Annotated in this window: 52 protein-coding genes and 1 tRNA gene (2 of these 53 cut by a window edge); 26 read left to right on the top strand and 27 right to left on the bottom strand. The window is 38.6% G+C overall.

From position 1 onward, the window contains the following. From AC0L7T_RS10080 to AC0L7T_RS10070, 3 genes are all read right to left on the bottom strand, one after another. A protein-coding gene (locus AC0L7T_RS10080; protein ID WP_473342443.1) for a DUF1761 domain-containing protein crosses the window boundary here: on the bottom strand, window positions 1-246 show its 5' portion. Its footprint begins 165 nt before the window's first position; the window shows 246 of its 411 coding nt (coding positions 1-246); the start codon lies at window positions 244-246; the stop codon falls past the left edge of the window. A 62-nt stretch (window positions 247-308) separates the two neighbouring features. Beyond that, the gene (locus AC0L7T_RS10075; protein ID WP_473342442.1) at window positions 309-1,136 is read right to left on the bottom strand and encodes a DUF6597 domain-containing transcriptional factor; all 828 of its coding nucleotides are present in this window, start codon (window positions 1,134-1,136) and stop codon (window positions 309-311) included. Window positions 1,137-1,430: 294 nt separating this feature from the next. After that, window positions 1,431-2,936: a hypothetical protein gene (locus AC0L7T_RS10070; RefSeq protein WP_473342441.1), complete on the bottom strand. Its 1,506-nt coding sequence runs from the start codon at window positions 2,934-2,936 to the stop codon at window positions 1,431-1,433. A 185-nt stretch (window positions 2,937-3,121) separates the two neighbouring features. Between AC0L7T_RS10070 and rbsK the strand changes: the two genes are divergently transcribed. The 4 genes from rbsK (at window position 3,122) to AC0L7T_RS10050 (ending at window position 6,995) form a co-directional block, all read left to right on the top strand. Further along, window positions 3,122-4,039 (top strand): ribokinase, encoded by a 918-nt coding sequence (gene rbsK / locus AC0L7T_RS10065; RefSeq protein ID WP_473342440.1) that lies wholly within the window; start codon window positions 3,122-3,124, stop codon window positions 4,037-4,039. Between the two features lie 146 nt (window positions 4,040-4,185). Next, window positions 4,186-4,590, top strand: coding sequence for a RagB/SusD family nutrient uptake outer membrane protein (locus AC0L7T_RS10060; RefSeq protein ID WP_473342439.1), 405 nt, complete (start codon window positions 4,186-4,188; stop codon window positions 4,588-4,590). Between the two features lie 186 nt (window positions 4,591-4,776). Then, the gene (locus tag AC0L7T_RS10055; RefSeq protein ID WP_473342438.1) at window positions 4,777-5,868 is read left to right on the top strand and encodes a nucleoside hydrolase; all 1,092 of its coding nucleotides are present in this window, start codon (window positions 4,777-4,779) and stop codon (window positions 5,866-5,868) included. Between the two features lie 59 nt (window positions 5,869-5,927). After that, window positions 5,928-6,995: a nucleoside hydrolase gene (locus AC0L7T_RS10050; protein WP_473342437.1), complete on the top strand. Its 1,068-nt coding sequence runs from the start codon at window positions 5,928-5,930 to the stop codon at window positions 6,993-6,995. Window positions 6,996-7,092: 97 nt separating this feature from the next. On the opposite strand, the gene AC0L7T_RS10045 is transcribed toward AC0L7T_RS10050, so the two are convergent. From AC0L7T_RS10045 to AC0L7T_RS10035, 3 genes are all read right to left on the bottom strand, one after another. Next, a complete protein-coding gene (locus AC0L7T_RS10045; protein WP_473342436.1) occupies window positions 7,093-7,374 on the bottom strand; it encodes a hypothetical protein in 282 nt (93 codons plus the stop codon). Window positions 7,375-7,434: 60 nt separating this feature from the next. Further along, window positions 7,435-9,003, bottom strand: a complete 1,569-nt coding sequence (locus AC0L7T_RS10040) for a hypothetical protein (protein WP_473342435.1) — start codon at window positions 9,001-9,003, stop codon at window positions 7,435-7,437. 62 nt (window positions 9,004-9,065) lie between these two features. Continuing rightward, entirely contained in the window at window positions 9,066-10,640 is a 1,575-nt protein-coding gene (locus AC0L7T_RS10035) for a hypothetical protein (protein ID WP_473342434.1), read from the bottom strand. A gap of 1,149 nt (window positions 10,641-11,789) precedes the next feature. On the opposite strand from AC0L7T_RS10035, the gene AC0L7T_RS10030 reads away from it, so the two are divergent. Next, the gene (locus AC0L7T_RS10030; protein ID WP_473342433.1) at window positions 11,790-12,185 is read left to right on the top strand and encodes a hypothetical protein; all 396 of its coding nucleotides are present in this window, start codon (window positions 11,790-11,792) and stop codon (window positions 12,183-12,185) included. Continuing rightward, a complete protein-coding gene (locus AC0L7T_RS10025; RefSeq protein WP_473342432.1) occupies window positions 12,172-12,477 on the top strand; it encodes an XRE family transcriptional regulator in 306 nt (101 codons plus the stop codon). Before AC0L7T_RS10030 ends, AC0L7T_RS10025 begins: the two co-directional genes overlap by 14 nt. A gap of 159 nt (window positions 12,478-12,636) precedes the next feature. Here the strand turns inward: AC0L7T_RS10025 and AC0L7T_RS10020 are convergent, their stop codons facing one another. From AC0L7T_RS10020 to AC0L7T_RS09970, 11 genes are all read right to left on the bottom strand, one after another. Next, window positions 12,637-13,302: an alpha/beta hydrolase gene (locus AC0L7T_RS10020; protein WP_473342430.1), complete on the bottom strand. Its 666-nt coding sequence runs from the start codon at window positions 13,300-13,302 to the stop codon at window positions 12,637-12,639. Between the two features lie 101 nt (window positions 13,303-13,403). Beyond that, a complete protein-coding gene (locus AC0L7T_RS10015; RefSeq protein ID WP_473342429.1) occupies window positions 13,404-13,991 on the bottom strand; it encodes a hypothetical protein in 588 nt (195 codons plus the stop codon). A 205-nt stretch (window positions 13,992-14,196) separates the two neighbouring features. Further along, window positions 14,197-14,700: a hypothetical protein gene (locus AC0L7T_RS10010; protein WP_473342428.1), complete on the bottom strand. Its 504-nt coding sequence runs from the start codon at window positions 14,698-14,700 to the stop codon at window positions 14,197-14,199. Between the two features lie 777 nt (window positions 14,701-15,477). Beyond that, a complete protein-coding gene (locus AC0L7T_RS10005) occupies window positions 15,478-16,491 on the bottom strand; it encodes an LLM class flavin-dependent oxidoreductase (RefSeq protein ID WP_473342426.1) in 1,014 nt (337 codons plus the stop codon). A gap of 292 nt (window positions 16,492-16,783) precedes the next feature. Further along, window positions 16,784-17,191, bottom strand: a complete 408-nt coding sequence (locus AC0L7T_RS10000; protein ID WP_473342424.1) for a DoxX family protein — start codon at window positions 17,189-17,191, stop codon at window positions 16,784-16,786. Window positions 17,192-17,279: 88 nt separating this feature from the next. After that, complete coding sequence (locus AC0L7T_RS09995) at window positions 17,280-17,747, bottom strand: Crp/Fnr family transcriptional regulator (RefSeq protein WP_473342423.1); 468 nt, start codon at window positions 17,745-17,747, stop codon at window positions 17,280-17,282. A gap of 597 nt (window positions 17,748-18,344) precedes the next feature. Continuing rightward, on the bottom strand, window positions 18,345-19,025 hold the full coding sequence (locus AC0L7T_RS09990; protein ID WP_473342422.1) for an SAM-dependent methyltransferase: 681 nt from the start codon (window positions 19,023-19,025) through the stop codon (window positions 18,345-18,347). Window positions 19,026-19,092: 67 nt separating this feature from the next. After that, window positions 19,093-20,511, bottom strand: a complete 1,419-nt coding sequence (locus tag AC0L7T_RS09985; RefSeq protein ID WP_473342421.1) for an alpha/beta fold hydrolase — start codon at window positions 20,509-20,511, stop codon at window positions 19,093-19,095. 247 nt (window positions 20,512-20,758) lie between these two features. Continuing rightward, window positions 20,759-22,072 (bottom strand): hypothetical protein, encoded by a 1,314-nt coding sequence (locus AC0L7T_RS09980; protein ID WP_473342420.1) that lies wholly within the window; start codon window positions 22,070-22,072, stop codon window positions 20,759-20,761. A 470-nt stretch (window positions 22,073-22,542) separates the two neighbouring features. After that, window positions 22,543-22,854 (bottom strand): type II toxin-antitoxin system RelE/ParE family toxin, encoded by a 312-nt coding sequence (locus tag AC0L7T_RS09975; protein ID WP_473342418.1) that lies wholly within the window; start codon window positions 22,852-22,854, stop codon window positions 22,543-22,545. Window positions 22,855-22,859: 5 nt separating this feature from the next. Further along, entirely contained in the window at window positions 22,860-23,093 is a 234-nt protein-coding gene (locus AC0L7T_RS09970; RefSeq protein ID WP_473342417.1) for a hypothetical protein, read from the bottom strand. 506 nt (window positions 23,094-23,599) lie between these two features. Between AC0L7T_RS09970 and AC0L7T_RS09965 the strand changes: the two genes are divergently transcribed. The 5 genes from AC0L7T_RS09965 to AC0L7T_RS09945 all read left to right on the top strand — a co-directional run bounded on the left by AC0L7T_RS09965 (window position 23,600) and on the right by AC0L7T_RS09945 (window position 30,087). After that, window positions 23,600-24,865 carry a hypothetical protein gene (locus AC0L7T_RS09965; protein ID WP_473342415.1) on the top strand — a complete coding sequence of 422 codons (1,266 nt, stop codon included), beginning with the start codon at window positions 23,600-23,602 and terminating at the stop codon, window positions 24,863-24,865. 145 nt (window positions 24,866-25,010) lie between these two features. Further along, a complete protein-coding gene (locus tag AC0L7T_RS09960) occupies window positions 25,011-25,829 on the top strand; it encodes a glycerophosphodiester phosphodiesterase (protein WP_473342412.1) in 819 nt (272 codons plus the stop codon). A gap of 4 nt (window positions 25,830-25,833) precedes the next feature. Then, entirely contained in the window at window positions 25,834-27,150 is a 1,317-nt protein-coding gene (locus AC0L7T_RS09955) for a CehA/McbA family metallohydrolase domain-containing protein (RefSeq protein WP_473342411.1), read from the top strand. A gap of 84 nt (window positions 27,151-27,234) precedes the next feature. Next, on the top strand, window positions 27,235-29,001 hold the full coding sequence (locus AC0L7T_RS09950) for a TIM-barrel domain-containing protein (RefSeq protein WP_473342409.1): 1,767 nt from the start codon (window positions 27,235-27,237) through the stop codon (window positions 28,999-29,001). Window positions 29,002-29,124: 123 nt separating this feature from the next. Then, entirely contained in the window at window positions 29,125-30,087 is a 963-nt protein-coding gene (locus AC0L7T_RS09945; RefSeq protein WP_473342408.1) for an alpha/beta hydrolase fold domain-containing protein, read from the top strand. Window positions 30,088-30,653: 566 nt separating this feature from the next. Here AC0L7T_RS09945 and AC0L7T_RS09940 read toward each other — a convergent pair. From AC0L7T_RS09940 to AC0L7T_RS09930, 3 genes are all read right to left on the bottom strand, one after another. After that, window positions 30,654-32,762, bottom strand: coding sequence for an FG-GAP repeat domain-containing protein (locus AC0L7T_RS09940; RefSeq protein WP_473342407.1), 2,109 nt, complete (start codon window positions 32,760-32,762; stop codon window positions 30,654-30,656). A 15-nt stretch (window positions 32,763-32,777) separates the two neighbouring features. After that, the gene (locus tag AC0L7T_RS09935; protein WP_473342406.1) at window positions 32,778-33,881 is read right to left on the bottom strand and encodes an acyltransferase family protein; all 1,104 of its coding nucleotides are present in this window, start codon (window positions 33,879-33,881) and stop codon (window positions 32,778-32,780) included. Window positions 33,882-34,074: 193 nt separating this feature from the next. Then, window positions 34,075-35,310 carry a sialidase family protein gene (locus AC0L7T_RS09930; protein ID WP_473342405.1) on the bottom strand — a complete coding sequence of 412 codons (1,236 nt, stop codon included), beginning with the start codon at window positions 35,308-35,310 and terminating at the stop codon, window positions 34,075-34,077. Window positions 35,311-35,524: 214 nt separating this feature from the next. Between AC0L7T_RS09930 and AC0L7T_RS09925 the strand changes: the two genes are divergently transcribed. Both AC0L7T_RS09925 and AC0L7T_RS09920 read left to right on the top strand, forming a co-directional pair. Further along, entirely contained in the window at window positions 35,525-36,118 is a 594-nt protein-coding gene (locus AC0L7T_RS09925) for a Crp/Fnr family transcriptional regulator (protein ID WP_473342404.1), read from the top strand. A 67-nt stretch (window positions 36,119-36,185) separates the two neighbouring features. Further along, on the top strand, window positions 36,186-37,064 hold the full coding sequence (locus AC0L7T_RS09920) for a pirin family protein (RefSeq protein ID WP_473342403.1): 879 nt from the start codon (window positions 36,186-36,188) through the stop codon (window positions 37,062-37,064). A 216-nt stretch (window positions 37,065-37,280) separates the two neighbouring features. Here AC0L7T_RS09920 and AC0L7T_RS09915 read toward each other — a convergent pair whose 3' ends face one another. Further along, window positions 37,281-37,811 (bottom strand): dihydrofolate reductase family protein, encoded by a 531-nt coding sequence (locus AC0L7T_RS09915; RefSeq protein ID WP_473342402.1) that lies wholly within the window; start codon window positions 37,809-37,811, stop codon window positions 37,281-37,283. A 558-nt stretch (window positions 37,812-38,369) separates the two neighbouring features. Between AC0L7T_RS09915 and AC0L7T_RS09910 the strand changes: the two genes are divergently transcribed. Genes AC0L7T_RS09910 through AC0L7T_RS09900 form a run of 3 tightly spaced genes read left to right on the top strand, consistent with a single transcriptional unit; the run spans window position 38,370 to window position 43,040 of the window. Beyond that, entirely contained in the window at window positions 38,370-40,151 is a 1,782-nt protein-coding gene (locus AC0L7T_RS09910) for an FAD-dependent oxidoreductase (RefSeq protein WP_473342401.1), read from the top strand. After that, on the top strand, window positions 40,148-42,013 hold the full coding sequence (locus AC0L7T_RS09905) for a 2-oxoacid:acceptor oxidoreductase subunit alpha (RefSeq protein WP_473342400.1): 1,866 nt from the start codon (window positions 40,148-40,150) through the stop codon (window positions 42,011-42,013). Before AC0L7T_RS09910 ends, AC0L7T_RS09905 begins: the two co-directional genes overlap by 4 nt. Then, entirely contained in the window at window positions 41,988-43,040 is a 1,053-nt protein-coding gene (locus AC0L7T_RS09900) for a 2-oxoacid:ferredoxin oxidoreductase subunit beta (protein ID WP_473342399.1), read from the top strand. Before AC0L7T_RS09905 ends, AC0L7T_RS09900 begins: the two co-directional genes overlap by 26 nt. A gap of 92 nt (window positions 43,041-43,132) precedes the next feature. Here AC0L7T_RS09900 and dinB read toward each other — a convergent pair whose 3' ends face one another. Further along, the gene (gene dinB / locus AC0L7T_RS09895; protein ID WP_473342398.1) at window positions 43,133-44,323 is read right to left on the bottom strand and encodes a DNA polymerase IV; all 1,191 of its coding nucleotides are present in this window, start codon (window positions 44,321-44,323) and stop codon (window positions 43,133-43,135) included. Window positions 44,324-44,442: 119 nt separating this feature from the next. Between dinB and AC0L7T_RS09890 the strand changes: the two genes are divergently transcribed. From AC0L7T_RS09890 to AC0L7T_RS09850, 9 genes are all read left to right on the top strand, one after another. Then, window positions 44,443-45,138: an XRE family transcriptional regulator gene (locus tag AC0L7T_RS09890; protein WP_473343363.1), complete on the top strand. Its 696-nt coding sequence runs from the start codon at window positions 44,443-44,445 to the stop codon at window positions 45,136-45,138. 481 nt (window positions 45,139-45,619) lie between these two features. Next, window positions 45,620-46,105, top strand: a complete 486-nt coding sequence (locus tag AC0L7T_RS09885; protein ID WP_473342397.1) for a methylated-DNA--[protein]-cysteine S-methyltransferase — start codon at window positions 45,620-45,622, stop codon at window positions 46,103-46,105. A gap of 61 nt (window positions 46,106-46,166) precedes the next feature. Next, the gene (locus tag AC0L7T_RS09880; RefSeq protein ID WP_473342396.1) at window positions 46,167-46,628 is read left to right on the top strand and encodes a GNAT family N-acetyltransferase; all 462 of its coding nucleotides are present in this window, start codon (window positions 46,167-46,169) and stop codon (window positions 46,626-46,628) included. Between the two features lie 530 nt (window positions 46,629-47,158). After that, window positions 47,159-47,629 (top strand): RNA polymerase sigma factor, encoded by a 471-nt coding sequence (locus tag AC0L7T_RS09875; protein WP_473342395.1) that lies wholly within the window; start codon window positions 47,159-47,161, stop codon window positions 47,627-47,629. 6 nt (window positions 47,630-47,635) lie between these two features. Further along, window positions 47,636-48,193 (top strand): hypothetical protein, encoded by a 558-nt coding sequence (locus tag AC0L7T_RS09870; protein WP_473342394.1) that lies wholly within the window; start codon window positions 47,636-47,638, stop codon window positions 48,191-48,193. A 260-nt stretch (window positions 48,194-48,453) separates the two neighbouring features. Next, window positions 48,454-48,535 (top strand) — tRNA-Leu (locus AC0L7T_RS09865). A gap of 91 nt (window positions 48,536-48,626) precedes the next feature. Continuing rightward, window positions 48,627-49,520, top strand: coding sequence for an aldose 1-epimerase family protein (locus AC0L7T_RS09860; protein ID WP_473342393.1), 894 nt, complete (start codon window positions 48,627-48,629; stop codon window positions 49,518-49,520). Window positions 49,521-49,599: 79 nt separating this feature from the next. Then, window positions 49,600-51,519 (top strand): ABC-F family ATP-binding cassette domain-containing protein, encoded by a 1,920-nt coding sequence (locus AC0L7T_RS09855; RefSeq protein ID WP_473342392.1) that lies wholly within the window; start codon window positions 49,600-49,602, stop codon window positions 51,517-51,519. 40 nt (window positions 51,520-51,559) lie between these two features. Then, entirely contained in the window at window positions 51,560-52,834 is a 1,275-nt protein-coding gene (locus AC0L7T_RS09850) for a type IX secretion system plug protein (RefSeq protein WP_473343362.1), read from the top strand. A 127-nt stretch (window positions 52,835-52,961) separates the two neighbouring features. Here the strand turns inward: AC0L7T_RS09850 and cas6 are convergent, their stop codons facing one another. The 5 genes from cas6 to AC0L7T_RS09825 all read right to left on the bottom strand — a co-directional run bounded on the left by cas6 (window position 52,962) and on the right by AC0L7T_RS09825 (window position 57,175). Further along, window positions 52,962-53,855 (bottom strand): CRISPR-associated endoribonuclease Cas6, encoded by an 894-nt coding sequence (cas6, locus tag AC0L7T_RS09845; RefSeq protein WP_473342391.1) that lies wholly within the window; start codon window positions 53,853-53,855, stop codon window positions 52,962-52,964. 110 nt (window positions 53,856-53,965) lie between these two features. Continuing rightward, window positions 53,966-55,063: a redox-regulated ATPase YchF gene (gene ychF / locus AC0L7T_RS09840; protein ID WP_473342390.1), complete on the bottom strand. Its 1,098-nt coding sequence runs from the start codon at window positions 55,061-55,063 to the stop codon at window positions 53,966-53,968. A 5-nt stretch (window positions 55,064-55,068) separates the two neighbouring features. Next, window positions 55,069-56,160 carry an AI-2E family transporter gene (locus tag AC0L7T_RS09835; RefSeq protein WP_473342389.1) on the bottom strand — a complete coding sequence of 364 codons (1,092 nt, stop codon included), beginning with the start codon at window positions 56,158-56,160 and terminating at the stop codon, window positions 55,069-55,071. A 141-nt stretch (window positions 56,161-56,301) separates the two neighbouring features. Continuing rightward, entirely contained in the window at window positions 56,302-56,655 is a 354-nt protein-coding gene (locus tag AC0L7T_RS09830) for a DUF3276 family protein (RefSeq protein ID WP_473342388.1), read from the bottom strand. A gap of 172 nt (window positions 56,656-56,827) precedes the next feature. Further along, window positions 56,828-57,175, bottom strand: coding sequence for a 4Fe-4S binding protein (locus tag AC0L7T_RS09825; protein WP_473342387.1), 348 nt, complete (start codon window positions 57,173-57,175; stop codon window positions 56,828-56,830). A gap of 218 nt (window positions 57,176-57,393) precedes the next feature. Here AC0L7T_RS09825 and AC0L7T_RS09820 point away from each other — a divergent pair, with 218 nt between their 5' ends. Continuing rightward, window positions 57,394-57,671: the start of an aldehyde dehydrogenase family protein gene (locus AC0L7T_RS09820; protein ID WP_473342386.1), read on the top strand. Its footprint extends 739 nt past the window's final position; only the first 278 of its 1,017 coding nucleotides appear in the window; it begins with the start codon at window positions 57,394-57,396; its stop codon lies beyond the right edge, outside the window.

Raw genomic sequence — 57,671 nt, 5'->3', positions numbered from 1 at the left:
AATGTCTGCATTTGCACCTATAAAAAGCTCCAGATTCAGCGCGGCAATAAATGCCAATAGCAATGATAAAGAGAAAACTTTAGGCATATTCCTAGTATTCAAATCCGTCTGTGTAAAACCAAAAGCCTGCATCCAAGCCCTACCAAATAGTGGCCCATACCAAATCCCTCCTATTAAAAATGAGGATATTGAGGCGACCATAACCGATAGCCAATTGATGTTTTCCAAAGCTGATACCATATCCATAATGTATTGTGTTTTGTTCTTTACAATACTAATGGAATTTGAAATCCTGAAATAGTAAAAAATTAACCTTTCTTATCGAGTGGAAAAAAATTGGTAGAACCATGAAATCCTTGTTGGATAAACTTCTGCGGATTGATTCCTGAAAAATGCTTGAACTCCTTGATGAAATGCGATTGGTCGGTATATTCAAATTGGTAGGCTATCTGAGCCCATTCAATTTTTTTAGATTGATAGATTTGCTGCAGAATTTCATTAAAGCGAAGCATCCTTTGGTAATATTTAGGGGTCAAACCAACGTACTTTTTGAATTGGTCTATCAGGTGTTTTTGGGATTTTGAATAGCTTTCAAAAATTTCTACAGAATTGGCTACAGGTTCATTTTGTAATTTTTCCAAAACGTTTAATAAGTCTCCTGGAGGGGTTTTTTCCTGCCGAAACCTGTTAAGCAACCATTTTTCTGCACTTTTAAACTTTTCTTCAGACATTTTTTTGTTCAAGAGCTCCTCTCTTAAAGCAAGTATTTCATCGCCAAGCAATTCCTCACCGGAAATAACGCTGTCATTCAATTCCTGAATGGGGAAGTGAAAAAAAGGATAGGCACCAAAAGGTTTAAATTGAATCACAAACAATTCTGAATGTTGGTGCGCTGAAATTGAAATATAATTTTTTTGCATTCCTGAAACCCAAACTTCCTTAAATGAGGCTTTTGCCTTTAAGGTTTCATTGTCAAAGGTATTTCTTAGATAGCCATCTAACTCAAAAATGATAAATACATTCCCGGTGGGAACCACACGTTCTATGGAATGGTCAGGCATAAAATCCGTCAAATGAAATATGACCTCAATGTACTGGCTTAATATGCCTTTTAATAAATGTCTTTCAATTGCCATTCATGGTATTTTCAAGTGGCGAATAGTATCACCTCAGATAAATTATACCTTTAATTTAAAAAAATAAAACAAAGGCCCAGTTCAATTTCTTCAAAACTAGCCCATTTTTTGAAGTAGAACTGCGAAATCCCCACTCATAAGACAAGGTAATCCTATCATTCACTTCCATTAAAACATCTCCAATCATTAAATGAAATTGCAGTAATTTAATTGTAAGCATTAAATACGCTTTCTTAATCTTTTGGTATAGTGCATAAATCTTGAAGCTATCCGATTTTTTTATTAAATCCTAAATCATCCTTGTACCAACTTTTTTTTGATCCAGGAACCGAAATCATAAAATTTAAGAAGCTGCTTTTCATAACTGTCTTGGTAAATGCCATTCAATTCATTTTCAATCTTGCTCCAAAATTTTATATTACTGGATTTGTTTTTTCTTTTAGGATCATGCTTTATAAGTTTGAACACAAGTCCTTCTATCTTTAGGGTCTTTCCGAGATTGGAAAAAGCCCTTTTGTAGGATCGCATTTCATAATCAAGAAACCTAAGGTTGTCCAATTCATAATGAATTAAAAGGTGGGTGAGCCATGCTACTTTAAATGCGGCAGACGTTTCCTTTGCCTTTCCAAATGCTGTAATTTTCCCCATTTGTTTGTGGGCTTTATTTAAGTCCCCATTAGAAAAATAGGTAAGTCCAATGTAAAACATCAATTCAGTTCTTTTCTCATAACCAACCAAAGATTCATTATTTAGCAATACTGCCGGAATATTTAAGCAAAATTGGAGTGCCTGAGCAATCGAAGCAGTATTAAGTAGCAGGTGTATTTTATAAATATGGATGGTTTGAGAAGCAATGGTTTGAAAGTAATGAGGGTGTTTTTTCACCAATAAATTTTCTATTTTTTGGATATAGAATTCAATTTCGTCGTAGAAACCTATCGTTCTCAAATTATCCAATATACCTTCTAAGGTGAAGAGGTATTCATAAGGTGGAAAGCTCCACAAGGTTTTGTTGTCTTCAAAGAGCTTATTCAGTTCCCGAAAGGATTTGAGTGAAGATCTAAACTGTCCAGTTTGGATCAAAAAAAACGATTGAAACAACAAATGGATTTTTTGGGACTCAAAATTCTCCTGGTTCCCTCTTGTAATAAGGCTAAGCTCGCTGATTAGCAGGTCATTTAACTTACCTGTATCTTCCTTGGAAAAAGATCTTCCCGATCTAATTAACCTAAGCCGTAATGTCTCGTATAGGGAGGAATGTTCTTGAAGGAGGTGTAGTTGCCGAAGATAATTTTTGGTTTTCATTTGTAGCTCCACAAGGTCTCTTTCTTTCATTTTTAAAAATCCAAATTCCGAAAGGCAGTTTAACTCAAGCCGGTGACTTTGAAACTGTACGAAGTTGTCTTGAATTTCATGGGCTAACTGTTGGGCTTTCTTTATTTCTTTGTATCCTTCTTTAGAAAGAGATCTTTCAAATAGGATTTTTGATCTCATTAAGCATTGGTATTGTTGATACCATTTATCATTTGCAATTCCTATCTCTACTAAAGCATCTGTGATTATTTTTAAGAGATATTGAGAACTGTTTTCAAAGGATTTTCCAGGATGTTTTTTACTAAATTTCTCCTTGATTTTTTCTGGATCATCATTTAACTGTTGACGACGAATACATTCAAATAAATCCAGATAAACTTTTTGCCCAGATTGCTTTTTGCAATAGAGTTTGAAATACCTTTTTTCTGGACCGGACAATGTTTTCACCAATCTTATCACCTCGTGGGTTTTGTTTATTGACTTCATGATTAATAGAATTCAATTAATAATGTTTATATAAGTAATTGTAAATAAATTAATTACAAAAAATTTCATTCATTATTTCAAAATTATCATTAATAAAAGTACCTAAAAGATGTTAAAATATTTTTACCACATATAATATATTTGGTTAAATCAAATTTTGACAATAGCTTATTTATATGAGTAAAATGAAAATAGTAGTAATAGGTAGCACAAATATGGATATGGTGGTAAAATCTTCACATATCCCAGTACCAGGAGAAACGGTTCTCGGTGGAGCTTTTTTGATGAATCCAGGAGGAAAAGGGGCCAATCAGGCAGTATCTGTTGCCAGGTTAGGGGGAGAAGTCATATTTATCTCGAAAGTTGGTAATGATGTTTTCGGTAAACAATCCACTCAGGCATTTGAGGAAGAGGGAATTGATATTAGTGGGGTCCTGGAAGACAATAGCACCCCTTCTGGAGTGGCATTAATAACAGTAGATGAATCAGGGGAAAACAGTATAGTAGTTGCATCTGGTGCAAATCTGAACTTAACACCTCAGGATGTTGAAAAGTACTTAAAGAAAGTAGCCAATATCGAAATAATCCTGATGCAGCTAGAGATCCCTATGGATACTGTGAAATTTATTGTTCAATATGCTTTTAAGCATGGTATAAAAGTGATTTTAAACCCTGCCCCTTCCAATCCCCTGGTTCCAGAACTTTTCAACATGATTGATATGATTACACCTAATTCCAATGAGGCTGAAATGTTAACTGGAATTGCAGTCCTGGACATAGATTCAGCAAAAAATGCTGCGGAGTATCTTTACAAACAAGGAGTGAAAAATGTAGCTATCACATTAGGTTCAAAAGGAGCTGTTTTATTAAATAAGGATGGCTTTCATATAGTTCCAGCCACAAAGGTAGATGCAATAGATACGACTGCGGCTGGGGATGTATTTAATGGGGCATTGGCAGTAGCCGTTTCTGAAGGGAAAGACCTTCTATCTGCCGTTACTTTTGCTTGTCAAGCCGCATCTATTACAGCCACCAGGATGGGGGCACAATCTTCCATCCCATACAGAAGAGAATTGTTATTGGACAGTCTCCCGAAGATTTAATCACAAATATTACAACAATTGACTAACCCAAAATCTAAAACTATGTTCATCACACAAGTACGACAACAATTTGGTAGGTTCTGGTATATTAATACCTTAATCTTACCATTGCTGCTTTTGGCTCTCGGCAAAAGGCTTTAATAGCATTGGGACGACAGGATGAAGCTTTGCCTATAATTAATTACATTCGTGAGCGTGCCAAAGGCTCAACCGATCGATTGGTTTATGGCAATGGTGAACAAATCGCCAATTATAATATTCAGCCTTATATACCAGGTGTAAACATTAATTGGAATCAGGAAAATGCCCGAAAAGCCCTAAGGTGGGAACGCCGTTTAGAATTTGCGGTGGAAGGCATACGCTTTTTTGATCTGGTAAGATGGGGAATAGCAGCTGAAACGATTAATTTATATTTCGAAGTTGAGAAGACTAGGGTTCCATATATGGAAACTGCTCATTTTACTAAAAATAGAGATGAATACCTACCAATTCCATTACAACAGATCAATTTAATTGAGGGTGTATACAAGCAAAATCCCGGTTGGAATTAACCAATATCAATGAAAGGGAGTCTTCTTACCCAATTCTCCCTTTCATTTTCACGCTCAATAGCCCTATAAAATTTAAGAATTATATGCCGAGGCTATAAAAAATTTATCGTACCCATTCTTATCGATCCAATGACAATTAAGCCTCTCATGGAAAATAATGATACCCTAAATAAAAAAAGACATTTTATGAACAAGAACGCAAAAACCCGATCACCACACCAGTTAAATATTTCATTTTACCCCACTATTATTATAGTGTTTTTTATCCTTGCTATTGGGTGTACAAGCCGAAGTGCTGATAAAGAAGTGATAAAAACCAATGCCCAATCACCTGTCAAGATCATTTTTGAAACTGATATGGGAAATGATATTGATGATGCCCTGGCATTGGATATGTTGTATAAATATGCCGATCAAAATAGGATGGAGATTTTAGCTATTAATGTCAATAAAAACAATAAATACGCTCCCCTTTTTATTGACCTTATGAATAGCTGGTATGGACATCCCGATATACCTGTTGGGACTGTGACCAATGGGGCAGACTCTGGTGATAAGGCTAGAAATTATACCCAAGCGGCCTGGGAACATCAAGTGGATGGAAAGCAAGCCTTTACTGAGTCAGCATCAGAAAACACTGAGTTCCCTGATGCTGTAGCCTTATATCGCGAAATTTTAGCCAAACAGCCTAACAATTCAGTAACCATAGTATCAGTGGGCTTTTCAACAAATTTAGCCAGATTACTCGATTCTCCTTCTGATAATTACTCTGAATTATCCGGTAAAGATCTGGTAAAGGAAAAAGTAAAATTACTCAGCATTATGGCTGGGAATTTTGATGAAAATCGTATGAAAGAATACAATGTAAGGATCGACATTGCATCAGCTCAAAAAGTTTTTGCGGAATGGCCTACTCAAATTGTTGCCAGCCCTTGGGAACTTGGAGAACAAATCAAATATCCCGCCTCCAGTATTGAAAATGATTTTAAATGGGCGACACCTCATCCTTTGGTAGTGGCCTATGAGAATTATTTGGAAATGCCATATGACAGACCTACTTGGGATCTGACATCGGTGATTTATGTTGTGGATGGCGGAAGTGATTTTTTCACCTCAAGTAATAATGGCCAAATTTTAGTGGATGATGAAGGTTATACCCGTTTCGTTGAAACTTCGAATGGAAACCATAAATATCTAAAAGTTTCTTCAGAACAAGCGGAGGCCTTAAAAAGTGAATTCATTGACATCATAACAACCAAACCTAAAAACAGGAATTAAATTGATGCTTTTTTCTATCCATCATACAAAACTATTATTAACCTCAATTTATTTTAATAATGACAAACAAGGAATTAATTACCGAAAATATCCAAACCAACCTTGAACCTACCAAGACAACGGTGACAATTACGCTTGGAAACGTAATTTTAATGGGTGTTGTTTTTTTAATATTCTCACTATTCAATGGAATGTCTTCCGCTTATTCCCAAACATTCCCAAAACTATCTGATGAAACACTACTGTCAAGGTTAAAACCCACTAATAAGAAAATTAGAGTAGTGATTGATACTGATACCTATAATGAAGTGGACGATCAATTTGCTGTAGTCTATGCCTTGCTTTCTCCTGAAAAAATGGATGTGGAGGCTATTTATGCTGCTCCCTATCATAATAGTCGGTCTGAAGGTCCTGCTGATGGCATGGAAAAAAGCTATGAAGAAATCCTTAGATTGATGAATAAAATGGGGATGAAACATGAAGGATTGGTTTACAGTGGTTCTAAGGAATTTTTAAAAAGCACAAAACAGCCTGTTGAAAGTGATGCCGCAAGAGACCTGGTAAAGAGAGCCATGGCTTCAGACGAACCTTTATATGTGCTTACTTTAGGAGCACCGACCAATGTGGCCTCGGCAATATTGATGGAGCCTGAAATCATTAATAAAATTGTAGTGGTTTGGTTGGGAGGAAAAGGACTTGAATGGGATACAGCTCGGGAATTCAACCTTTTACAGGACATGGTTTCTTCCAAGTTGCTATTTGATTCTGGAGTTTCTCTAATTCAAGTTCCTACTGAACCTGTAACTTCCCATCTACTTACGACCATTCCAGAACTTGAAACTTACCTTCAAGGAAAAGGAGCCATCGGGGATTATTTGATTGAAATATTCAAAGACTACCATCATAACCATTATGCCTATTCTAAAATCATTTGGGATATTGCAGTGATAGCTTATGTTATTGATCCATCATGGTTTAAAACAGAAATACGACACTCTCCTATTTTAACCGATCAAATGACATATAGTGTTGACCAATCAAGACATTTTATTCGACATGTCACCTACCTCCATCGAGACAAAATTTTCGGTGACATGTTTAAAAAGATCCAGGAACATCATAAATAAAACATTATGGAGCTTGTTGAATATGACAATTCAATAGGCTCCATTTTGTCCTTATTACAACATGGGGAAGTGAAAAAAAGGATAGGCACCAAAAGGTTTAAATTGGATCACAAACAATTCTGAATGTTGGTGCGCTGAAATTGAAATATAATTTTTTTTGCATGCCTGAAACCCAAACTTCCTTAAATGAGGCTTTTGGCTTTAAGGTTTCATTGTCAAAGGTATTTCTTAGATAGCCATCTAACTCAAAAATGATAAATACATTCCCGGTGGGAACCACACGTTCTATGGAATGGTCAGGCATAAAATCCGTCAAATGAAATATGGCCTCAATGTACTGGCTCAATATGCCTTTTAATAAATGTCTTTCAATTGCCATTTCAGCTTATGGTTAACTATTCTTTTCAATTTAACCAATCCAAAACTCTTCCACGAAGAATCACTTAATTTCTATTTTCACCAAACTTTGATTAAAAGCTTTAAGTGCCACACCCATGTATTGATTGTCACCTATTTTTGAAATGTTAGAGGGGAAAATCATAAAATTAGCCAAATCCCCATTTTTTTTCGAGGATAAAACAACCTCCGTACGTGATTCACCATTACTATTTATTTGGCCAGCCAATAAGTCTCGATTTAGAATGTCATTGTAGACAAAATAAATTACGTCATCTTCAAACATCTCATATACGCTACCACTTATACTTCTTCTATCAATTTGCTTTTTAGTGTATTTTTTTATCCAGTTAATTTTTCCGCTCTCTGAGAGGTTAACGAATTGCATACTATAATAACCATAATACATCACACCTTTGCTTTCAAAGGTATTAGAATATTCAGAACATAAGGTTACGCTATTATTATCAAGGGTATAGATCGAATTTATAGTTAAATATGAGGGTAAATCAAAGCCTTTACCTTTTTCAATCTTATCCAAAACTTTTTTATGCGCTAATTCTCTTCCCCCATAATAAAAATTCAACTTGTCTTCCTCAGAAAATGGGAGGTGTTCTTCAGCCATAACTGCTAGGGTAAAAGGTGCTAAACTTTGTACAAATAAACCATCTATGGTGTCTAATCCTTTATCATTGGAATAAAACCCAACAATCTTTATTATTTCATTCTTATGATGAGCCAAGGAGAGGTCAAAAATATACTTATCTGAATTTTTTAAGTGATGTATAACCGGGGCTGAAATCCCTTTGTGAAAAGAATAGAGTATATGTACGTATTCATCCCAACTTTTTCCCACATAGACCTTATTCAAAATATTTAACCTACCATCATTGGATAATAGAATATCTTCCTTATTTAGTGCAGCCACCTCAAGGCTTCTGAATTTGGTATCAATGCCACTCTCGTTAAACTCAGGAATGGTAGCATTTATTACCCATTCAGAATTTATGCTATTGTCAAATACTTCAACGTATGCATAGGATTCTTTGGAGCGAGTGTTGCCTGAAAATGAATAAATGGCAAATTTCTTCTTGTCTTTAGATTGGATAATGCTATAGTTTGATCTCCTATCCAAACCCTTTTTCATTATTAGGTGGTTGGCAACCAATAATGGTTCTTCAAAGTCTAAAGTTTCATGATTGAGACGTTTTCTAAAAAGCCTGTTTTCACCCTTAAACTCATCAGAATAAAACAACCAAAGGTCTTTTTTATCATCTTGATAAAAAAATTCATAACTTTTTTCCTTCGCTTTACTTAAAATAGTATACGGAATATCCTTTATTTCTCTACTCTTTATAAGAATAGATTCGTGGTCGTATTTATCTAGAAACAGCACCCCTCTTTTACTTAATCCTCCACCAGAAATGCTGTAGCCTTTAGATTTGACCCGCAATAAATAAATTCCCTCATCTGTGGCACCAACTATCCCGATGAATCCTGTTGATAATTTTCGTGAAGCTGAACCCGATAATTCAACATTTACTGTTTTTTCCTGCGCTAGCAAGTCGATTTGAAGAGACAAAAAAACCAATACAAATAAGTATAATTTCATTTTCATTCTAAATAAGATATTTGATAGAAAAGTTGTGATTTAAGACTTAATAAAATTCAGACCTAGTTAATTTCTATTTTCACTAGTCTTTCCTTAAAGAATTTGGCGGCTACTCCTACATAAGCGTTATCTCCTACCCTTGAAATGGTCCCAGGAACCAACCAAAATTTCTTCAATTCACCACCTTTCCTAGATTCCAAAATCGTTTTAGAACTTATTTCCCCGTCACTATTTATCTGACCTACATGAATTTCCCTTTTAAGGGGCTCATTGTAAATAAAATAAATGGTGCCATTTTCATACATTTGGTAAATACCATTCGTATGCAGACTAATGTCTTTTTGTCGTTTGTTGAAATTTTGAATCCAATTGATTTCACCATTTTGTGAGATATTGGTAAACTGAAAATCATTGTTAACATGGTACAATTTACCATCATATCTATATGAGTGATAATACTCTGAAGCCATGGTAATACTATTGTCCTCATTGACAAAAACCGACTTGATATAAGTATTCGAAGGGACATCCAACTCATTCCCCTTTTTTACCTTTCGTTTGTCTTTACCGGATAAGTAAGCCTCGCTTTGGTATAAAAAATCCAACTTATTTTCATCAGAAAAAGGAAGGAATTTTTCATTGTCAACGGCCAAAGTAAAAGGGTTTAAACTCTGAACGAATAGACCATCAATTCGCCTAAGGTTCTTGTCATTGGAGTAATAACCAACCAGTCTAATATCCTTGTTTTTGTCCTGAACCAGTGACATTCTCAACAGGTATTTGTCCGTATTTTTCAAATAATTAATAACGGGATCATCGATTCCCCTATAAAATGAATACATAAAGTGCATGAATTCATTGCCCCCTTTTACTATATCCACCTTACTCAACATGTTAAACACCCCTTCATTGGACAAGCGAATATTTCCATTGCTATTTAAGGATTTTAAAATACCATATAATTTCGTATCCAACCCTCCCTTATTGTATTCAGGTATACTGGTATTCATTTGCCATTCGGAGTTCATCGAGGCATCGAACACCTCAACATATGCTTCAGACCCTTCATTGCTCCTACTGCCCACAAAGGAGAAAATAGCAAATTTGTTATTGTCCTCAGAGGGGACAATACTATAGCTTGACCTTCTGTCCAACTTTTTGTCTACAATTGGCTGTTCGGAAACAAATATTGGCGCTTCAAAAGCCAGGGTATGTTGGTCCAGCTTTTTCCTGAACAAACGGTTTTTATCATTGGATTCATCTGAATAAAACAACCAAATGCCTTTATTGCTGTCTTGGTAAAAAAACTCAAAACTTTTGTCATTGGCCTTATTTAAGACAGTCATCGGAATGTCTTCTATTTTTCTGCTTTTTTCCAGTACATAGTCTTTGTTAAACTTTTCGACAACCAATACCCCTTTGGTACCTACTCCCACTCCATACAATGAAAAACCTTTGGAAATGGCTCGCAATAAAAAGTAACCATCTTCTGCTGTACCGATAACACCAATTGTCCCGGTTAAGAGACCTCTTGAAGTCGGGTCTGTAATTTCCACATTTATTGTCTTCTCTTGCGCAAGCAAGTCAAGATTAAGTGCCAAAAAAATCATGGCTATAAAGTAAAATTTCACTTTCATTTTCTATAGATTTATGCTAAAAATTAATTAAATCGTTACGTTAATTACAACTAAAAAATCCAGCTTCTTTATTCCAAAAAAAATCAGGAGCTACATTCCCTTACATTCTACTCATTCATATCCTCTGCTATTTCTTACCGCTAAGAATTGTACTCATCCTGATGAAAGCCAAACAACCATTCCATAGTAGCTTTCTATGGGAGAATTAGTTACTGGTACAAAATTATGAAAAATATTATTTTTAAACCAACTTTTTTGTATTTTAAATATAAAAAAATGTTTTATGGGAAAATTAATCGTGATTAAAAAAATACACTTCTAGGTATACAAATTATACAAGCGACAGTTCCCTTTTAGTTTAGGCTTATGGGAGAAAAGAAAATTGCCAGAGGATAATTCAGGTAATTTCTTAACCCTTACCTGAACCAGACCTAATTAAATATGACGGTTTGATTTATGCCAGATTTTTCGGTTTTAAATTTCCCGCACTCTGGTCTAAGTTTAGCGAAGCGTAAATAGACCCATAATGCCAAAAGTTTCCCCTACCTGGTCTAAGTTTAGCGAAGCGTACCTTAGACCCATAGTGCAGAAAGTTTTCAACTTTCATCAAAGAAGAACATTTCGTTACCATCAAATAAAACAATAGAACAGCTCCTTAGGTTTATGATTTGGCTAAAGCCACAGAGACGAGTAAATCCACACCATCCCCCCCAGCTAAAGCTGAAGGCTATTGAAAATGAAGAATGGCTTTATTATAATACATCTTTGCCTGGTTCCCTTGTCTCCCCGGCTGCTGAGCGGAGTCGAAGCCATAGGGTAATGCCTACTCCTTCGGCTGGACTTGGGAACCGATAGGCCAATCGATCAACCAAATCACCTCAATAGAAATGGGCTTTAGCCCATTTTTAATGTTATCTCGTCATTATCTGGCTTTAGCCAAAAATTAAAGGGACAATGGGTTTGATTTGTGATTGCCTTGAATTACAAACAAAAAATTACTCTTCGAAGCAGTCTTCCCTGACATAACAGGTCAAATTGATAACTGTTTTTGGACCACCGCCCCACTTTAAGTTATTAAGAGTGATTACTTGTTATAAATAAACTTTTGTCTAAATTTGCAATCTATAAGTTTAGCTATACCTAAACATTTTGAAAAAATATTCGTTAATCCATACAGAAAATATTCCAAATTCAACCAAAATCGACATTTGGGAATTGTGCAAGAACGGTAATAGTCTATTGCAAATGTTTATTGATGAACATCAAAATGATGCCTTAATATTTGATAAAATAGCCGGTGCACTTAGCATTATCGAAATTACATCAAATCTTTTACGATTACCTAAAACTAAATTCAGGTTAATTGAAGGACATTCGATGAAATGTAAAGTGTATGAGGCTAAATCAGGGATTATAAGATTGTACTTATTCCATGAAGAAAATACAGGAAGAGTTATAGTAACTGGTGGAAAAAAGGGCAATCAAAAAGAAGATATTAAATCAGTGCTTCAAACGATTAAAGACTTCAAAAATGAAAGCGAATAAAAGAGAACAAATTTTAAACCAACCCTCCTATTGGATTGAAAATATCAACGCATTATTATACAATGCTATTGTGGATTATATGGAGGAACATAACATGAAGCAAAAGGATTTGGCCGCACATTTAAATTTAAGTAAGGGGCGTGTATCCCAGATTTTAAATGATGGTGATATTAATTTTAGTTTAGAAAAAGTCATTCAAATAGCTCTAAAGGTCGGTATGTATCCTTCATTTAAACTAGAAAAAAAATCCAATGTATCAGTGGAAGATTTTGACGATTCTTTGGTAAAGTAAGTTATTCAAGTGCTTTTTGCTAGTTACCCTATCTGGTTTAAGTTTAGCGAAGCGTAAATAGCCCCATAATGCTGAAAGTTTTCAACTTTCATCAAAGAAGAATAAATTAGCCCTTTTCCACCTCAGTCGATATCCTAGGTACCATGAGAAAATTAAGGCTTAACTACTGGCATTTTTGGTAAATTGTAGGGTCGTATTTTTTATTTTTTTATTTACGATTTCACTTATTTCTTCAGCTCTATCAACAATCATAAAATGTTCCCCATCATTAATGAATTCAACTTTACCCGATCCTCTCCAGGGTATCAACTTGTCTTTTGTACCATGAATGCGAATTACGTTTTCAACTTGGTTTCGATTGTCCCAATTTACCAATTCATTAACGGCCCATTTTGCAAACTTTAAATCAGTATCTTCTAAGATATCATTTAGAAGTTCTTTATTGGCTGTACCAAATAAAGAGAATGCAATGTATCTTGGTGGGTCAAAAAATTTTGCCGGCAAATTCTTTATGATGCCTAGTTTACCAAAAGCTTTAAAAATTGGTCTTAATTCATTTTTAGTTTCGACCGAAGAAATTAATATTGTTAAGCAAGGTTTCAAAATTTTGCTAATCTCGACAGCCACTAATCCTCCAAAACTGACACCAATAAGTACAAAATCTGATTTAGGGTCAATGATTTTCGAAAGTCGGGCTGAATAATCTTTTAATGCTTCCTTTTTGTAAGGCTTGATCCACTCAATAGGAATTAGCGTATGATCCAACTTAAGAAAGTTGAAAACTCGCTTGTCAGCTCCAAGTCCACTTATTCCATAAATCTTCATTATGTATTGTGTTTTTTTGTACTACGATGTAAACTTAATATAAGAGTATCGGTTATGGCTTGTAAATCGTTTTTATCTACTTATGATAATTCATTAGTTAATCACTCAATATTTGACAAATTAAAATAATCGCCACTGTCATATCCTGTTGCAATAAAAATTTTATCTCTTTTACTTAGAAATAAGTTTTTATCAATCCTTGTCCTAATAATTTCGTCAAACATAAATGTGGAATACGCCAGTGGCAAAATCCAATCAAGAAAATCATAATTAGCAACATCTATTTTTATTATATCGTCAATTTCCTTTAAATTCCCAGGTAAAACGTACCTATTATCCGGCAAATAAGTCGGTTCACAAGCCCAATCAATATCATTAATGGCATAGGTATCTGCCCCGACCATATAAATCGCAGGAATCTCATTGTTTTTATCTTCTAATTTCAATATCCCTATCCATATTGCTTGAACGTTCTCAGGTAATGGCGAATCAATTATTAACCGATGCACCCAATTGATGATATCATTTTGTTCATCTTCAAAATCTAAATCTTGTAAGTCTGACCAATAAGGCTTAGGATGCAGTTGCTTATGAAAATCAATAAATTGCTTCCAGGCTTCTTTTGCCACAAATTTATTTTTAAAAATTCTTTCTAAACAGTCCCAAGATTTATCGTGCTGAAATTCCATTTTTTTATCCCAAATTTATAATACCCACCCTATAAACACTTATCAATCAAACCTTTGTTCTAATACTAGTATAGCTAAGCCTAAGTGGGTGCGACTTAGAATACACAAAACGCTATACTCACAAATGGCCACTCATATTTTTAAATTCAACAAATTTGGTAATGCTCCAATTTCCCCAAATGACAATTGGCAGATTAAACCTCATTTAAAAATTCCAAGGAGCAATATCTGTCAATATAACCCAATCTCTTGATGATCGAAAAACACCCAGAAGCTCTAATTTAAATTGATTTTGACCATCTGATACAACAAAAAAGAAATTCTGTACTTCCAATTCTCCAATTTTTGTTTTAGTCGACTTCTGAATATCAACATTATCTATTTTCAGTATGTTATTTTTTCCCATTTTACCGTAAACGAAATCAAATGATGAGGAGATATTTTCTTCTAACATCCCAATTGTAGGACCAATGGTCTCGTAGAAACCAACACGTTCTTTATTCTTTACTTTATTCACTTTCGCCCCATAAGAAAACTCGAATAAATCCTCCTTGGTTGGACAAAAACGCATTACAAAATCAGTTTTATTATTTGCTACTAACAATTCACTTACCTCTCTACAAAATTGTTCGTAATCAGTTGATTTCTGGGCAAATATTGGATTGAGAAAGCTAATCAAGATGATCCCTAAAAAAAACAATTTTTTCATGAGCTATTACAATGTATTTAATCATTTGATAATTAGAGTATTAGAAAGGTATACTATCTGGTCTAAGTTTAGCTAAGTGTAACTCAGACATAATTATAAGAAAAGTTTTCAACTTTCAGCAAAGAAGCACTTATTGTTATCATCTTATAAATTATTGAATAGCTAGTTGGGTTTATGTTTTATCTAAAGCCCAAAAAAACACAATTACCTACAATCCCCCAGCTAAAGCTGGGGGCTATTGCAAAAGAAGAATGGCTTTATTATAATACATCTTTGCCTGGTTCCCTTGTCTCCCCGGCTGCTGAGCGGAGTCGAAGCCATAGGGTAATGCCTACTCCTTCGGCTGGACTTGGGAACCGATAGGCCAATCGATCAACCAAATCACCTCAATAGAAATGGGCTAAAGCCCATTTTTAATGTTATCTCGTCATTATCTGGCTTTAGCCAAAAATTAAAGGGACAATGGGTTTGATTTGTACCAGCATTTTCGGGAAAACAGTGCCATCTACTCCTTGTAGTTTTTCGGCGTTAAGAAATTTAAACAGGGCATAGCAAGGGCACAGGCATTGTTTGACGAAATTTTTGATTAAGGCAACATCCAGTTGATAACGCAGGGGCGAAGTTTTCACTGAGATCTCAGGACAGGCCCTGAGTTGCTTCACTTCAGGGCATGCCTGCAGCAAAAAAGTGACATTCGCATGGTAAAAGACTTTTCATTGTGAAAATGGGATTAATAAATATTATAGACTTGCTAGTGCACTTGGCTATGGCATTGAATCAATTTTTCCCTTTAATTAAGGGGGCAATCTCAGCGCCAATTAATTCAATAGACTTCATTAGCTTTAAATGGTCTGAAACAGCATCCATTTGAAAAGTTATTCTCTCTATCCCTCCCAACGATTCACTATGGTGCAAAATTTTGCCTGCTATTTGTTTTGGATCTCCTACCAATAAAGCTCCCGTATCCGTGTTTTGAGTATCAAATCCAGCTTTTGAGACTGGAGGATAACCTCTTTCTTTGCCAATTTTATCAAACATTTCCTTGTAGGCAGGATAGAAATCCGTAACCGCGTCTTCTTGGGTTTTACCCACAAAACCGAGGGAGTGCAATCCCACTTTTAATTCACTTTTAGCAAATCCAGCCTGTTTTCCGGCCGCTCTGTATAAATCAATCAGGGGTCTAAAACGATGGGTTTCGCCTCCAATTACCGCTACCATCAAAGGCAAACCCAGTTTACCTGCCCTTTCAAATGAAGCGGGCGTACCTCCAACACCCACCCAAATAGGTAATTTATCTTGGTGAGGTCGAGGATAAATTGCTTGGTTTTTTAGAGCAGGTCGAAATTTCCCTGTCCAGTTGACCACCTCATTGTCTCTAATCTTTAAAAGTAAATTCAATTTTTCCTCAAAAAGGGCATTGTAGTCTTGAAGGTTTAGGCCAAACAATGGAAAGGCATCGGTAAATGAACCTCTACCTGCTACAATCTCGGCTCTTCCTCCCGACAACAAATCCAGGGTAGCGTAGTTTTGAAATACGCGCACAGGATCGGATGCACTCAACACCGTGACAGCACTTCCTAATCTGATGTTTTTGGTCTTGGCTGCCGCGGCTGCTAAAATCATCGAAGGTGCTGAATCGAGAAAATCTTTCCTATGGTGTTCTCCTATGCCAAAATAGCTCAAGCCTGCCTGATCGGCTAGCTCTATTCTCTCCAAAAGCTTGCGCAATGATTTAGCACCATTGTTGTGATTGTTGGGCGATGCCGCAAAACTGTCAATGCCTATTTCCATATTTTTTCGAATTTAATTTTCCTACAAAAAACCGAACATTGGAACCACCTTATCTTTGCTATAAATTATTTTTTCTTTTGGATGACTAAGAAAAAAAGATCAAGCAGCCCAAAAATAAGTTCTATAGATGTTGCTTTTAATAAAAACCATTGGAAATCCCAAAAACTATATTCAAGGGATATGGGTAAGTTCGACTTCAAGATAAACAAAACTTACCAGCGCTAAAGGGATGTACGTAAATTAGAAATAATGGCTCAAAAGAGAAATACTATTTTTTTTTGAAAAAGGAACTCTATTTTGCCTGAATAGGCACTTTCTTGCTTCTTCCCCAAGCAACAAATGCAGCTAAAGCCATTAATATTACATTCATTCCAATGGCTGAAAATTCACCGCGTGAAGCATGGAAACCGGCTCCTAAAACCATCACCACCAATATTCCCAAAGCCGCCCAAATGGTCAAGAATGGTTTGATACGAAGCAATGCTGGAAGCATTAAGCCTATACCTCCTAATAGTTCGCTTATCCCAATGAACCTTACCAATGCCAGTGGTGTAGTGGTTACAAATGGAAGTGAAGCTGCCAAGGCCTCCACAGGCTGCGTAGCCTTCATTAATCCAGCCATGATAAACATCCCTGCTAATAATCCCTGAGCAATCCACAATCCGATATTAATTGCTTTGTTGCTTTTTTCCTTTGTCATTTCTACATCATTTAAATTAGAAGCAACAAAAGTCATCCTTTAAGAAAACTTGTGCATTGATGTAGATCAATAAATGCGATTAGGTGAATCAGCGTGAGGCTTCTTTTCGCACCCTGCTTAGTGCCTCGGGCGTAATGCCTAAGTAGGAGGCTATCATCCTTTGAGGAACTCTCTGAATGATATCGGGATAGGTTCGAGTAAAGTGCTCATACCGTTCTTTTGCACTCGAACTCATCAACATCAGTATTCTGACTTGCATGGTATTTAATCGCCTTAATATAGCATTAAGATTTGGATCTCCTTTTATTACCTCTTCCTTTGACAAAACATTTAAAACGGTATCTTCAATGGCATCAATATACAATTGGCAAGGTATGCCTTCTTCACAATTGTCAGCTACCAACCAATCTTCGGGTCCAAACATGTAAATATGTTCTTTTCCTTTTCCATCAATAATATAGCTACGCAACAACCCCTTCTCAACGATGTAGACTTTTGTGTTAATGTCTCCTTTTCTTTGAAGGATTTGTCCTTTTGTTACTCTGACTTTTTTCAAATGTAAAATGCTATTCAGTTCGGTTAAATGGATCTTAGCGTAAAAACCGTGACTTAACTCAAATAATCACATCTAAATGTACCTAAAATAAGTAAATTACCAGTGCCCAATTAATCCCCCGTATGGTCTAAGTTTAGCAATGCGTAACTTAGACCTAAAATACCGAAAGTTTTCAACTTTCATAAAGGAAGCACATTTTGACACCATCGCAAAAAATACTTGCAGTGCTCCTTAGGTATATGATTTGGCTATAGCAACAAAGACATCAAAACCAATGACATCTACTAGGAAAAGTAAGGGCGATTGAAATGGTATAATTGTTTCATTTTAAGAGCTTTAGACTCTGCCAATAGATAAAAAATACATCAATAGGAATGGGCTTCAGCCCATTTTAAATGTTATCTCGTAATTATCTGGCTTTAGCCAAAGATTAGAGAACAATAGAACTTTATATAATAACGCCTAAAGTCAAAGGATCAACATGCATCGGAATAGATAATATTAACCGTCAATCTTTATTCAATCGATCAATAAATTGCCGCCTTATAGCTTTTCGGCACTAAGAAATTTAACCAAGAATTAATTTTTATAGCCCCTTTACTTCCTCTGTATCCTTAACATATTACTCCCACCTTTTTGAAATTCGTAGTTAACCGGTTCAATACTCAATTCAAAGTCATTATTAAATTCCTTCTCAATTCTTGGCAACAATTCTGATTGCTCTGCATTTAGATTTAGTATCGGGAAAATCCTGATTTCTTTGCATACCCTCAACATTTCAGAAATAGATTTTAAATGAAAATCAAGTCCAAGATTTGAGTAAAGCAATAGGAAATGAGAACTCAAACCCAAGTCAAAACCCTGCGCTTTAAAATTGGTCGATTCAGGCAATTCATGCATTAGGTACCTATTTTCATTTAACCCTAATTTATAATCCGCAAGAAAATCGGACATGGCCCCCATTCTTAATTGCTCCAATTCGGATAAATCTTTAATAGTAGTCCAAATGAAATTGTCTTTATTTTTTTTCATTTGATCCATTACAATGTCTTTTGTTTCATCAATACGTTGCCTTAATGCTTCCTTTGAAAATTGATAAATAGGATCCAGTGAAGTAACCTTCTTACCCAACATATTCATTTCACTATTAAAACTAGCAGGGCCATCACCAAAACTAATAATCCGTTTATTCAAATCGGATTCAGTAAGGTTAAACATGCTTTTATATTCCGCTAAAGTTCGCCCCCATGGAACTGTATTTTTTAATTCAAAACTCATTTTTAACAGGTTGTTTTTATCGTTAAGACGCTAGGTTTAATGCCATTTATTTAGGTGAAAATTTCAGCTACCGGTTTACCCCAGTTGCCTCAATGGATTCATGTAAGTTCCATTCAATTGGGTTTCGGATCGAAGCACATTCTAAATCCGGTTTATGTAAAGGATCGTTCAGAAAATCTTTTACAATTTGAAAAAAACAAGGACTGTAAAACTGGTGACTTTCATCTGGGAAAACTACTTCATACCCATTTTTCAAATGCCTTAAAGCTTCAGTGGCATTGATGGGGGGAGTGGCAGGGTCCAAATTTCCTGATACCATAAGTGTTGGGATTTCTGAAACTATGGCTTCGTTTTCCAAATATGTCGCCCGGTAAGGATGCCATTCTGCCAATAACCTGGCGGCCGAATTAGAAGCAAAGGCAAATCCAATCTCAGATTGTTTTATAGCTTTGTCCATGTCTGCCGCATTATAGAAAGGAAGTTCTTCATAAGCTGCCACCGAATACATCACGGGAAAATTCATGAGATAATAAAAGGGCTCAAAAGCCTGTATAACGTCGGCAATAGGTTCGGATTCTCCATTTGCCAAAGCTTCAATAAGTAAGGGTATATCGCTAATGGTAGGGCGGTCGTATAGTAGATAAATTAATAAAGACATTGTATCCTGGACATTAAGCACAAACAGCTTCTCCTTATAATCAAAATGCAAAGGCGCTGTTTCCATTTTCTCCAAAGTTCTCAACAATCGTTCTTTAAGATTGGGATATCTACATTTACACTCCTCATTCTCCTCACAACGTCGAAGAACCTCAAAAAGGGAATTTTCAAAGGATTTGATTCTGTCCCCAAACACATCGGATTCCGGGGTTAAAACACCAGCCAACACAGCACTTCGTACACTTTTAGGGAAATCACGCATGATGGTCAATCCCAACCTTGACCCATATGATACGCCATAAAGATTCCACTGATCATAACCCAAAACTTTGCGTAAGTCCTCAAAATCCGCGGCATTTTCACGGCTATTGTATCCGGCAAGATCGACTCCTTTGCCTTCCATGGTTTGCTTGCATTCTGCTATCAAGTTAGCTATAGCTTTAAAATCCCCCTCTAGGTCAAGATCTTGTCGCATGATGTCGAATAGTGAGGAACCAGCTTCCGTACAGTTTGCTTCAGAAGCGCCAGTTCCGCGTTGATCCATCAGCACAATGTCCCTATTATTTCTTAGAGGATGATTTTTCCAAAAGGCTTCCATTTCCATGGTTAAGGTGGCTGCTCCCGGGCCACCTTGTAAAAATAAAACAGGCACTTTTAAGGAATCAGCTTTTTTAGCCTTTAGCACCTTGTAGGCTAATTTAAGCGTTCGTGAATCAGGGTTCAGTCGATTTTCAGGAACTTCTAGTGTTCCATCTATGACTTCATAATTGGAAATTGCATTACAACCGTAAAAGAGAATTGCCAGGATTAAAATTATAGATTCACGCATATTCTTTTGGTTCAAAGCACCTATTTACGATTCCATTTCCCCCTGTCTGGATTTTCAAATCCACTCTAAGTGTTGATTCCATTAAATCTTTATAGCAAAGATTCTGAAATTTGCCGAAATGTTTATTTACAGAAAATGATAACGGCAAGTATAAAATATCTTAGCAAACGGTAGAAAGGGAGGCATTCTCATACAATGAAAGCCTTTTATTGTATACCATTAGCTGGCTTGTGAAATTCCATATACCTTATTCCCACATACGAGAACAGTCAATGCAATAGGCAATCTCGCTTTTTGTAGTATTGTTTCCATCTAAAATAAACTCAAGTTTCTTTTTACCTTCGCCCGTATTTTCTACTTCAAGTTTAAATTCGAGGTATCCGTCTGTATCTCGTTTGGGCAAACTCCTGTTTTCTTGGTGCACTTCTATCCATTTCTCTCCATCAAAACTATTATAAGTGGTCAGCTTTAAATTATGGGCTGCTTTAGATAGGTTTTGAATGCGCACAATGGCATATATTTTGTCATTTGAGGTGAATGGTCCATCGGAAGAAATACATCGATAGCTTTCTCCACTTTCATCCACACTTCTACACAATTCTATGCTTGAAAAAGGATTGCTCAAATCTGGCGCACCAAATGGAGTAACCATTACGACATAATCTTCGCTTATAATAACCTCCCCTTTTTGGGCTTCTAAAGTGTATTTCATTGTTCTCATTGGGGATACTATTTTATCTCCAAAAGCGGTTACCGCTTCACCATTTAAGCTGATCTCTTCTGCCTCATAAACCTCCCATGTCAATTTACTGTTTTGCCCTCGGCGAATGGCGCTTCGATCTGCAGTGAACCTACCAATCAAAGGATCGATAGGGACATCTATGGTAAGCGCTTTAGTCTCCATCTTCACCGGCCCCCCTTTTTCAGCCATAGGTGCAACCATAAGTGTATAGGTCGTCGTCTTATCTACCCCAACAGTTAGGCTTCCCGATTTCCTGACCTGCTGGAATTTTTCTGATCCATGCGCACCAAACATAACCTTGGAGGCATTCTCTGTTTGCCAGGATATCGTAATAGAATCGCCCTTGCTAACATTGCTTTCGCTTGAAGAAAACGAGAGAATCTTAACCGGCAGGTCAAAATTTGGCCATGATTTTTCAAACGAATATTCTTCACACAATATTAAACTTCTTGATTCCATCATGCACACCTTTATACTTTCACTTGTAAATGCCTCCGTTTTTGGGCGTTTTGTTATGAGCAGACTCACCTGGTTAATTCCGGATTTCAGTGGCACTTTTTCAATGTCTACTTCTTTAAAATTTGACTTACCATCAGACTCCACAGGAAATGCATGAATGAATGTTTCACCTGAACCAGCCTTACCGGTATAATTGTACTCCACCTTCACCTGAAGTTGTTTATCAGAAATAGCCACTACCTCAAGAATTTTAAGCTCCGATGCATTACTGGCTTTTTTTGATTGAGCAATAGCATTTTGTATGGATAGGTTTACAACTATGACGAGGGCTATGCATTTAATTGCGCTAAATGAATTCATTGGGATTCTAATTTTTAATAAAAACTTCGCTAAATAACTATCTAAAAATATTAATCGTGACAACGATAATTGGCGTGGTTAAACCAATTGTTAGCATTGCGCAGAACCATAGATATACTTTGTGTTGTATTTTTCAAAAACACCTTACTCCTAATATAGACAATATGTCACGAGTGCCAATAGCACTGACAGTAAATCTGTTTGATGTTAGCCTAATTACCCTTTTGCTTGAACAATTACATCCTTTCGGTATATGGCACGTTTCAAAATAAGATAGCCACTATGTTATTTTAGTATCACAAAAACAGGCCGATAATTAATTTCGAAATATCTAACCAATAAAACTTCAGCTACCCTGCGTGGCCAAAGTTTAGCATAACGTAGATAGACCTATAAATCTGAAAGTTTTCAACTTTCATCAAAAAAATATCTCAATAGGAATGGGCTATAGCCTATTTAAAGAACTTACCTTATCCATTTCGTTTCAGTTTTGGAGGATTTTGACGGGTGTCAAAAACATCATAAATTCTTATTAACCCTTCTTGCAAATCTTCAGCGTAAATTATCTTATAGTTTTTAAAAATAAAGTAACGATATTTAATTTTTCTGTGTTTTAAAAATTCTTCTACTTGTCCAATTAAAGGAGCTTTTCTTAACTTTTGTGCCTCATTGATTATTTCTTTTACAAGTTTGTTCGCAATGCTTGGACTTGCATTTTTTTTATAATAATCATAGATTTCGTCAAGTTGAGTTTCAGCAAAGTCAGACCAAATAACTTTCATCGTGACTACTTATATTTAGCTAAAAGCTCAGAACTGCTTTTAAATCGGTTATTTTGAAAATCAGATTCTGATTGTTCAATCCGTTTATTCAACTGATCCTGAGTCATAGGTTCGAATTTTCGCTCTTCGATAAATTTCCTTTCTTTCCGTAAAATCTCTTCAAGACGAGAGATAGCTTCTTCGCTTTGAAGTTTTAGAAATTCCTGTACAAATTCAATTTTCCGAGCTTCTAAATCCATTTTATTTAGCATTTTATCAAAGATACGAATTTATCAATTTAGATATTATTTTTTGAATTTTTGGGTTGAAAAACTTATTTATGCCTGCTGTATATCCGGAAGTTGCTGTATTTTCAATTAGCAATAACCCAAGTAAAAGCAGGAGCTTATAAATCAACCATCTGTTTCAAAAACCCAAAACCGGATTACATACTCCTTACTCAATCTGTGGTAATTATAGGTTATCAACGATACATTACTCATAAACAGACATTTACCTGAAATAAAATTATATGAAAATCAAGAATTTTCCAAAAATCAGCTCAATTCTGCTAGACATTTAATCGATAAAGCTAAACTTGAAATGCTGCCATGTGGGCATATAAATATAAAGAACCTCCTGATTTATTGTGGCATTTACTATAAATAAATACCCTGCCCCCGAATCCTACCTCAACCGAGTAGTACTAAACCTATAATTGCCCGTAATCTAAGTGAACCTTTGAGGTTTAACGCAATAATAGCCCATGAAAAAACTCATTTATCTACTCGTTTTCACACTTTTTTGTTCCACAACCATTTCTGCACAGGAATTGAAAGTTGGGGCTGCCCTTCGGGTAATAACTCCTGATCCTTTGATTCCCGTTTCTGGTGGAGTGGGAACACCAAGTCCGGCAACAGAAAAAAAGGGAGACCTTTTTGTTCGGGCAATGGTAATGGACCAGAATGGAGTCAAAATAGCCATTGTTGGCATTGACAACCTGGGATGGCCTGCAGTCCTTGGAGACCAGTCACGGGCCCTTATCAAGGGCATCCCTCCTGAAAACATTCTTATCGGAGCCACTCATACCCACAGTGCACCAGATGCCTATGGCTTTCCCAATGAAAAGGGTGAGGTACTGGCAGATTTTGACTACCTGGAATGGTGTGTCAAGCAGGTAGCCGACGCAGTAAATGAAGCCATGGAAAACATGGAGCCTGCTGCATTAAAAATTGCCGTGGGAGAAGCCAAGGGAAAGATTGCCTACAATTATTATGCGCCAGATCTTTATGACCCACGTTGTGGCGTCATCCAGGCTTTTGGTACTACAGGAAAGAACAAAGACAAGGCCATAGCCACCTTGGTCAATTACGCCATCCACCCGGAAGTCATTGGCAATAAAAAAGGCATTTTATCTCCTGATCTTTGCGGCCCTTTGTACGATCGCATTGAAGCCAAAGCAGGCGGAATAGCGATTTTCATGAATGGTGCACAAGGGGGCATGGTAACTGCCGACAATAGAAGACCTGAAGGCAAAGAGGCTGGGGATTGGGAAGAGTGTATTCGCATTGGAGAATTATTGGCAGACCAGGCTTTGTCCATTGTAGACAAGGCGCCATTGCAAACTGCACCTGTCTTGTTCACGAGCTCAAAGGAAATCAATTTTCCTGTGACTTCTCCACTAATGAAAATGCTGATAGACCATTCTGAAATAGGGCTAAAGGTATCCGAGGATTATATGCTAAAAACTAGGATAAACCTTCTGAACATTGGCTCTGCCCAAATCCTTACCATCCCCGGAGAGGCGCTACCGAATATTGGTTATTACTTGAAAAGAAAGATGGCTACCAATCATCCCTTTTTGTTTGGGCTGACCAATGATGCCTTTGGCTACATGCTTACAAAAGTGGATTACAATAGTTTCAAACGCTATGAATACATCAGCGAAACGAGTCTTGGAGAGGAAACAGCGGAGGTTTATATAGAGGAAGCACTTCAATTGATTGAAGAGAGTCCAGCCGCCAAACCATAATTTTGTCGGTATTCTATTTATTTCACAAGAATAGTAAAAACCTCATCTTCAGTCAGCAAGTCATCAATATATTAGCATTTTAATTGGCAGGTACTTACATTAAAAAAAAGAACTTTTCTAAATGACAGACAGCGACATAAATACCATGAAAAATCTGTTTCTACTTTTAATTGGCTCGTTTGTATTATTGCTACCTAACAGCTGTTACCCACAATTGCCTTCACCGAAACATGGCAACACCTACGTAATTGCACACCGGGGCGCTCATGAAGGCATTCCTGAGAATTCCCTCCCAGCCTACCAAAAAGCCATCGATCTGGGATGTGATTTTGTAGAAATAGACATTAGGACAACACTAGATAAGCAATTTGTAAGCGTGCACAATAGCAGCATTGATGCTTATGTGGATGGCAAATCTGGAAATGTTAAAGACATGCGTCTGGCTGAATTGAAAGCCTTGGATATTGGGAAAAAGATTAGTGCGGAATGGCAAAACACCCCAATACCTACCTTTGAAGAAATTCTCAAGCTTTGCCAGGATAAAATAGGGATTTACCTTGACCTCAAAGATGCAAATCCTGAGGCATTGCTCCCATTGATTCGGAAGTATGATATGGCGGAAAAAATTGTCTGGTTTATGAATGGTAATGATGAGGAAAACATTTCAAAAGTCCGGCAAAACTGCCCCAACTGTTTCCTCATGCCTGATCCGGGAAAAGAAAGCAACCTAAATGCTGTTTTGGCCAAATACCAACCTAAGGTGGTCGCCAGTGGAATGAAAAATTGTAGCCTTTCTTTTTGTAGAACAGTTCATGAACAAGAGGCCATTTTATTTGTGGATGAAAGCAAAGACAGCCTGGAGGATTTAAAGCTTGAATGGTCAAAAATGATTGAATGGGGAATTGATGGTATTCAAACAGACAAACCCGAGGAACTAATCAGCTTTCTCAAAAATTTAAATTAACGACATGACTGCTACATCCGGCATATTGAAATGGTTCAAGTATTTGTTTTTGGGAGCAATTGTACTTTTGTTACTCCTGATCTTGGTGAAAATCTCACCAGCCCTATGGAACCGTTGGGTAACTTATCCAGGATTGGAACAGGCCAGGAATGAACTTTGGCAGCAATACCGGAAACCTCCACAGGTTATTCCAATGCCGCTGTACCAGGGAGTTGTTCATTCCCATACTTTCTGGTCCCACGACAGCAGGGGTTTGTTACCCGAGATAATGGATGGGGCCAAAAAAGCCGAACTTCAGTTCATTTTTAATTCAGACCACAAACGCAATCAGCTGGATACCTTCCCACGTGGGTACCAGGGGATTTACGAAGGCATCATCATAGAATCCGGTACAGAACATAGTTCAGGGTTGATGATCAGCCCTTTTGACAGCACTGTAATTGATTGGAACAGGCCTGAAGGGGAGATTATTCACGATATAGTAGAAAAGAATGGATTGGCCATTTATGTACACTCGGAAGACGAACACGATTGGAACAATCCTGATTATCAGGCCATGGAGATTTACAATATCCATACGGACATGAAAGATGAAGATGGAATATTCCCCATTCTTCTCAATAGGTTATTGAATCCAAAAAAATACACGCATTGGATGTTTAGGGACCTCTATGATGAACAAACAGAAATCCTGTCCAACTGGGATCAACTGAACCAACAACGAAAGATTGTAGGCGTAGCTGGTGTAGATGCACACAACAATCAAAGTTTCAGGGCCAGACATCTTGAGGACGAAAAAATAGAATGGGTTGGCCCCAATGCAGACACCTTGGTGATAAGGAAACCCAATTGGTTTGACATATTGCTTATGGGAAAAGCCGATAAATACGGCTGGGCCTTTAAATGGGAATTGGATCCTTATTTCAACTCTTACAACCATGCCAATAACTATGTCTACTGCGACACCTTTACCAACGTCAATATTCGGGACCATATTAAATTAGGTCATGTTTTTGTATCCTTTGAAAGCCTGGCCAAAGGGGAAGGTTTTCAATATTTTGCGGTAAATGAAACGGATAGCTTAACAGCCATTTTAGGAGATTCTGTAAACCTGGCTGCAGCCAGTAAGTTGAAGGTACTTTCACCTTTTCCGGTAAAATTTCAGCTTTATAAGAATGGGGAGCTTATAGAGGAGACTGAGAAAAGTTACGAGTATGAATATGTCGTTCGAGACAAAGGGAATTACCGGGCAGTGGCAAGGGTTGACCTGAAAGCCGAATGGATTCCTTGGATTTATACCAATCCTATTTATGTGTATTGAAATCAACCCCAGACAATTGCACTAACCAATACGCTTTACCTATTCAGATCAATTCATTTCAAGCGTTAAAAAGATAAGGTAACCATGAAGAAGTTTTTTAAGATTACATTGGCAGTACTTTTCTCACTGTTTGTAATTGTTTACTTCTATTTTATATTCCCACTCTGGGGCTATCCCTTTAATGCGCAAAGGCATGGTCAATTGCCTTTGACCCCCGCATGGGCATTGGAATGTTGGTTATGGGAAGATGACGTCAATACAGCAGCCTATGTTGATGAACTACTGGAAGGCTACAAAGAACACGACATTCCCGTTAGAACTATTCTTATTGACAGCCCTTGGGCTTACCGGTACAATGATTTTGATGTAGACACTACACTTTACCCAGATTATAAAAACTGGTTCTTTAAGCTACAAGACAATGGGTATAGGGTGGTTCTGTGGATGACAACCATGGTCAACTCTTATAACAAAGACCTACAACTGAAAGAAGACTCAAAATGGTATGAAGAGGCAAAATCCAAAGGATACCTTGTCTCTGATGGGATAGAGAATAAATGGTGGAAAGGAAGAGGCGGATTTATTGACTATACCAATCCTGAAGCCATGAAATGGTGGCGCGGCATGCAGCAAAAGGTTTTTGACCTGGGCATAGATGGTTGGAAACTGGATGGTACAGCCACCTTGTTTTGGAAAAACATTGCAGGCATCCCCTTTTTTTACAAGAAAACGGCTTCAGGACTTATGACCACGCGAACCTACATGGATCATTATTACCGGGATGAGTACCAGCATGGTCTAAGGCAAAACCCGGAATTTGTCACTTTATCAAGATCCATAGATCGTAGTTTTCATCCGGAAGGTTTTGCTCCCTTTGATGCATCTCCGGTAAACTGGGTAGGTGATCAAAAGCACGAATGGGTGACAAGCGAAATGCTGAAAGAAGCCAAAGAAGATAAGGTAGACATTGCACTGGAAGGCATTCAGGGTTTTGAATCTGCCATTACAAGCATTCTGAAAAGTGCTGAAATGGGCTACAATATCATTGGATCTGATATTGCGGGATTTTCAGGAGGCAAAATCCCACCAAGACTCTACATCAGATGGGCGCAATTTTCTACATTCAACGGCTTGTTTTTGAATGGTGGACATGGGGAACGCAGGCTTTGGAAACGCCTTGAGGAAGAATTAAATATCATTAGAGAATACTCTTGGTTGCATACTGAGTTGGTTCCCTATATGTATCATTATGTAGTATCAGCTCATGAAGGTGGACGTGTTTTGATGCAACCCATAGAAGGGAAATACCATTATATGTTTGGGGAAAGTCTTTTGGTTGCACCCATTTATCAGGACATGTTGGAAAATGAAGTGAGGCTCCCGGAAGGTAAGTGGCGCTATTGGTTTGATGACACAGAGCTAATCGAAGGGCCCACCACTTTTGACAAAGAATTTCCATTGGAAGATTACCCGGTTTTTATCAAAGAAGGAGCCATCGTACCAATGCATATCAAACGTTCTTACACAGGGATAGGAAATCCAGAGGATGAAGGTTATTTGACTTTCCTAATATACCCCGATCTGAAAGAATCAAAATTTGAGGTGTTTAGGGAAAAGGATAAAAGCACGGTCTTGACTTATAAAAACTCAGGGAAAAAATTAGAGATTGAAATTTCCGGAAAACGAATTCCACATATCCTCAATATCAAATCCCATGGCAAGCCTTCAAAAGTAACTTTGGATGGAAAGCTGCTTTTTGAAGAAGTAGATTATAATTATAATACGGAAACTAATAAGTTACAAATTAAAACTTCAAGCTACAGAGATGGGCTATACCTTATCAATTTTTAAGCTAAACAAGATGACCTGAAAATAAAAACATTAGAAGCCTATATGGTACGCTGTAAATAGAGTTAACAGTTAAAAAAAAAACACTCAACTGTCAATACTTTGCTTAATTAAGATCAACTAACTATGAAAAATACACTTCTTGTACTACTTACCTTTTTCTGTGTGTTTGGATGTAAAACTGCAGCAACAGACCCAGAACGCCCACTCAAAGCGCCGAAAGGCTACATGAATGAAACCTTAATAAAAATTTCCTATGGTTTAGGAATGTTGGACTTAATAGAATCAGAACCAGCCGTGCCTGATGATTTAGAAGCAATTAAAGACATCACTTATAAAACCATCGAAGGGGTGGACCTACAGTTGGATATCTACAAGCAAAAAGGCTTGGAAGCTCCTGCTCCTACGATGATATTTATTCATGGAGGAGCTTGGAAAAAGGGCAAGAGACAGGATTATTTGCCCTATATGATAGACTATGCAAAAAAGGGCTATGTTACTGTCACGGTTTCTTACAGGCTTTCAAAGGTGGCTAAATTTCCAGCCGCAGCCCAGGATGTAAACTGTGGGATAAAATGGGTAAAACAGCATGCTGCTGATTATGGTATTGATCCAGATCGTCTTGTACTTATTGGAGGATCTGCTGGAGGGCACCTTTCCTTATTGCTTGGCTATGGAGGGGAAGAAGCCGTATTTAATCAGGATTGTGATCAAGGCCCAAATAGCAAAGTGAAAGCCATAGTAGATTTTTATGGTCCGGTGGATCTCACTACTCCCTATTCGATTACCACAGAGCAGGTTCAAAGTTTTATGGGGGTTTCCTACGACGAAAATCCCGACCTATACAAACTCGGTTCACCGAGTACTTTCATCAGTGCTGATGACCCTCCTACTTTGATCTTTCATGGGACAATTGATTCATTGGTCCCTATCAGTCAATCGGATTCACTTGTCAGTTGGTTAGACCAGGCAGGTGTTCAAAGCGATTATCACCGCCTCAAAGGTTGGCCACATACCATGGATGCTGCCAAAAAAGTAAATGAATACGCCCAATATTATATTGATGCTTTTTTAGAGAAGTATTTGTAAATTTCTCTCTATAGTCCATTTAAGCCCTAATTAACAAATAGATAATCTATTACAAATCATATTGAATAATTCTATCTACCCCATATAATCAAACATAAATCTCTATGTTGATGCTGATTGTGATATTAATGAATCCAAAAAAACCCTGGAGGGGTGAAATTTTTGTAGCCAGGGGCGTGAGCCCCTGTTACAATCAGTGAGTGATAACATTACGATTTTGGCGGCATTGTTGCCTTTTTTTTACTGCAACAATGATGACAAAATCTCGATAACACACGTACATCTGGGCATAACGTACTAATTTATCAATGCCCCTATTCGAAATCCATACGCTGTCGTTACAGTTCAGCTTGCTTCGCTTAGGCTCGCAATGATGGTAGGCAGGGCTTATCGTCACTTCGAGGGAGTAATTGCGTACAAAAATGGTAAAGTAAATCAGCCCTGCGACCGCGGCAGTCTGTTGGGTTAAGTAAACATTCTGACTTACCCAATAACCCTATTCAAAATCTTTGCGATGCTGTCACAATTCAGATTGCTTCGCTAAGGCTCGCAATGACGGCAGGCATTTACCGCTTAAAATAAGGGTAATTGGCAGGGCCTTGTTTTCCTTCTGTGGTCATGGTAGAAGTAATATCGAAACTTGAGCGTTGCCAATAATAGAATTGCCCCGTTTCGGTACCTACTACAAGGTCAGGTATCCCGTCTTTGTTGAAATCGGAAACAACAGGACCATCGGTATGCCCCATCAGTGTTTTGGACAGCACCCTGCCCATGTATTCCAATACCAATTTACCATCTTTCATGCCTTTGTTCTTCATCCAGTCTACAGCCGGCTTGGAAGAAACAATCAAGTCTTCCAAACCATCTCCGTCCCAATCGTGAAAGGTGATTTTTAACCGCCCACTACTGGAACCTGTGCGTTGATTGAGCAATATAGGCTGACCGTCAGGAAAGACAAAATTCCTTTGCGGATGCATCAACACTAGCTTTTCGTTTACCTTTTTCCGCGGGTACACTGCCAAATAACCTTCATGATCCAACATGACCAGGTCATTTAATCCATCCTCGTTAAAATCCATAATCAGTGGAGATGTTCTCCAGGGAGCCAATAATTCATTGTCACCTCCCGCTACCCCCGGTACCCATGCCGGGCGAAGTGGTTCGCCTTCCCAGTCCACTTCTAAAGGCTGTGGAGCAGCCAGCTTAGGAGCTGTTTTACTGCCGGTGTTTTTGAAAAAAACAATATTTCCATTGTGTTCATTGGCCAGAATATCAGGCAAATCATCCTCGTCCCAATAGCCCACATCTATGGTGGAATAACCCCAGATGGTTTTCTCAGTATTGGGAAGGGATTCCGATTGAATCAACCTTACAGGCTTTCCATCTACTTCCAATAACTTGGGAGCATCCCAGACAGGGTCTTTTCCTCCGAGATTTTTGATAAAGCCAATATGTCCCACTCCGTTTCCACTGATGATATCATCCAATCCATCTCCATCCCAATCAAAAATCCTAGGCGCTACTAAAGCACCAAAATCTACATATTTGGCCTCCTGCTGAATAAATACTGGCGTTGCAAATTGTGGTAAGCCATCCTTGATTTCTCCAGTATGCCTTAGGTAAGAGATTTTCCCATCTTCATCCCCAGCCAAAATATCCATAAAACCATCTTTATTCCAGTCAATTGCCGTCTGGTGCATGGTTGCCCTTGACTCATATTGAATCGGCAGTCCATCAATTTTCAAAGCTTCACCATTGGAAAATTCATATTCCGTAGCAGACCCTGTGTTTTCAAAATAAACGATAAAGTCTTCGTTCCAATCAATGTCAAAATTCTCATGATTTTTACCAATGCTTAAAAAATCATAATCTCCGTCATTATCAAAATCCGCAAACATAGGTTTCATGGAAAGCCCTTCGGACAAAGAAGCACCATCTATTTTTAATAACCGTTGAGGATTTTCATAGACAGGGTCCTCATTGGTGCCACTGTTTTTGAGAAACAAGACATGACTTTTACCATCCGTTACGAAGGCAAGGTTTTTCGCCAGTTCCCCTACCCTTCCCCTGTAAGTTCTGGGTTTGTCTCTGGTCGCTACTACCATCAAATCATGCACAGCATCCCCATCAAAATCGATGATTTTCCATTCTGTTTTACAATTGTACAGGTAATCGTAACCTTCTATGGGAAGTGGAACCTCATTGTCATCCCAAAAAACATTTTCCGGCACATCTTTATAAATCAATAATCTATCCCTTACCCTATCCGGGGTTAGCACATGTACCCTACCCTCCACTTCAGATGCCTGAAATCTGGAGCCATCATCTCCCAATCTCCTTCTTTCAAAAGACACCTTCATTCTCCTTCTAAATACAGGCATTTCAGTATTTCCAGAAATATTCTCGAAGTAGAAAATTCCAGATTCGGTATAGCTTCTGGATTCGGATACCAGCAAATCAAGGTCTCCATCCCCATCAAAGTCCATCGGCATAGGAACCGCTTTAAAACCAGCATCCAAATCCACCAACAATCCCGGGTTATTGTAGGACAGTTTGTGAAGCATATTGTCACCATAGAGGCTTGATTCTGCAGTTGGCTGCTCTGATCCACAGGAAAAGAATAAAAGGCTACCTATTGCCAAAATAGGTAGCCGGGTTTTAATGGGTAAAATCATGAATGCGAAGAATTATTAAATTTTTATATAAGTTTTGTTTTTGTACATGTACCAAAGAATCAAGTAAAGCAGACCAAAACCACCAAGTGTGGTCAATGCCCCATAATAAGCGCCGGTATATTGCTCCAAACCATACAATAGGAAATTGGCTATATCAGGAAAGCTTATGACATGAGAAAGCACGTATGCAGTTATGGCATTCATCCCAATCACTTTGAACATAAAAGCCCATTTCACCTTGCCTTTAACATCAATGATCCAATAAAAAATGGCCATCAAAATAAAACAAACCCCAGAGGAGGCCAGCACAAATGAACTGGTCCAAATCTTTTTGACAATTGGATGCCAAATCCCCCAAATCAAACCCAAAGCCAGTCCGGCAACACCTACGAGTAAAAGGTAAAGCGCCACTTTGTTTCGCGGAAGATTAGATTTAATCAGCTCTCCGGCAAAGAGTCCGGACAGGGTGGTAGCAATAAAGCCAAATCCAGTCAATACCCAAGTGTATTGATAGCCATCGTCAAATCGACCAAGAACCAGGTGATCAAAATACAGGGCATAATTTTGGTCTGGAAGAATTACACTTCTACCTACACCTGGAACGGTAGGAACCGTAAGTATCAAAGCATAAATAACCAGACAGGCTACAAACATTATATAGCGCCCATTTCTGCTTAGGTAAATAAAGGCCAGGCAAGAAAAGAAATAACCTACGGCAATTGCCTGAAGGGTATTACTAAAAACCTTAAAGGTATTGACATCCAATGCCAATAGATTTCCCTGAACAATCCATCCCAGGAAAAACAGGATAAATACCCGCTTAAAGAGTTTTTTGTAAATATTAGCTTTCCCTGTATTTTCCTGCATCCTTTTGGACAAAGAAAATGGAATAACTGCTCCTACCATAAATAGGAACAACGGCATTATAATATCGTAGAAAGTAGACCCAAACCATTCAGGATGATCAAATTGGTTGGCCAGGAACTCCGTAAAGGGGGATTGTGCGCCCTTATTAAGCAAGGCAAAGAAACGGTCTGCAACAACTATAAACAACATGTCAAACCCCCTCAATGCATCTATTGAAAGGATTCGGTTGGGCTTGATGGTTTGCTCATTCATGAATATTGGTCTTTGGTGGTTGATGGTAAGTAATATATCATTTTATTTTTAAATAGGTTATAGTACAGCAATGGACAAAACCATCCTATCTGCTGTCTAATCTCAATAAAAGCCTTGGTCTCTCCTAACCCTTGTAAGCATGGATAAGGGAAAACAGACTGGTTCTAATCAACTAATAAAGCTAAAAGAGGGCCTATTTACCAAATAGTTTGTTTTGTTTTTTCCAATTGATTTTGGCTACATATACACTGCCATCGCTGCCATACTTCTCTACTCCTTCAGGTTGCATCCATTCAGAAACAGTCACCCAGGTTTCATTTGGGCTAATCTCTGTTACTCCGAAATTACCCAGTCTGGCGCCTCTCTCTGGCACCAGGGCAACTTCGGTTTCTCTGATTACCGCTAACTTTTCGGTGTCAATTTTCGCCATAAACAATGGCGCACGGTGCCTGAAAACATGATCATTGTCTGCGCCTCTTCGTGTATATACCAGGTACAATCCATCAGAATGCCTTACCCAATGCTGCTGGGTATTGTAATTCCCCAATGGAGATCCATCGTCAAAAGTCCATGGTTTGATCTCATCGTAATGCAAACCATCCTTACTGGAAGTAATATAACCTTGCAGGTCATTTCTGATAGTGAGAAAATATTTACCCCCAAATTCCATCAATGAGGGTTCGTGCAAACCTCTGGTATCATTATCCACCCAAAGTGAATTCCCTTTCTTTAGATACCGCAAAGTCTTCCCATCAAAACTACAATGACAAACCGTTACCCTGGAATTTTTTCCCTGAGAAGTATAATATATGGGCAATAAAATAGAGCCATCAGCTAAATCCAGTCGCTGAACGCATCCAGCCCCTGCACTTGCAAGTTCATCCCCTTCCGGCATTTCCAATTTCATCCACGGCAGCCATTCAGCACTCTTGGGGTCATAGACAGAATAGGAAGTATGTCTTGCCCCATGATGATCGACTTTCCAGTCAGGAGTGTAAACAATGGTATGGCCTGTTCCCAAAAGCACGCCTGACTTTTCGTGCCACTTGGGCCAAAAATCACTGGCTGCAACTGGTCGCTCTACGCCATCAATGGTTTCCATCCTTGGTGCCAATGGCTCGGATTTTTTAGGCTTTGTCCATGTTTTCCCTTTATCCATACTCCGAATCTGATACATCCCCTTAAACACATCACTTCCTTCCAGGTCCAGTGTACTCATGGTCATAACAACCTCCTTTGTCCCATTCACCTTTCCTGCTCTAGGATGCACCCAACATTGTTTGCCATCAAAAAGCTTGGCCACCACATCCAGGCTGACCGTGAAATCCGGTGCCAATGGGGCCTTGGAAAAGGAGAAGCCGACCTGAGGCAGACTCAGTACCAGGAGAGAAGCACTACTTTTAAGGAGAAATTTTCTGCGGTTCAACATGCTATTATTCTTTTTGAGGAGTCTGACAAATAACCAATAATAAGGAAACATACAGAAAATCAACCTTATAAACCACGGTTTTTTCACAAAATAACAGTACTTTTATCTGACTGGTCTTCACCTGCCAGCATTCCACTTATTTATTATTGATTGGGACTCCTTATTCAAGAGGATACCTATGTCAATACCATTCAAAATACCCACTCGGACGATAATGAACGACGTTACATTAAAGGACTTTTTGATTTCAAATCTAAGCATTGACGAAACCGAAATTTTATCCATTGTAGAAAACTGCAAAGTAAAAAAGGTAAAAAAAGGGGATTTTTTACTGCAAAAAAATGAATACTGCAAGTACACCTTTTTTATAGAAAAGGGGTTGTTACGTCAATTTTCAATTGACAAAAAGGGCAAGGAACACATTTTAACTTTCGCACCTGAAAGTTGGTTCGTATCGGACAGAGACGGCGTCTATTTCAATAAGCCCTCTACCTATTTTATACAAGCATTGGAAGACAGCCAGGTGGTACTCATAGATGAAAACTTCATTCAGTTGCTTTCAAATAAAATTCCAAAATTCACCTACTTCAACAATAGGTTGCTTCACAATCATATCCGACATTTACAAAACCGGGTTAACTTATTATTGAGTACAGCAGCAGAAGACAGGTATTTACAGTTTGTAAAAATGTACCCAGCCATACTTTTGAGGGTACCACAGACGATGGTTGCCTCTTACTTAGGCATTACTCCAGAAAGCCTAAGCCGCGTACGTAAAGAATTGACTCTCAAAAACTTCAAGGCATAATTTCTTATCATTTATCAATGCACAGACTTTCTGTCCAATGTAAATTTGAAATATAAATTAAACAGCTATGAAAACAAAAACAGTAGAATTGGTAGTAAGCCCTGGAGTGCCACACTTTGTTGGTGATGGTTTTCGTGTGCATACCTTTATCCCCGATGGTTTTGGTCTAGATATGCAACGGATGAATCCCTTTATTATGTTGGATTATAATTCACCCTATAAATTTCCACCATCAAGCAATCCAAAGGGAGTCGGGGTTCATCCCCATAGGGGGTTTGAAACAGTAACCATCTCCTACAAAGGAAAAGTGGCACATCATGACAGTAGTGGCGGCGGAGGAATAATAGGTGAAGGAGATGTCCAATGGATGACTGCTGCCAGCGGTGTCTTGCACAAAGAATACCATGAAGAAGAATGGAGCAAAACGGGTGGTATTTTTCAAATGGTTCAACTATGGGTGAACCTACCCCAAAAAGACAAAATGAGTGCACCTAAATACCAAGCCATAAAAAAAGAAGACATCAACCACCACAAATTGGAAAACAATGCAGGACATATTGAAGTAATCGCAGGGGAATATAAAAACACCAAAGGCGTGGCTTCCACTTTTACCTCCTTACATGTATTGAATGCAAAGTTGAACAAAGGAGGTAAGGCAACCTTTGAATTCCCTACCAAATACAATACAGCACTGCTTGTATTGGAGGGAAATATTGTGATCAATGGAAATGAAAAAATACAAACAGATCATTTGGCATTAATGGCAAATGATGGAGAAACCTTTGAAATCAAAACCGAAGATGACAGCATTGTTTTACTTTTAAGTGGGGCACCTATTGATGAACCCATTGTTTCACACGGACCATTTGTAATGAATACTAAAAAAGAGCTATTAGAAGCTTTCGAAGATTTCAACAATGGTAAATTTGGCTATTTAAAAGATTGATTTTGAGAACAGCATAATCAAAAGACTAAAATCGGAAATATGCAAGAGACAGCCTATTGCATATTTCCAGTTTAAGCAATAAATCAAACCATTGATAAGGAAATACCTGAAAAGCCAGCCTTATAAACCACCATTTTTTCACAAAAAATCGGCAGGTAAAGTAAATAAAAAAACACAGTGCCGAGAGAATGTTCAAGCGATTTAAGTAATGCTGTTTTAAACCACTTTGTATTTAATTTCAACAGCTCCTGTAGCATAAGTTTTAGTTTCGATAAGTGTCAATGATGTTTCTTTCGGAAGACTTTCGAACAATTCAATCCCTTCACTCAAAACAATTGGCATTACAAATACCTGAATTTCATCAATAAGCTTTTCATTAAGCAACATCGTATTCAATTGCCCTCCCCCGATAAGCCAGATGTCTTTTCCTTCATCTGCTTTCAGTTGTTTGACAAAATCAAGGTGCTTATCAGAAATAAAAGTTACCTGTTCTGTGTCAGCCGAATGCTTATTCCGTGTAAACACATAATTTTTCTTGTCGGAATAAGGGAAATCAATTCCCCAACTTAGTATTTGCTTGTAAGTAGTATTGCCTTGAATAGTGGTGTCGATGGATTTATAAAAATCAGAATAGCCATGATCAATTTCTCCCGGATTTGGGATGGCTTCTAACCAGTCTACACTTCCATCTTTTTTAGCAATTTTTCCATTTAAGCTAATGGCTATAAACAATTTAATTTTCTTCATATTAATCTGCTTTAAAAAACGATCACTCCCATAGGTTTAGCCAATGCTTTACAGCGTATTCCCTTAACCTTGTAGCTAGTCCCTTTTGATTTCATAGCCAAAATAGGCCTAATTTCTTAATAGACAATGTTTAACTTTATTATGATTGTTCATTTCAAAAGAATATATAATAGGGTAAAATAAATCCAATGGACCAATTAGCTAGATACCAATACTTTTGGCTATTGCCTCCCCAAAAGTTTTTGAACAGCAAATGCCCATTTTCAATGCTATAATCTGTGGAAATAAAACAAGAGACATCAACGGTTTACTCACCTTGGACCCTAAGAAGTCCCCCATTGGGATAAGTTCATTAAAAGCAGCAGAAACCTTCCGCTATTTTTAAAAAACCCTCCACTAAAAATCATAAATACTTATTTAGAAAGAAGTAAAATAAGCTTAGGGATAAAAATAATCTCCAATAATTTGTTTTGCAGGGTTAAGTTTTCTAAAATTATTCTGAATTAGCAAAAACGGTCTTTCCATCCATAAGGAAAAGGTCAAAACCCAAAATATACAATGAAGCCTACCGATACGAGTAATCCGGAATATTACCACAAGGTAGTGGACTGTCAGTACGCCTGTCCAGCCCACACCCCGGTCCCTGAGTATATCAGAAAAATTGCAGAGGAAAAATACACCGAAGCCTACATGATCAATTGGGAATCGAATGTATTCCCTGGGGTTTTAGGCCGGACCTGTGACCGCCCCTGCGAACCTGCCTGCAGAAGGGGAAGAGTAGAAGAAGAACCTGTAGCGATCTGTAGGTTAAAAAGAGTGGCAGCAGACAATAAAGGAGATGTAAAATCCCTAATGCCTCAAGCACCATTCCCTTACAATGGCAAGAAAATCGCCCTTATAGGCGGTGGTCCTGCCTCCCTGACAGTAGCGAGAGACCTTGCTCCATTGGGCTATGAAATCCATCTTTTTGATGAACAAATAGCTGGAGGAGGTATGATGAGAAGTCAGATCCCTGCATTCCGACTGCCTGAAGAAGTGCTCAATGAAGAAGTTAATTACATCCTGGATCTAGGCATTCACACCCAATTCATGCATTATGTAGATAGCCTGAAAGGTGTTCTGGAGCAAGATTACGATGCGGTATTTGTAGGCACCGGAGCTCCCAGAGGTCGTGACCTCCCGAAACTTCCAGGAAGACAGGAAGCAGATGCCAACATCCATATCGGCATCGAATGGTTGGCAAGTGTAGCTTTTGAACACACCGAAAAAATTGGAAAAAAAGTAATTGTTTTAGGTGGTGGTAATACCGCCATGGACTGCTGTCGTACTTCTCGCCGAATGGGTGGAGAAAGCGTAAAAGTTGTCGTTAGAAGTCCATTCAAGGACATGAAAGCTTCTCCTTGGGAAAAAGAAGATGCCCAGCATGAAGACATTGATATATTTGACAACCATGTTCCCCTTAGTTTTGAAGTGGAAAATGGCAAGCTGATAGGCATGAAATTCCAAAAGGTGGAAGCCGTCTATGATGACAATGGCAAAAGAAAGCTGATCCCAACAGGAGAGCCGGATGTATTTATAGCTGCAGACGAAGTACTTATAGCGATAGGTCAGGAAAACAGCTTCCCATGGATAGAAAGGGATATAGGGCTTGAGTTTAACGAATGGGAAATGCCCACGGTAGACAAGGTCACCTTTCAGTCTACGAATCCTAAAGTCTTCTTTGGTGGAGATGCTGCATTTGGACCAGAAAACGTTATCACGGCAGTGGCTCATGGACACCAGGCTGCAGTATCCATGCACTTGTTTTGCGAAGAAAAAGACCTAAAGCAAAGGCCTGCTCCGTTTACCAAGCTGTTCAGCACCAAAATGGGTATCCATGAATGGGCCTATGACAGCCCTGTAACCATCGATCAAAGATTCCTGGTCCCACAGGCAGAGAAATCTCTGACATTGGTAGACCGAAAGAAAGAGGTGGAACTGGGATTTAACCTGCCCACAGGTTTCAAAGAAGCCCAACGTTGTCTAAACTGCGATGTACAAACGGAATTCTCCACTGATCTCTGTATAGAATGCGATGCGTGTATGGACGTCTGTCCCACCTCCTGCATTACATTTACCGGAAACGAGCCGGAAGAAGATGAATTAAGACAAAAACTACTGGTACCCGCGACTAACAAGTCTCAGGACATATTGGTGTCAGACACCCTCAAAACCGGCAGGGTAATGGTGAAAGATGAAGATGTTTGTCTTCATTGTGGACTATGTGCCGAAAGATGCCCTACCTCCGCCTGGGACATGAAACAATATTTTTACAGTGTAACAAAAGCAGGAAGTATATGAAGGAGCAAGAAGCCATTGCCCACCCTCAAGCAAGAGTAAATGATTTTGTAGCGCGATTTGCCAATGTCAACGGAACCGGATCCGCCAGTGCCAATTTTCTATTTGCCAAAGCCATATTCAGGATGGGTATTCCCGTCACCCCTAAAAACATTTTCCCTTCCAACATCCAGGGTTTACCTACCTGGTATGAAGTGAGGGTAAGTGAAAAGGGCTACCTGGGCCGCAGAGAAGGCATAGACCTCCTTGTGGCAGTCAATGCGCAAAGCATGAAGCAGGACATAGAAAGCGTACATCCCGGAGGCTACCTCATGTATGACAACACCAAAAAACTGCATACGGATATGATCAGGGGAGACATTCATTATCTGGGAATCCCCATGATGGAGATGGCCAATGAAAACTATAGCAACCCCCGACAAAGGCAACTGTTTAAAAACATTATTTATGTCGGTGCACTTTCTGTCTTGCTAAACATAGAGTTTGAAGTATTGGAGACATTGCTCAAAGAACAGTTTGCTGGCAAGGAAAAACTGATCGCTCCAAATGTAAAAGCGCTGCAGCTGGGAATGAATTATGCCCGCGAGCATTTCGATTACCCACTTGATTTTCACCTGGAAAGAAGGAATCTTATCAAGGACAAAATCTTGGTAGACGGCAATACGGCCTGTGGACTAGGCGCTGTATATGGAGGAGCAACGGTAATGGCATGGTACCCAATCACCCCTTCTACTTCTGTTGCAGAGGCATTTGAGAAATTTGCAAGCAAATACCGCATAGACCCCGAAACGGGAAAGAAAAATTACGCAGTGGTACAAGCCGAAGATGAGCTGGCAGCCATGGGAATGGTCATCGGCGCCAACTGGAACGGTGCCAGGTCACTGACAGCCACCAGTGGTCCGGGTGTTTCCTTAATGAATGAATTTATAGGCTTGGCTTATTTTGCCGAAGTACCTGCTGTACTGATAGATGTACAACGGGCTGGGCCTAGTACAGGCATGCCCACCCGAACACAACAGTCGGACATCACCATAGCTGCTTATGCCTCTCATGGAGACAGCAAGCACCCTTTGTTATTTCCTTCCACTCCCAAAGAATGTTTTGAAATGACAGCCACCTCTTTTGATCTGGCAGACCGGCTTCAGACCCCCATCATCCTGATGACTGACCTTGACCTGGGAATGAACGATCACATGAGTGATCCATTCGAATGGGATGCTGAAAAGAAATATGACAGAGGAAAGGTATTCAACAGAGAAGAACTGGAAGCGATGGGTAGGTATGGCCGTTACCTGGACAACGAAGGAGACGGTATTCCTTACCGAACCTATCCGGGCACACACCCTTCCAAAGGCGCATTCACCACCAGGGGAACCTCCAGAGATGAATACGCTGTATATACTGAAAGCAGTGAAGCTTATGTACGTAATATGAAGCGTCTGTTGACCAAATGGGAAACCGCAAAAACAATAATGCCGGAGCCTCAACTGTATCAAGAAGAAAACCAGCAGGAGATAGGCATTCTTTTCTTCGGAACGTCCACTTATTCATCAGAAGAGGCCAAAGACATGTTGGGTGAAAAGGGCATTCACCTGGATGCTATTCGTATCAAAGCCTTTCCATTTGGGGAAGCAACTGAAGCATTTATTCAGTCACACAAACTCGTGTTTATCATCGAGCAAAACAGGGATGGACAGCTTCGCAGCTTGATCATTAATGAAATGCAAACCAACCCTGCGAAATTAGTCCCTGTGCTGAATTACGATGGCATGCCCATCACTGCCGATGATATCGCTTCACAAATCTCCAATTATTTAAAGCAAAAAACCGCCGTAGCTCATGACTTATCTGAAACCTATATTTAGACACCCCAAACTTCCTAAAAACAAACTTGGGTATACACTTAAGGAATACGAAGGAGGTATTTCCACCCTTTGTGCAGGTTGTGGTCATGACAGTATCAGTGCCACCATCGTACAAGCTTGTTACGAAATGGACATAGAGCCTCATCTGGTAGCTAAAATTTCCGGTATTGGTTGCTCTTCCAAAACCCCTGCCTACTTTTTAGGCAATTCTCATGGCTTTAACTCTGTGCATGGCAGAATGCCTTCAGTGGCTACAGGAGCCAATATGGCCAATAAAGACCTGGTGTATTTTGGTGTCTCAGGAGATGGGGACACTGCTTCCATAGGCATGGGACAATTTGTACATGCCATCCGTAGAAACCTAAACATGGTCTATATCGTGATGAACAATGGTTGCTATGGCCTTACCAAAGGACAAGATTCGGCGACGGCCGACTTAGGTTCCAAAAGCAAAGCCGGATCTATCAATCCATTCCAACCTGTAGACCTTGCCAGCCTGGCAGTAGAATTAGGCGCTACCTTTGTTGCCCAAAGTTTCAGTGGCGACAAGCAGCAACTGGTTCCCCTTATCAAAGCCGGCATACAACACAAAGGCCTGGCATTTATCAACGTGATGTCTCCCTGCGTAACTTTCAATAACAATCCGGGATCTACCAAATCCTACGATTACGTAAGGGAACACATGCAGGCCACTGGCACCTTGGATTTTGTTCCTGAAGAAAAACCCATTCATACAGAATACAAAGAGGGCACAGGTACAACTGTCTCTCTACATGATGGTTCAGAGATGAAACTACACAAACTCGCACTAAACTGGGATCCCGAAGACAGGGTATCGGCAGCAAATGCGATACAACAAGCACGGATGAAAAATGAAATACTCACCGGACTGCTCTACATCAATCCAGTATATGGCGACTTGCACGACATTATCGATACTTCCGACACACCTTTAAATGCCATGAAGGAAAATACATTGTGTCCGGGAACAGAAAAACTGGACACCATCAATGCGGGATTCCGATAAGACAAGTCAGATGCAATAACATTCGAAACAAGTACAATCACCAAACCCCATCACATATACAAAGTGATGGGGTTTGTCTTTTATCACCTGACTCAGTTTTCTTTTCCATTAAACGGGTTAAATTTTCGACTCCCTACACTCATCCCTATGGCCCTGCAAACGGTCTTGTCTCCATACTTTCCATTGAGCCGGTCCAAGGCCTGGTACAAAGAAATACGTTCTTCCGTATCTTCAAATAAATTGATCTGATAATGGCCATGCACCAGCCCACTAAAGCGAACGCCGATCAGGCGAATCAGTAAACGGCGTTGGTACAGTTGCTGAAAGAGCGCTTTGATCAGCGGAAGAAGCACATGATCTGCGGAAGTATAAGACACCCGACGTTGCACCGTATGGGTATCAAAATCAGAATAGCGGATCTTTACCGATACGGTAGATGCCAGTTTCTGCTGCTGTCTCAGTTTACCCGCCAGCTGCTCGGTCATGGCCGTAAGTGTAGCCTCCAGCAGACCGATATCTATGGTGTCTTGTTCGAAGGTGTTTTCTGTAGAAATCGATTTGGCTTCCGAATAAGGCGTAATAAGCGAACGGTCGATACCATTGGCTTTTTCCCAAATCATCAATCCGTTTTTACCAAAAGCCGACTCCAGCAATTCTGCAGGCATGGCTTGCAGGGTATGGATTTTTTTTACGCCCATATTGTACAGCGTATGGGAAGTTTTCTGCCCTATCATGGGGATTTTTCTCACTGACAAGGGTGCCAAAAAAAGTTTCTCTTCCCCGTAAGGAATCTGTTTTTCATTATTGGGTTTGGCTTCTCCTGTCGCTACTTTAGATACCGTTTTATTTTGTGAAAGCCCTAGCGAAATAGGCAAGCCGCTTTCTTTGATGATTTTTTGTCGCAGTTCCTGGGCCATTTTATAACAACCAAAAAACCGATCCATTCCAGTATAGTCCACATAAAACTCATCTATAGAAGCTTTTTCAAAAAGCGGCACACTTTCCCTGACGATCTCAGTGATCTCATTGGACTTCTGGCTGTACTTTGCGAAATCACCTCGGATCTGTAAAGCCTCCGGGCAAAGCTGCCTGGCGGTGCGCATGGGCATGGCTGAGTGAATGCCAAACTTCCTGGCTTCATAGCTGCAGGAAGCCACCACTCCCCTGTCTCCCGACCCCCCGATCAGAATAGGCTTGCCCATAAGCCGACTGTCATACAGACGCTCGACCGACACAAAAAAACTATCCAAATCCATGTGTACAATATTCCGTCTTTCTGCCATTACCTTCCTCTCCTACTATGATTTACAGTTCTTTTTGTTAATTTTATTGACATTTTATTGTTTATAATTTAAACATTTGTTTTATATTTAAACCATTGATTTCATTAAAAATTTTGACCATGTACCTTCACAGCAATATCAAACTACTGCGCAAAAGAAAAGGGCTTACCCAGTCCATAATGTCCGAGTCACTGGACATCAGCAGGTCCAAGCTTGCGGGTTATGAACTAAGCATCAGCCCTCCCCTGGATACTTTGGTGAAAATCTGTGAGTACCTTGAAGTATCAGTGGATTTGATGTTGAAAGAAAACCTGGAAAAATACCCTACTCACAAGCTCAGGGATATTTTAGAAACCAGCCGCTACCTCAAAGGCCGCGACCTGCGCATCCTTACCACCACTGTAGATGCACAAGGGCGTGAACTCATAGAAGTGGTCTCCCAAAAAGCCAAAGCAAGCTATCTGGCAGGTTTTTCAGATCCCGACTTTATTGGTGAACTGCCTCGGTTTTACCTTCCTTTTCTTCCTCAGGATAAAAAATACCGCGTTTTTCAGGTAGACGGAGATTCTATGGAACCTATCCCTGACGGCGCATGGATTATTTGTGAATACATAGAAGACTGGACAGCTATACGGGATGGTGAAAAGTACGTCATCGTCACTGCTCAGGATGGAGTTACCTTTAAACTGACTTACAATCAGTTAAATAAAAAAAGACAATTACTACTGTGCTCAAGCAACCCCTTATACACACCTTTTGAAGTAAAAGCAGAGACGGTGAGGGAGGTCTGGAAATACCGCATGATGATGGTATAAGTGCTCCAATAAGTTGGTATAAACTGAAATTAAAGCTATCTTTAGTAAGTTGGTTGCCCACCGACAGTGTAATTAATGGCAACATTTTCTGCCATAATCTGTTAATAATATATACCCTTACTCGGCTCCATAACTTAGAACCCGTCGAGAATCGTATCTATTGATTTTTATTTAAACACGCATAATGCAATAGGGTTTCCCGATTTTTTTTCAGCCTACCCTGACCTTTCTCAGGGGAAGTGATAAAATGACAAAAAATCAGGAGTGAAAGAGACTGAGGCTGCACATTGTAAAGAAGCAGTCAAAAGTTGAATTGATTGATTCTGTCCACTGTAGCGGAGCATTCAGTAACAAATCCGCTATTGCATACCCGAAGTCAAAAGGGTTAAACATTATAATATTTCATTGAAGCGTCGGTAGGAAATCTGCCTTAGTAAAGGTTAAACCTTGTCTTGGTCTTGGTTTTAAAATTGTAGAGGATATGAAAGAAACAGTAGTAATTGCATCGCTCTTAGGGAATATCAGACTTGTCGCTGAAGATGGTTTTCTTTTGTCTTGTAGTTTCACGGAAGATCCCTTGTCAGGAAAAACAAACAATCTCTTTTTCCTGGATATCATAAGTCAGTTGACTTACTATTTCGAAGGAAATCTAAAATTATTTGATGTTCCAGTGGCTATTGGTGGTTCTGAATTTCAAAAAAAGGTTTGGATGGAGGTAAACAAAACCCCTTTTGGTCAGACGGCTTCTTATAAGGACATCGCCTGCGCACTTGACAAACCTACTGCTGTCCGCGCAGTGGGTGCTGCCAATGGCAAAAATCCGCTATTGATCATTATCCCCTGTCACCGGATCATCGCCAGCACGGGAGAGTTGACCGGTTATGCCGGTGGCCTGTGGCGAAAGCTGAAGCTGCTACAAATGGAAGCCGTTGACAAGCCTGGCAGGCTATTTAATATAGGCTTTTAAGTTTCTGGTTTTTTCCTGGTAAAACGCTTTATTCTTTTTGTCAACATCTGTATTTTTAAAGATGGAAAAAATAAATATCCATCCCTATACAGCAGAACTGGCGCCCTACTTTCTCTCTATCAATCAGGAATGGATAGAAAGGTATTTTGCCATGGAACCCTTTGATATCGCCCAACTCCAAAAACCCCAGGAAACAATCCGGGATCATGGTGGAGAAGTTTTATTTGCCGAATGGAAAAAAGAGATCGTAGGTACGGTGGCTTTGAAAAAAATAAATGAGAGCCAATACGAATTGATTAAAATGGGGGTATCACCCAAAGCACAAGGCAAAAATATCGGCCTTTTACTTGGGAATGCTGCCTTGGAATGGGCCAAAGCACAAGGAGCTACTAAAGTGATCCTGTACAGCAACAGTCTACTGGCTCCTGCGATAGCCCTGTACCTAAAAATGGGCTTTAAAGAAATCCCAATGGAATGTGGAACCTATGAGCGCTGTGACATTAAAATGGAATATATTTTTTAATTGCTTTCTCTGGCTTGATACAAAAAAGGCTTTTATTCAAAAATACTTGTCTAAATCCACCCCTTGTAGATTAATTAAAAGAGGCAACCGCTGATTAAAAAGAAGGGGAATTAGAAAGTCCAGCGCCTTAACAAAAGGGACATAATCCGTGAAAGCTGACGTAAGCCAATCGTTACCAAATATTTGAAAAATAAAATTACCCTGTGTAAGATTTTATACTTTTTAGACAACTTATAGGGAAATTAGCATTTCAATCTCTTCCTTATGTGGCTAGCAATATTTCTCCCCATACGCACTTCAACCTTTAGCTTATCGTCAACCGATAATTTTCAAAAGAAAGATTTTACTAATCGTAAAATGCTCGAAACCTACCTCAATAACTTAAAAACCGATACCAATGAAAAGACACTTGCACCAAAGGGAAAGAAAATGACAGGCTATACCGTTTTTGGGTCCGCTTATGATTCCTTAATTCGTTTTAATACCGAGAAGACCGGTCGAAGCTTTCAATTCTTTAAATACTTTAGGTAATGGAAAAGGAATTTCTAAAAATAGTGGAAGCACATCAGGGGATAATCTTTAAAGTCTGTAAACTATACCGGAACAGTAAAGAGGACCAGGAGGACTTGTTCCAGGAAATTGTGCTTCAACTGTGGAGGGCATTCCCAAAGTTTCGAAAGGAATCAAAAGTAAGCACATGGATGTACCGTATTGCCTTAAATACCGCTATAGCAATGTTCCGGAAGCATAAAATAGAAATCGAATTCAACGAATATACGCCAAAAGAGATTTACTCAAATCAGGCAAGTGAACAATCAGAAAATGAGGAAAGGCTGTTTGATGCCATTAGAACATTGAACCAGGCTGAAAGGGCCATCATTGCCTTATTTCTGGAAGACTTCAATTACAAGGAAATTGGCGAAATCACAGGGATAACTGAAAATTACGTCGGTGTGAAGATTAATAGATTAAAAGAAAAACTCAAAAACATCTTAAAATAAAAAGCTATGGAACTCGATAAATTAAAATCAACCTGGGATCAATCAAGTACTGGAAAAAAAAGCCAAAATGAATTATTGATAATGACAAAAGTGAAAAACCACCCAACGATTAAAAAAATGAAGCTAAAATTTTTAATTGAGGCCATTCTTTTAGTTGTTTTTATAGCCGTTTACTACGATGGTTTTGATGGGGAAACTAAACCCTTGTGGGCAAATGTACTTTTGATAGGCGCTACCAGTTTATACATCTTTGTCCGTTTTGTGGGCTGGCTCATTTTGAGAAACCCTATCAATGGCGACAATATAAAACAATCACTTCTTAATTTTCAATCGAAATTAAAGCAAATAACCATTGGTATTGTTTTGACTTCCTTTCTTTTTGGCTGTGCGGTGATTTCCTTTTTCTCCTCATCTATTGACTTCACAAAAGAGAAATACACTGCATTTGCTTTTATGTTGTTTTCTTTAATACTACTGGTTTATTTATCTAGTAGAAATTGGAATAAACGAATAAGCAAGATTAAAACCAACCTTAAGGAATTTGAATCTCCAGTTGGTCAATAGCTATGAGAGAAAGTTTTAGTGGAGAATGCTATATTATGGGTACAAATAAACAGAAAAGTTGGACTATTGCCTTTAATAATAACAATGATTGAGACCATTGGATTACCACAACCCTTTCCTTCAATGCCAAAAATTGACACTTGTATACCAGTCTGGAATTTTGATTTGACAAAACGCTCAATTCTTTACCTTCTCTGATAATTTGTATACATTTTTATTTGCACTGCTGGAATTATCTCCTACTTTTGCACTTCCTATCTGCGCACGTGGTGAAATTGGTAGACACGCCACCTTGAGGGGGTGGTGCCTTCGGGTGTGGAAGTTCGAATCTTCTCGTGCGTACAAAACCTTTCCTAAATTGGGGAAAGGTTTTTTTTTGATGGTTAATTTATTATAAATTCCATTTTTATTCACCTTTTTACACCTTATAGCCATGACTGCTGCTACCATCCATCATTTGACATTTGGTAAAATTGCCGCCCAAATTTCTACTATGGGTGCTGAATGTATTGCACTTAAAAAAAATGGTTTGGAATACCTCTGGCAAGCAAATCCAGACATCTGGGGCAGGCATGCACCAGTACTGTTCCCTATTGTAGGCAAGCTAAAAGACAACAAGTATACCTATCAAGGCAAGTATTATACCATGGGCCAGCATGGATTTGCCCGAGACCGTAATTTTGAGTTGACTGAAAAAACAGACAATCAACTTACGATGGTTCTCAAAGCAGATGAAATCAGTAAAAAGGTATACCCTTTTGATTTTGAACTTTCTATTCAATACAGTCTTAGCGAAAATGGCCTGAATGTGGATTATCATGTCTACAATCCCTCAGGAGAGGAAAACCTGTTTTTTAGCATTGGAGCCCACCCTGGTTTTGGCTGCCCACTAGAACCTGAAAAGGAATCTTTCTCGGATTACCAATTGGATTTTGGGCATAAAAATATTGCTTCCCTTCCATTGTATACCCTTGAAGGAGGTTTGATCTCTACCAAGAAAAGTACTTTAGCACTTCGGGAAGGCAAAGTGGACTTGGACTACAAGCTTTTTGAAAATGATGCGCTGATATTAGATGTGGGGCCAGTTACGGCAGTAAGTATAAGCAGTCGCAAAACAGGTAAAGGCTATGCTATGCAATTTTCGGATTACAAGTGGTTAGGCCTATGGACCAAAGAAAAAGGTGCAAAGTTTATTTGTTTAGAGCCTTGGAACGGAATTGCCGCCACCACGGATCATGATGGAACACTTGAAAATAAATTAGGCATTGTGCAATTGGCTCCTCAAGCTAGCCATAAGGCAGGATTTCAGGTAGAACTTTTGGGATAAAATCAAAAAAAATCACTACTTTAATGAATTCATTTTTCTAATGCTGCCATATCCCGTATAGTTTTCTTAATTTTGCGGCATGTTATCCATAAACAATCTCTCTTATTATATTGGGGGCCGTCCCCTTTATGAAAATGCCTCCCTTCATATCAAGCCAAAAGATAAAATTGGTTTGGTAGGTCTGAATGGTACAGGCAAGTCTACACTCCTAAAAATCATACATGGTGATCTTCAGCCAAGTTCTGGAGAAATCCAAAAAGCGAAAGACTGCAGTGTTGGTTTTCTTAACCAGGACTTGTTGTCTTATCAATCAGAAGACAGTATTCTTGATGTTGCGCTTGAAGCTTTTAAAGAAACTTTGTCTTTACAGGTAGAAATAGACAAAGTGCTCAAAGCGATGGAAACAGATTATTCTGATGAAATCATCCAAAAACTTGCCAATCTTCAAGAAAGATTCGAGGCCCTTGAAGGCTATACTATCAAAGCCAAGGCTGAGGAAGTGTTGGAAGGCATAGGTTTTAAGACCGCTGATCTGGGACGTCCTTTGAAAACATTTTCCGGAGGATGGCGGATGCGTGTGATGTTAGCCAAGTTACTCTTGGAGAAACCAGCTTTACTAATGCTGGATGAACCTACCAATCACCTTGACTTACCCTCTATTCAGTGGGTGGAGAATTACCTTAAATCTTACGAAGGCTCTGTTATTGTCGTATCTCACGACCAGACCTTTTTGAACAATAGTACCGAAACTACGGTAGAAGTTTCTCGTGGCAACCTCACTAGTTATGCAGGTAATTATGCCTTCTATAAAACTGAGAAGGTAGAAAGAGAAGAGATTCAGCAAAATGCCTACGAAAATCAACAGGCAATGATCAAGCAAACGGAGCGTTTCATTGACCGTTTCCGTGCAAAAGCTTCCAAATCGAACCAAGTACAATCCAGGGTTAAGGCCTTGGACAAGTTGGACAAAATATCTGAGGTAGAAAAAGATGAAGTATCTGTAAACTTTAAATTTACTTTCTCCCAAAAATCTGGTCGGGATGTAATCGTATTGGATGATGTTTCCAAATCATTTGGTGACCTTAAGATTCTCGAGAATGCTACTGCCCGTATAGAGCGTGGAGATAAAATTGCCCTTATTGGTGCCAATGGAAAAGGTAAATCTACTGTCTTGAGGATCATCAATGGCTCTGAACCTATAGAGGGAAATAGAGAAGAGGGATATAACCTGGTCAAAGCCTTTTTTGCGCAGCACCAGTTAGAAGCCTTGGGGATCAATAATGAAATCCTGCAGGAAATGGTACAAGCCGGCAGCAGAAAATCAGAAACAGAACTGCGAAATGTACTGGGCTGTTTTCTATTTTCCAATGAGGATGTCTTCAAAAAAATAAAAGTGCTTTCTGGAGGTGAAAAATCCAGGGTAGCATTGGCCAAGACACTGATTTCCGAAGCTAACTTTTTGTTATTGGATGAGCCTACCAATCACCTTGACATACAGTCTGTCAATATTTTGATTCAGGCATTGAAGCAATACGAAGGCACTTTTGTTACGGTCTCTCACGATAGGTTGTTTATCAAGGGAGTCGCCAATAAAATATGGTACATAGAAGACGAGCAAATTAAGGTATATCCAGGCACTTACGATGAGTATGTTTACTGGCGTTCTAAGCAGACAGAAAAAGAAGCCAAGCCGCAAAATGTTGTAAAAAAAGCACCAAAGCCTTTGCCAAAAAGTTCAGCGGAAAAGCAAGATGAGCATGCGCAGAAGAAAGCGATAAAGGAGAAAGAAAAAACTTTAGATAGTCTGGAGCAACAAATCACTGACCTAGAAAAGAAAAAAACGGATTTAGAACATCAATTGGCGCAACCATCCGTATATGAAGATGAGGTGAAAATGCAACAACTCAATGAGAAGTATACGAAGATGAAGCAGGATGAAAGTGCCCTTAACAAGAAATGGGAAGCACTTGCCGAGCAAATAGAAAGTATGCAAAGCTAAGGCCAAGGCCTTTAACCTGTACTAAACATAACCCTGAGTGATGAGACAACCATTGATTAAGCTTGTTATTATTCTTTTATTGTTTTCCACGGGGCTTTTGTCTGCTCAGGAGATATATGAAGATCAGGTATTTGACGAAAACATAAGAACCGTTCAGCTTTATCCAGCGAGCAGTGAGTTTTCGGCACAAATGACGGCACCGGTTATTTTACTGAACAGTTCTCTACCACTAGAGTTACATTTCGATGACATTTCTTATGAATCGGACCGCTACATTGCGAAACTCATTCACTGTAATGCGGATTGGACTAGTTCTGGGCTAAAGGATCCGGATTTTCTCCAGCAATACAATGAATTTATCCTCAACTCTTATGAGTACGGTATCAACACGAGGGTACCTTATATTCATTATACTTTTCAGGTGCCAGCCGTTACCAGAACTGGGAACTATATTTTAAAAGTTTACAGAGGCAGAAAAGAGTCAGATGTAATTTTCACCAAAAGGTTTATGGTTTATCAAAACCAGGTTGGAATCGGGGCTGAAATTGTTCCTCCCAGTTTGAATGAGGACAGAAGGGTAGCGCAGCAAATCAATCTGACTATTGGCTATGGCAACCGTCAGCTGGTGGATCCTCTTAGCAATACCAAGGTGGTGATTCGTCAAAATCAAAGGTGGGACAATGCTATTTTTGGTTTGAAATTTACACATATCCGAGAGGACATCAAGCAGTTGCAATACCAGCTCTTTGATGGCTCTAACACTTTTCTGGCTGGAAATGAATTTCGATTTGTGGATTTGCGCTACGTACGTACGAGAGGAAGGAACATTGCCAAAGTAAGTATGGAGGAAGACGTTGTTTTTGCAGAAGCCACAATTGACAAAGTCAGAAAAGGGGTCACCTATCTGGAATACCTGGATCTAAATGGGCAATTTGGCATATTCAATGTAGAAAGGCAGAACCATCTCCTTGAAAGTGAGTATGTATTACTAAACTTTAACTTAGAATCTCCCAAGCTCCCCTCCCCTCCTTATGTATTGGGAGCCCTGACCAATTGGGGAAAAAGTGCTGATGCTAAGATGGTGTACAATGAAAAAAAGGGTCTTTATCAGGCAAGTTTGTTTTTAAAACAAGGCTGGTACGATTATCAATATGGTTTTCAATCAGACAATGGCTGGAATATGGAACCTTTTGAAGGCACTCATTTTCAAACCGAAAACAAATACGAAATCTTTTTTTATTACCGGGAAATGGGTTCCAGATATGACGAGCTGATAGGCTATACTGTAATCAATCCTAATATGAGAAGATTTTAAGTTGAATCCATAATAGGAAATGGTTGTCCCCTATTATGGGATCAATAAACGCAGGAGCACAATCGATAAGGTTATAACAAAAATCAAAGCAAAAAAAATACCCGGCTAATTCACCGGGTATTTTTTTTTAATCTTTACTTTCTTCTGGTTTTTCATCCTCATTCTCCGCTCTTTCGTCGTTTTTACGAGGTTCATGAGTTTGCGCTCTATAAGGCACAAAACCCTCTCTTTTAAATTTATAAGGTTCAGTTCGCTGGCTTGGCATATTGTTTGCCAGATCAAGCATTCCAAACCCTTTGTGTGTAAAGGCACCTAGCCCACACTTGAACACAAATTCTTGGACTTCACCGGCAGCGTATAAGGTGAAAGGCAAGGTATAGCCTCTGACTTCATACTTCACATCCATATCATAGACAGAATATATTCTTGCGAATTTTTTCTGTTGCTCACGAAGTTTGTTGACATAATTCATGTCTGGAACCACCTGGAATTTATAAAAGGATTCCATTTGTTCCTGGTCATACCATCCAGATTTTTCCATTCTTGTGAGTGTTGACTCATACAAAAGATCAGAAAACTCATCTGTGTCAGGGTTGATAAATCTTTTACCTGACTCGTCATCAAATGTGGGAGTAAGCAAAACCAATGGCGAGATGCACACAAATTTGTTGGATGTCTCTAAAGGTGGCTCAATTTCTTTCTCAGTATACTCAGGTGACAATATCAAATTCCCCAATTCAATTTTAGGGGTTTTGAAAACCTGCTTCAATAGATACTCTATGAAAGGTTCATCAGGAGCTGAAACGACAAGTGTAACCAAGCTGGAATAATAATGCAACCCACTCCTACTAACTTTAGTTTGGCCTTTTAGACCGGAAAAGTTAAAGAAATTGTAGTTAAAAAACTCTTCCTGGCCCCCTTTAACGATCAGGCCTTTGAGAAACTGAGCTAAGATGTACTGATGGTGAAAGGGTAAGTAAGCACCTTTGTTCTTTAAGGAAAATATTAATCTAATTCTCACGACTATAAAAATGAAAAGTTGAACAAAAATTTATTTCATCGTACTAACTGAACTAACTGATAGTTGAATAAATAAGTTGCAACAAACTTAATAATAATATTTCAATTTATTTACACATTGAACCTAAAATGCATGATATCTCCGTCACAAACTACATATTCTTTACCTTCAACTGCAATTTTCCCGTTTTCACGGCAAATTGCTTCCGTTTTGAACGTTTCAAAATCTTTTAGTTTTATAACCTCTGCTTTGATAAAGCCTTTCTCAAAATCAGTATGAATTACACCTGCAGCTGCTGGGGCTTTCCAACCTTTCGTTATTGTCCACGCTCTCACTTCCTGAACTCCTGCTGTGAAATAGGTAATAAGGTTCAATAATTTATAGGCTCCAGCAATTAATCTGTTCAAACCACTTTCCTCAAGACCGTACTCGCCTAGAAACATTTCTTTTTCTTCGACTTCCTCAAATTCGGCAATTTGCTCCTCCAATGCTGCACAAAGGACAATTACATCTGCGTTCTCATTGGCTACTTCCGCTTTAAGTTTATCCACGTACTCATTCCCGTCCTTTATACTTCCTTCATCTACGTTTGCAACATACAGTACGGGTTTAATCGTCAGCAAATGAATGTCTGCTATGGCCTTCAAATCGTCTTCATCCGCTTCTATGGCACGGGCATTCTTACCTTCCATTAGGCCTTCTTTGAATTTCTGTAAACTTTCAACGGCTTTTCTGGCTTTAGCATCTCCACTTTTTGCAACTTTCTCAATCCTAAGCAGTTTTTTATCAACTGACTCAATATCTTTAAGTTGCAATTCAGTATCAATGACTTCTTTGTCAAAAATGGGATCAACTCCACCTGCTACATGTACGACATTAGGATCATCAAAGCATCTGACCACGTGTATTATCGCATCAACCTCCCTTATATTACCCAAAAATTTATTGCCTAAACCTTCTCCTTTACTCGCACCTTTTACTAATCCAGCTATGTCTACAAATTCGATTACTGTTGGAAGTACTCTTTGTGGGTTCACCAGACCTTCCAAGATTTGTAAACGCTTATCCGGCACTGTCACAACACCCACATTGGGCTCTATAGTACAAAAAGGAAAATTTGCTGCTTCAGCCTTAGCACTTGACAAGGCATTAAATAATGTTGACTTCCCTACATTTGGCAAGCCTACAATTCCACACTTAACTCCCATGAATGTTAAATCTTATTTATTCTAAATATCCTGTATTCTCTATACCCTTTGTAAAATTCCTTTATAGAAACCCTAAATATAGTATAAACTGGTATGGCGAAAATCATACCCAATACACCGGCAATTTTTGCCCCCACAAAGATAATAACAAAAATTTCAAGAGGGTGGGCTTTTACTGATTTAGAAAAAATAAAAGGCTGTAAGATCACATTATCACTTACCTGCACCACAGAAAACACAGCCAACACCTTAAATAGAAATAAGTATACCTCATTGGCAGTATTGAAATCCCCGGTAGAAAGCCCAACTAATACCCCAAAAGTCGCCCCTAATAGTGGTCCGGCATAAGGTATGAGGTTGGCTACTGCTGCAAAAACTGCAATTGTCATTGCATATTCAATATTACCTATTGACAAGCCGACGGATGCAAGGGTGAAAATCACTGACATTTGTATCAATAAACCTATCAGGTAATTGGACAACAATCTTTCTACCTTGTGAAAAGTAGCTACAGACAATTCAAAATATTTATTCGGAATGAAATTCAAAATATTTCTCCGAAGTAGCCCATTTTCCAGGAGCAAGAAAAATGTAATAAAACCTATGGCAAGTATACTTATAAAGAAACTACTTGTAGTGGAAATTACACCATTGACAAATCCTTGGAAATTCATGCCATTGACACTATTCAGTAGGCTTTCTTTCACAAGTTTTATCAGGTAACCAGGCTCATTATCGATAAGATTTAATTTTATAAGTATCACTTCCAGATTATCAATTGGTCGTTGAATCTGATCGTATAAATAGTTGACATCCAGCGCTTTTAATAGCTCAACCTGTGAGCGAAAAAGGGGGATAAATAACAACACCAATAAAAAAACAACCGAAATAATGGCTAAAAATGATATTAAAATTGCCATGGCACGGGGAATATGTTGCCCCATTATGTACAAGTTGCTGATTTTATTGGTAAGCGGCCTAAGTGCAGCGGCAATTACAAGAGAGAATATAAAATATAGGCTAATATTGGAAAAATACCATCCGAACACAAAAACAAGTATGGTAGCAACTATAGCTGTTAATATAACTTTTAGCATGGTTCAAAAATAACAAAAAAATCGAACCCTGTGCCATGCTTTCCACTAATAGGGGAAAAACATTTCCAAGGTTCGATTTATATATCTTTTGGATTTATTATTCTAGCAAAAGTATGATTAGAATAAGAGCTAATTAAATTATTAATCCCACTTTAGATCTTCACCAAACTTATTGTTATTTTCATTGGTTGATTCGGTAGTTTCAGGTTCAGCATCAAACTGAGAGAAGTCAAAATCTGGCATCAAGTCATTTTTCACGTGACCTACAGCCTCTTGAAGGGCATCTACAAACTTTCCAAAATCCTCTTTATACAAGAATATTTTGTGCTTCTCATAGTAGAAAGTGTCATCCTTGATCTTCCTCTTGCTTTCAGTTATGGTCAAATAGTAATCATTGGACCGGGTAGCTTTAACATCAAAAAAATAGGTTCTCTTACCAGCTTTTACCCTTTTGGTGAAAATCTCATCTCTTTCGTAATCTTTATTATCTTCCACTATCCAAATATTTATTTTTTCAAAAATCAATTTAATGCCAAGTTAAATCAATTCAAATATCAAATTCAAGTTATTGATCGTTTTTTTTCTTAAAATATGTGATATTCTTCAAAATACCTATTGGAAAAGACAATTTTGTGACTATAAAATATTGGTTCTCTAATCACTAATATTATTCTCCGTGGAGAAACTCTTTTTTAGCAATTAACTCTTCTTCTGTTTCTCTATGGTCAGGATCATCTATACAACAATCTACAGGGCAGACAGCAGCACATTGAGGTTCCTCATGGAAACCAGTACATTCTGTACACTTTTGGGTGACGATATAATAAAACTCATCAGAGACAGGCTCTTGTTTTTCATCACCATCCACCACAGTCCCATCTTCCTGTGTTACCTGACTCAACTCAGTACCTCCACCCCAAGTCCATTCAATTCCCCCTTCATAAATGGCGGTATTGGGGCATTCTGGTTCACATGCACCACAATTGATGCATTCGTCCGTTATCATTATTGCCATTGTGCTTCTTTTTTTGTTCGAGCACAAAACTACTAACCAATTCACAATCTCACAAGCAAAATGATTCTCCTTTCAAAAAATATCTTACATACATTATTTGTTGCACTAACTATTTGATTTCATTTATCCATTAGCTTTGCTTGCGAATAATTATATTTGGGCCAAAGTTCACCAAATGATAGGGTCTTAAAAGGACCCTATACTATATTTTCATAATTATGGATGTAAATCAAAGACTTACCCTACTTGCTACACTTGGTGATCGCTTGCTTCAATTAAGCGATGATAAAAAAGTGGAATTGTTCGATAAAATGCAGAATCACAACAATTGGTTTACGCCCAAACAATCGGCTTTGGCCCTTGAAGGCATAAGCAGGTACCTCTCCGATGCGCAATTGAAGAAATGGGTCAAGCCGTACACTTTCGAAAATGGCAAAGCAGCCAGAAATATAGGGATTATCATGGCTGGGAATATTCCAGGTGTCGGTTTTCACGA

This window comes from Cyclobacterium sp. 10D3-21 (genome assembly GCF_055809755.1).
This window is presented reverse-complemented; position numbering and strand designations above follow the sequence as displayed.

What these genes read in the sequence shown, in the direction of transcription:
- AC0L7T_RS10075 (WP_473342442.1), bottom strand. Translation starts at nt 1,136, where the DNA reads ATGGCAATTGAAAGACATTTATTAAAAGGCATATTAAGCCAGTACATT.
- AC0L7T_RS10070 (WP_473342441.1), bottom strand. Translation starts at nt 2,936, where the DNA reads ATGAAGTCAATAAACAAAACCCACGAGGTGATAAGATTGGTGAAAACA.
- rbsK (WP_473342440.1), top strand. Translation starts at nt 3,122, where the DNA reads ATGAAAATAGTAGTAATAGGTAGCACAAATATGGATATGGTGGTAAAA.
- AC0L7T_RS10055 (WP_473342438.1), top strand. Translation starts at nt 4,777, where the DNA reads ATGAACAAGAACGCAAAAACCCGATCACCACACCAGTTAAATATTTCA.
- AC0L7T_RS10050 (WP_473342437.1), top strand. Translation starts at nt 5,928, where the DNA reads ATGACAAACAAGGAATTAATTACCGAAAATATCCAAACCAACCTTGAA.
- AC0L7T_RS10045 (WP_473342436.1), bottom strand. Translation starts at nt 7,374, where the DNA reads ATGGCAATTGAAAGACATTTATTAAAAGGCATATTGAGCCAGTACATT.
- AC0L7T_RS10040 (WP_473342435.1), bottom strand. Translation starts at nt 9,003, where the DNA reads ATGAAATTATACTTATTTGTATTGGTTTTTTTGTCTCTTCAAATCGAC.
- AC0L7T_RS10035 (WP_473342434.1), bottom strand. Translation starts at nt 10,640, where the DNA reads ATGAAAGTGAAATTTTACTTTATAGCCATGATTTTTTTGGCACTTAAT.
- AC0L7T_RS10025 (WP_473342432.1), top strand. Translation starts at nt 12,172, where the DNA reads ATGAAAGCGAATAAAAGAGAACAAATTTTAAACCAACCCTCCTATTGG.
- AC0L7T_RS10020 (WP_473342430.1), bottom strand. Translation starts at nt 13,302, where the DNA reads ATGAAGATTTATGGAATAAGTGGACTTGGAGCTGACAAGCGAGTTTTC.
- AC0L7T_RS10015 (WP_473342429.1), bottom strand. Translation starts at nt 13,991, where the DNA reads ATGGAATTTCAGCACGATAAATCTTGGGACTGTTTAGAAAGAATTTTT.
- AC0L7T_RS10010 (WP_473342428.1), bottom strand. Translation starts at nt 14,700, where the DNA reads ATGAAAAAATTGTTTTTTTTAGGGATCATCTTGATTAGCTTTCTCAAT.
- AC0L7T_RS10005 (WP_473342426.1), bottom strand. Translation starts at nt 16,491, where the DNA reads ATGGAAATAGGCATTGACAGTTTTGCGGCATCGCCCAACAATCACAAC.
- AC0L7T_RS10000 (WP_473342424.1), bottom strand. Translation starts at nt 17,191, where the DNA reads ATGACAAAGGAAAAAAGCAACAAAGCAATTAATATCGGATTGTGGATT.
- AC0L7T_RS09990 (WP_473342422.1), bottom strand. Translation starts at nt 19,025, where the DNA reads ATGAGTTTTGAATTAAAAAATACAGTTCCATGGGGGCGAACTTTAGCG.
- AC0L7T_RS09985 (WP_473342421.1), bottom strand. Translation starts at nt 20,511, where the DNA reads ATGCGTGAATCTATAATTTTAATCCTGGCAATTCTCTTTTACGGTTGT.
- AC0L7T_RS09980 (WP_473342420.1), bottom strand. Translation starts at nt 22,072, where the DNA reads ATGAATTCATTTAGCGCAATTAAATGCATAGCCCTCGTCATAGTTGTA.
- AC0L7T_RS09975 (WP_473342418.1), bottom strand. Translation starts at nt 22,854, where the DNA reads ATGAAAGTTATTTGGTCTGACTTTGCTGAAACTCAACTTGACGAAATC.
- AC0L7T_RS09970 (WP_473342417.1), bottom strand. Translation starts at nt 23,093, where the DNA reads ATGGATTTAGAAGCTCGGAAAATTGAATTTGTACAGGAATTTCTAAAA.
- AC0L7T_RS09965 (WP_473342415.1), top strand. Translation starts at nt 23,600, where the DNA reads ATGAAAAAACTCATTTATCTACTCGTTTTCACACTTTTTTGTTCCACA.
- AC0L7T_RS09960 (WP_473342412.1), top strand. Translation starts at nt 25,011, where the DNA reads ATGAAAAATCTGTTTCTACTTTTAATTGGCTCGTTTGTATTATTGCTA.
- AC0L7T_RS09955 (WP_473342411.1), top strand. Translation starts at nt 25,834, where the DNA reads ATGACTGCTACATCCGGCATATTGAAATGGTTCAAGTATTTGTTTTTG.
- AC0L7T_RS09950 (WP_473342409.1), top strand. Translation starts at nt 27,235, where the DNA reads ATGAAGAAGTTTTTTAAGATTACATTGGCAGTACTTTTCTCACTGTTT.
- AC0L7T_RS09945 (WP_473342408.1), top strand. Translation starts at nt 29,125, where the DNA reads ATGAAAAATACACTTCTTGTACTACTTACCTTTTTCTGTGTGTTTGGA.
- AC0L7T_RS09940 (WP_473342407.1), bottom strand. Translation starts at nt 32,762, where the DNA reads ATGATTTTACCCATTAAAACCCGGCTACCTATTTTGGCAATAGGTAGC.
- AC0L7T_RS09935 (WP_473342406.1), bottom strand. Translation starts at nt 33,881, where the DNA reads ATGAATGAGCAAACCATCAAGCCCAACCGAATCCTTTCAATAGATGCA.
- AC0L7T_RS09930 (WP_473342405.1), bottom strand. Translation starts at nt 35,310, where the DNA reads ATGTTGAACCGCAGAAAATTTCTCCTTAAAAGTAGTGCTTCTCTCCTG.
- AC0L7T_RS09925 (WP_473342404.1), top strand. Translation starts at nt 35,525, where the DNA reads ATGAACGACGTTACATTAAAGGACTTTTTGATTTCAAATCTAAGCATT.
- AC0L7T_RS09920 (WP_473342403.1), top strand. Translation starts at nt 36,186, where the DNA reads ATGAAAACAAAAACAGTAGAATTGGTAGTAAGCCCTGGAGTGCCACAC.
- AC0L7T_RS09915 (WP_473342402.1), bottom strand. Translation starts at nt 37,811, where the DNA reads ATGAAGAAAATTAAATTGTTTATAGCCATTAGCTTAAATGGAAAAATT.
- AC0L7T_RS09910 (WP_473342401.1), top strand. Translation starts at nt 38,370, where the DNA reads ATGAAGCCTACCGATACGAGTAATCCGGAATATTACCACAAGGTAGTG.
- AC0L7T_RS09905 (WP_473342400.1), top strand. Translation starts at nt 40,148, where the DNA reads ATGAAGGAGCAAGAAGCCATTGCCCACCCTCAAGCAAGAGTAAATGAT.
- AC0L7T_RS09900 (WP_473342399.1), top strand. Translation starts at nt 41,988, where the DNA reads ATGACTTATCTGAAACCTATATTTAGACACCCCAAACTTCCTAAAAAC.
- dinB (WP_473342398.1), bottom strand. Translation starts at nt 44,323, where the DNA reads ATGGCAGAAAGACGGAATATTGTACACATGGATTTGGATAGTTTTTTT.
- AC0L7T_RS09890 (WP_473343363.1), top strand. Translation starts at nt 44,443, where the DNA reads ATGTACCTTCACAGCAATATCAAACTACTGCGCAAAAGAAAAGGGCTT.
- AC0L7T_RS09885 (WP_473342397.1), top strand. Translation starts at nt 45,620, where the DNA reads ATGAAAGAAACAGTAGTAATTGCATCGCTCTTAGGGAATATCAGACTT.
- AC0L7T_RS09880 (WP_473342396.1), top strand. Translation starts at nt 46,167, where the DNA reads ATGGAAAAAATAAATATCCATCCCTATACAGCAGAACTGGCGCCCTAC.
- AC0L7T_RS09875 (WP_473342395.1), top strand. Translation starts at nt 47,159, where the DNA reads ATGGAAAAGGAATTTCTAAAAATAGTGGAAGCACATCAGGGGATAATC.
- AC0L7T_RS09870 (WP_473342394.1), top strand. Translation starts at nt 47,636, where the DNA reads ATGGAACTCGATAAATTAAAATCAACCTGGGATCAATCAAGTACTGGA.
- AC0L7T_RS09860 (WP_473342393.1), top strand. Translation starts at nt 48,627, where the DNA reads ATGACTGCTGCTACCATCCATCATTTGACATTTGGTAAAATTGCCGCC.
- AC0L7T_RS09855 (WP_473342392.1), top strand. Translation starts at nt 49,600, where the DNA reads ATGTTATCCATAAACAATCTCTCTTATTATATTGGGGGCCGTCCCCTT.
- AC0L7T_RS09850 (WP_473343362.1), top strand. Translation starts at nt 51,560, where the DNA reads ATGAGACAACCATTGATTAAGCTTGTTATTATTCTTTTATTGTTTTCC.
- ychF (WP_473342390.1), bottom strand. Translation starts at nt 55,063, where the DNA reads ATGGGAGTTAAGTGTGGAATTGTAGGCTTGCCAAATGTAGGGAAGTCA.
- AC0L7T_RS09835 (WP_473342389.1), bottom strand. Translation starts at nt 56,160, where the DNA reads ATGCTAAAAGTTATATTAACAGCTATAGTTGCTACCATACTTGTTTTT.
- AC0L7T_RS09825 (WP_473342387.1), bottom strand. Translation starts at nt 57,175, where the DNA reads ATGGCAATAATGATAACGGACGAATGCATCAATTGTGGTGCATGTGAA.